This window comes from Novosphingobium bradum, assembly GCF_042646485.1.
Lineage (GTDB): Bacteria > Pseudomonadota > Alphaproteobacteria > Sphingomonadales > Sphingomonadaceae > Novosphingobium > Novosphingobium bradum.
On sequence record NZ_JBHRTQ010000008.1, the window covers coordinates 1 to 57,671 of the forward strand.

General features: G+C 69.2%; 43 protein-coding genes (1 of these 43 running past the window's edge). 17 read left to right on the forward strand and 26 right to left on the reverse strand.

Translation table 11 applies throughout. The features are described from left to right. Positions 1–398 precede the first annotated feature (398 nt). A protein-coding gene (locus ACFOD9_RS10065) for an IS5 family transposase (protein ID WP_379509983.1) occupies positions 399–1,180 on the forward strand; the annotation gives its coding sequence in 2 pieces (ribosomal slippage) (positions 399–723 and positions 723–1,180; 783 coding nt in all). Here the strand turns inward: ACFOD9_RS10065 and ACFOD9_RS10070 are convergent. Together ACFOD9_RS10070 and ACFOD9_RS10075 are read right to left on the reverse strand one after the other, a co-directional pair. Continuing rightward, positions 1,177–2,061: a pirin family protein gene (locus ACFOD9_RS10070; protein ID WP_379509984.1), complete on the reverse strand. Its 885-nt coding sequence runs from the start codon at positions 2,059–2,061 to the stop codon at positions 1,177–1,179. The two genes, ACFOD9_RS10065 and ACFOD9_RS10070, sit on opposite strands and share 4 nt — an antisense overlap. Positions 2,062–2,151: 90 nt before the next feature. Then, positions 2,152–2,847 carry a hypothetical protein gene (locus tag ACFOD9_RS10075; protein WP_379509985.1) on the reverse strand — a complete coding sequence of 232 codons (696 nt, stop codon included), beginning with the start codon at positions 2,845–2,847 and terminating at the stop codon, positions 2,152–2,154. A 210-nt stretch (positions 2,848–3,057) separates the two neighbouring features. On the opposite strand from ACFOD9_RS10075, the gene ACFOD9_RS10080 reads away from it, so the two are divergent. Further along, complete coding sequence (locus ACFOD9_RS10080; RefSeq protein WP_379509986.1) at positions 3,058–4,773, forward strand: N-acyl-D-amino-acid deacylase family protein; 1,716 nt, start codon at positions 3,058–3,060, stop codon at positions 4,771–4,773. Between the two features lie 10 nt (positions 4,774–4,783). Here ACFOD9_RS10080 and ACFOD9_RS10085 read toward each other — a convergent pair whose 3' ends face one another. Next, a complete protein-coding gene (locus tag ACFOD9_RS10085) occupies positions 4,784–6,019 on the reverse strand; it encodes an MBL fold metallo-hydrolase (protein ID WP_379509987.1) in 1,236 nt (411 codons plus the stop codon). 165 nt (positions 6,020–6,184) lie between these two features. Between ACFOD9_RS10085 and ACFOD9_RS10090 the strand changes: the two genes are divergently transcribed. The 6 genes from ACFOD9_RS10090 to ACFOD9_RS10115 all read left to right on the forward strand — a co-directional run bounded on the left by ACFOD9_RS10090 (position 6,185) and on the right by ACFOD9_RS10115 (position 11,838). Then, positions 6,185–7,336 carry a sulfotransferase family protein gene (locus ACFOD9_RS10090; RefSeq protein ID WP_379509988.1) on the forward strand — a complete coding sequence of 384 codons (1,152 nt, stop codon included), beginning with the start codon at positions 6,185–6,187 and terminating at the stop codon, positions 7,334–7,336. Position 7,337: 1 nt separating this feature from the next. After that, on the forward strand, positions 7,338–8,150 hold the full coding sequence (locus tag ACFOD9_RS10095; RefSeq protein ID WP_379509989.1) for an SDR family NAD(P)-dependent oxidoreductase: 813 nt from the start codon (positions 7,338–7,340) through the stop codon (positions 8,148–8,150). A 1-nt stretch (position 8,151) separates the two neighbouring features. Continuing rightward, on the forward strand, positions 8,152–9,165 hold the full coding sequence (locus tag ACFOD9_RS10100) for a zinc-dependent alcohol dehydrogenase (protein WP_379509990.1): 1,014 nt from the start codon (positions 8,152–8,154) through the stop codon (positions 9,163–9,165). 18 nt (positions 9,166–9,183) lie between these two features. Continuing rightward, on the forward strand, positions 9,184–9,648 hold the full coding sequence (locus ACFOD9_RS10105) for a VOC family protein (RefSeq protein WP_379509991.1): 465 nt from the start codon (positions 9,184–9,186) through the stop codon (positions 9,646–9,648). 38 nt (positions 9,649–9,686) lie between these two features. Then, positions 9,687–10,493 carry an SDR family NAD(P)-dependent oxidoreductase gene (locus ACFOD9_RS10110; RefSeq protein WP_379509992.1) on the forward strand — a complete coding sequence of 269 codons (807 nt, stop codon included), beginning with the start codon at positions 9,687–9,689 and terminating at the stop codon, positions 10,491–10,493. Between the two features lie 85 nt (positions 10,494–10,578). Continuing rightward, a complete protein-coding gene (locus tag ACFOD9_RS10115) occupies positions 10,579–11,838 on the forward strand; it encodes a cytochrome P450 (protein ID WP_379509993.1) in 1,260 nt (419 codons plus the stop codon). A 46-nt stretch (positions 11,839–11,884) separates the two neighbouring features. Here the strand turns inward: ACFOD9_RS10115 and gdhA are convergent, their stop codons facing one another. The 3 genes from gdhA to ACFOD9_RS10130 form a co-directional block, all read right to left on the reverse strand. Then, entirely contained in the window at positions 11,885–13,240 is a 1,356-nt protein-coding gene (gene gdhA / locus ACFOD9_RS10120) for an NADP-specific glutamate dehydrogenase (RefSeq protein ID WP_379509994.1), read from the reverse strand. A 157-nt stretch (positions 13,241–13,397) separates the two neighbouring features. Next, positions 13,398–14,606, reverse strand: coding sequence for a thiolase family protein (locus ACFOD9_RS10125; protein WP_379509995.1), 1,209 nt, complete (start codon positions 14,604–14,606; stop codon positions 13,398–13,400). Beyond that, the gene (locus ACFOD9_RS10130; RefSeq protein WP_379509996.1) at positions 14,603–15,019 is read right to left on the reverse strand and encodes a Zn-ribbon domain-containing OB-fold protein; all 417 of its coding nucleotides are present in this window, start codon (positions 15,017–15,019) and stop codon (positions 14,603–14,605) included. The genes ACFOD9_RS10125 and ACFOD9_RS10130 overlap by 4 nt, the downstream gene beginning before the upstream one ends. 123 nt (positions 15,020–15,142) lie before the next feature. On the opposite strand from ACFOD9_RS10130, the gene ACFOD9_RS10135 reads away from it, so the two are divergent. Further along, on the forward strand, positions 15,143–15,556 hold the full coding sequence (locus ACFOD9_RS10135; RefSeq protein ID WP_379509997.1) for a VOC family protein: 414 nt from the start codon (positions 15,143–15,145) through the stop codon (positions 15,554–15,556). A 14-nt stretch (positions 15,557–15,570) separates the two neighbouring features. Here ACFOD9_RS10135 and ACFOD9_RS10140 read toward each other — a convergent pair whose 3' ends face one another. From ACFOD9_RS10140 to ACFOD9_RS10155, 4 genes are all read right to left on the reverse strand, one after another. Then, positions 15,571–16,392, reverse strand: a complete 822-nt coding sequence (locus ACFOD9_RS10140) for an SDR family NAD(P)-dependent oxidoreductase (protein ID WP_379509998.1) — start codon at positions 16,390–16,392, stop codon at positions 15,571–15,573. A gap of 122 nt (positions 16,393–16,514) precedes the next feature. Next, positions 16,515–18,104, reverse strand: coding sequence for a GMC family oxidoreductase (locus ACFOD9_RS10145; RefSeq protein WP_379509999.1), 1,590 nt, complete (start codon positions 18,102–18,104; stop codon positions 16,515–16,517). 91 nt (positions 18,105–18,195) lie between these two features. Beyond that, on the reverse strand, positions 18,196–20,223 hold the full coding sequence (locus ACFOD9_RS10150) for a molybdopterin-containing oxidoreductase family protein (RefSeq protein WP_379510000.1): 2,028 nt from the start codon (positions 20,221–20,223) through the stop codon (positions 18,196–18,198). Positions 20,224–20,388: 165 nt separating this feature from the next. Next, positions 20,389–21,546, reverse strand: coding sequence for a sulfotransferase family protein (locus ACFOD9_RS10155; protein WP_379510001.1), 1,158 nt, complete (start codon positions 21,544–21,546; stop codon positions 20,389–20,391). Between the two features lie 266 nt (positions 21,547–21,812). On the opposite strand from ACFOD9_RS10155, the gene ACFOD9_RS10160 reads away from it, so the two are divergent. Further along, a complete protein-coding gene (locus ACFOD9_RS10160; RefSeq protein WP_379510002.1) occupies positions 21,813–23,000 on the forward strand; it encodes an acyl-CoA dehydrogenase family protein in 1,188 nt (395 codons plus the stop codon). A 34-nt stretch (positions 23,001–23,034) separates the two neighbouring features. On the opposite strand, the gene mmsB is transcribed toward ACFOD9_RS10160, so the two are convergent. From mmsB to ACFOD9_RS10180, 4 genes are read right to left on the reverse strand one after another with little or no spacing between them, the layout of a single operon-like run. Then, entirely contained in the window at positions 23,035–23,904 is an 870-nt protein-coding gene (gene mmsB, locus ACFOD9_RS10165) for a 3-hydroxyisobutyrate dehydrogenase (RefSeq protein ID WP_379510003.1), read from the reverse strand. Between the two features lie 16 nt (positions 23,905–23,920). Next, the gene (locus tag ACFOD9_RS10170) at positions 23,921–25,063 is read right to left on the reverse strand and encodes an acyl-CoA dehydrogenase family protein (protein ID WP_379510004.1); all 1,143 of its coding nucleotides are present in this window, start codon (positions 25,061–25,063) and stop codon (positions 23,921–23,923) included. Between the two features lie 59 nt (positions 25,064–25,122). Continuing rightward, positions 25,123–25,593: a GreA/GreB family elongation factor gene (locus ACFOD9_RS10175; RefSeq protein ID WP_379510005.1), complete on the reverse strand. Its 471-nt coding sequence runs from the start codon at positions 25,591–25,593 to the stop codon at positions 25,123–25,125. Positions 25,594–25,604: 11 nt separating this feature from the next. Next, the gene (locus tag ACFOD9_RS10180; RefSeq protein WP_379510006.1) at positions 25,605–27,485 is read right to left on the reverse strand and encodes an ATP-binding cassette domain-containing protein; all 1,881 of its coding nucleotides are present in this window, start codon (positions 27,483–27,485) and stop codon (positions 25,605–25,607) included. Between the two features lie 556 nt (positions 27,486–28,041). On the opposite strand from ACFOD9_RS10180, the gene ACFOD9_RS10185 reads away from it, so the two are divergent. Then, the gene (locus ACFOD9_RS10185) at positions 28,042–29,448 is read left to right on the forward strand and encodes an endo alpha-1,4 polygalactosaminidase (protein ID WP_379510007.1); all 1,407 of its coding nucleotides are present in this window, start codon (positions 28,042–28,044) and stop codon (positions 29,446–29,448) included. A gap of 136 nt (positions 29,449–29,584) precedes the next feature. Here the strand turns inward: ACFOD9_RS10185 and ACFOD9_RS10190 are convergent, their stop codons facing one another. Beyond that, entirely contained in the window at positions 29,585–30,325 is a 741-nt protein-coding gene (locus tag ACFOD9_RS10190) for a LuxR C-terminal-related transcriptional regulator (RefSeq protein ID WP_379510008.1), read from the reverse strand. Positions 30,326–30,338: 13 nt separating this feature from the next. Between ACFOD9_RS10190 and ACFOD9_RS10195 the strand changes: the two genes are divergently transcribed. Next, positions 30,339–30,761: a hypothetical protein gene (locus ACFOD9_RS10195; protein ID WP_379510009.1), complete on the forward strand. Its 423-nt coding sequence runs from the start codon at positions 30,339–30,341 to the stop codon at positions 30,759–30,761. Here the strand turns inward: ACFOD9_RS10195 and pelF are convergent. From pelF to ACFOD9_RS10235, 8 genes are read right to left on the reverse strand one after another with little or no spacing between them, the layout of a single operon-like run. After that, positions 30,737–32,203: a GT4 family glycosyltransferase PelF gene (pelF, locus tag ACFOD9_RS10200; RefSeq protein WP_379510010.1), complete on the reverse strand. Its 1,467-nt coding sequence runs from the start codon at positions 32,201–32,203 to the stop codon at positions 30,737–30,739. The two genes, ACFOD9_RS10195 and pelF, sit on opposite strands and share 25 nt — an antisense overlap. Then, complete coding sequence (locus ACFOD9_RS10205) at positions 32,200–33,132, reverse strand: hypothetical protein (protein ID WP_379510011.1); 933 nt, start codon at positions 33,130–33,132, stop codon at positions 32,200–32,202. Before ACFOD9_RS10205 ends, pelF begins: the two co-directional genes overlap by 4 nt. Further along, a complete protein-coding gene (locus ACFOD9_RS10210) occupies positions 33,129–34,214 on the reverse strand; it encodes a hypothetical protein (protein ID WP_379510012.1) in 1,086 nt (361 codons plus the stop codon). Before ACFOD9_RS10210 ends, ACFOD9_RS10205 begins: the two co-directional genes overlap by 4 nt. Next, entirely contained in the window at positions 34,211–35,743 is a 1,533-nt protein-coding gene (locus ACFOD9_RS10215; RefSeq protein ID WP_379510013.1) for a hypothetical protein, read from the reverse strand. Before ACFOD9_RS10215 ends, ACFOD9_RS10210 begins: the two co-directional genes overlap by 4 nt. Beyond that, a complete protein-coding gene (locus tag ACFOD9_RS10220; RefSeq protein WP_379510014.1) occupies positions 35,740–37,503 on the reverse strand; it encodes a hypothetical protein in 1,764 nt (587 codons plus the stop codon). The genes ACFOD9_RS10215 and ACFOD9_RS10220 overlap by 4 nt, the downstream gene beginning before the upstream one ends. After that, complete coding sequence (locus tag ACFOD9_RS10225) at positions 37,500–38,360, reverse strand: endo alpha-1,4 polygalactosaminidase (protein ID WP_379510015.1); 861 nt, start codon at positions 38,358–38,360, stop codon at positions 37,500–37,502. The genes ACFOD9_RS10220 and ACFOD9_RS10225 overlap by 4 nt, the downstream gene beginning before the upstream one ends. Then, on the reverse strand, positions 38,357–39,754 hold the full coding sequence (pelG, locus tag ACFOD9_RS10230; protein WP_379510016.1) for an exopolysaccharide Pel transporter PelG: 1,398 nt from the start codon (positions 39,752–39,754) through the stop codon (positions 38,357–38,359). Before pelG ends, ACFOD9_RS10225 begins: the two co-directional genes overlap by 4 nt. 27 nt (positions 39,755–39,781) lie before the next feature. Then, the gene (locus ACFOD9_RS10235) at positions 39,782–43,753 is read right to left on the reverse strand and encodes a M10 family metallopeptidase C-terminal domain-containing protein (RefSeq protein WP_379510017.1); all 3,972 of its coding nucleotides are present in this window, start codon (positions 43,751–43,753) and stop codon (positions 39,782–39,784) included. Positions 43,754–44,409: 656 nt separating this feature from the next. On the opposite strand from ACFOD9_RS10235, the gene galE reads away from it, so the two are divergent. From galE to ACFOD9_RS10260, 5 genes are all read left to right on the forward strand, one after another. Then, positions 44,410–45,423 (forward strand): UDP-glucose 4-epimerase GalE, encoded by a 1,014-nt coding sequence (gene galE, locus ACFOD9_RS10240; RefSeq protein ID WP_379510034.1) that lies wholly within the window; start codon positions 44,410–44,412, stop codon positions 45,421–45,423. Between the two features lie 84 nt (positions 45,424–45,507). Further along, positions 45,508–46,221 (forward strand): AcvB/VirJ family lysyl-phosphatidylglycerol hydrolase, encoded by a 714-nt coding sequence (locus ACFOD9_RS10245; protein ID WP_379510018.1) that lies wholly within the window; start codon positions 45,508–45,510, stop codon positions 46,219–46,221. Further along, positions 46,218–46,655, forward strand: a complete 438-nt coding sequence (locus ACFOD9_RS10250; protein ID WP_379510019.1) for a DUF2147 domain-containing protein — start codon at positions 46,218–46,220, stop codon at positions 46,653–46,655. The genes ACFOD9_RS10245 and ACFOD9_RS10250 overlap by 4 nt, the downstream gene beginning before the upstream one ends. Positions 46,656–46,658: 3 nt before the next feature. Continuing rightward, positions 46,659–49,202 (forward strand): bifunctional lysylphosphatidylglycerol flippase/synthetase MprF, encoded by a 2,544-nt coding sequence (mprF, locus tag ACFOD9_RS10255; protein WP_379510020.1) that lies wholly within the window; start codon positions 46,659–46,661, stop codon positions 49,200–49,202. 80 nt (positions 49,203–49,282) lie between these two features. Continuing rightward, the gene (locus ACFOD9_RS10260) at positions 49,283–51,349 is read left to right on the forward strand and encodes a hypothetical protein (RefSeq protein ID WP_379510021.1); all 2,067 of its coding nucleotides are present in this window, start codon (positions 49,283–49,285) and stop codon (positions 51,347–51,349) included. Positions 51,350–51,452: 103 nt separating this feature from the next. Here the strand turns inward: ACFOD9_RS10260 and ACFOD9_RS10265 are convergent, their stop codons facing one another. From ACFOD9_RS10265 to ACFOD9_RS10275, 3 genes are all read right to left on the reverse strand, one after another. Continuing rightward, the gene (locus ACFOD9_RS10265; protein ID WP_379510022.1) at positions 51,453–54,776 is read right to left on the reverse strand and encodes a glycosyltransferase; all 3,324 of its coding nucleotides are present in this window, start codon (positions 54,774–54,776) and stop codon (positions 51,453–51,455) included. A gap of 169 nt (positions 54,777–54,945) precedes the next feature. After that, positions 54,946–56,661: a TolC family protein gene (locus ACFOD9_RS10270; protein WP_379510023.1), complete on the reverse strand. Its 1,716-nt coding sequence runs from the start codon at positions 56,659–56,661 to the stop codon at positions 54,946–54,948. Between the two features lie 3 nt (positions 56,662–56,664). Continuing rightward, positions 56,665–57,671, reverse strand: the 3' portion of a protein-coding gene (locus ACFOD9_RS10275) for an HlyD family type I secretion periplasmic adaptor subunit (protein ID WP_379510024.1). Its footprint extends 337 nt past the window's final position; the window shows 1,007 of its 1,344 coding nt (coding positions 338–1,344); the start codon falls outside the window, past its right edge — the gene reads right to left on this strand; the stop codon is at positions 56,665–56,667.

Below are 57,671 nucleotides of genomic sequence, written 5' to 3' on the forward strand. Positions count from 1 at the left end.
ATGTCCGCCATCTCCATCGCCGCAACCTGCTGCTACTGGTTGTGATCAATGAGTCCTGAGCCTAGGCGGCGTGGACAAATTGGCTAGAGGCGGGCTTTCCACGTGTCATCAGGATATTTGATGATTTGTCGCCGCCATATCCAGACGGCGAAACCGAACATGATCGCCCCGGTCGCTACTCCAACGAGCCAACCCTGCTGATGGCCTTGAAAGTAGACCACCAGAATGCTGACAACAGCCGGAGCAGATAGCGCGAGCCAGTCCCGTCGAGTCACTTTCCTCATGCAGCGCAATCTATCGCGAAGTGTTCGGAAAAGCATCGATTTTGGCGTGGTGCTGGGGATCGTCATTGACGCGATGACCAGTCGTTGATTCAAGCCTGCTTTTTGGAGGCAGGCTTGAGCCGAGGCGATCTCACTGAAGCGGAATGGCGCATCCTGAGGGATTTGTTGCCAATCGAGCCTGAAAATCGCGGACGAGGAAGGCCGCCGGAGCAGAACCGCTCAATCATCAACGGAATACTTTGGCGGCTCCGTTGCGGTGCGCCGTGGCGCGATGTGCCACCGAAATATGGAAGCTGGAACACGATCTATCGCCGGTTTCGGCGTTGGAGCGAGGCCGGGGTCTGGGAAATCGTGGCGGTGACACTGGCCGAAGTTATGGCGGACAGCGGTCACTATAGCATCGATAGCACCACCGTTCGCGCCCATGTCTCGGCAGCGGGCGGAAAAGGGGGACTCATCGACGCGCTCTTGGCCGCTCGCGGGGCGGGTTCACCAGTAAACTTCACTGCTTGGCTGATGCCCTCGGAAGACCTCTCGCCTTCCACCTGACGGTCGGTGAGGCAGCAGACTGCAAAGCGTATGATGACCTCATCGACCTGCCAGAGCGGGCACCGGTCGCGCTACTCGCCGACAAAGGCTACGATGCTGACGCCATCCGTGCCGACCTTGCCGAACGGAAGATCGAGGCAGTCATCCCCGGCAGATCAAACCGACGCGTGAAGATCGAGCATGACCGTGCGCTCTACAAGCAGCGCAACCGCATCGAACGCATGTTCGGCCACCTCAAGGTCAACCGCGCCATCGCCACCCGCTATGACCAACTGGCCAACAGCTTCCTCGGCATGATTCATATCGCTACCGCCAGATACTGGCTCAAATTTGTCCACGCCGCCTAGGGCGATGGCGGCGGCGGCGTTTCGGGCAGGGGGATGAACTCCTGGCTGTCGGCATCGGGCAGCTTCATCCGCCCGGCCTTCCAGTCCGCCGCGGCCTCGGCCAGCCGCGCCTTCGATGAGGACACGAAGTTCCAGTAGAGGAACCGCTCGCCCAGCGGCTCGCCGCCCAGCGCCATGACGGTCGCCCCCTGCTCGGAATCCACATGGGAAGCGTCACGGCCCAGGACCAGCATCTGCCCGGCGCCAAAGTTCCGCCCGTCGAGCGTGATTGCGCCGCTCGCCACATAGACCGCGCGTTCGCTGTAGCCCCATGGCAGTTCGCCGCGCGCGCCGGGGGCCAGCTGGAGGCAGGCATAGAACAGCGGCGAATGGACCGGCGCCGCCCCGCTCAGGCCATAGGCCGAGCCGGCGATCAACTGCCCGTTCACCCCGCCCGCGTCCCAGCCCGGCAGGTCCGCGCCTTCCAGGTGGGTGAAGGAGGGGGCGCATTCCTCGTCCCTTTCCGGCAGGGCCACCCAGGCCTGGAGGCCGTGGAGGTGATCGCCCACGGCGCGGGCCTTCTCGAACCGCTCGCTATGGGTGATCCCGCGCCCGGCGGTCATCCAGTTGACCTCGCGCGGGCGGACCGGCTGCTCGGAACCCAGGCTGTCGCGGTGCATGATCTCGCCGGCCAGCAGATAGGTGATCGTGGAGAGGCCGATGTGGGGATGGGGCCGCACGTCGATCTCGCGGCTGGCCCCGGCGGCCACGTCCATCGGCCCCATGTGGTCGAAGAACACGAAGGGTCCGATCATCCGGCGGGCGGCGAAGGGCAGAACCCGCCCCACTTCCAGCCCGCCGCCCAGGTTGCGCCGGCGCTGCTCGATCACCAGGTCAATCATCGGCCGCTCCATCGATCGGACATCGTTCGCCCGGCACGGGGCAGGGCGGAAGGGAACCCGCGCATGGCCGCGCTGGCAGGCAAGGCCCGACTATCGGCCACCCGCATCCAGCCCCGGCCCGGCAAAGCGGGCGGCGATGAAGCGCTGGGCGATGTCGAAATGGTCGGCATGGGCCAGCAGCAGCCGGCGGGCGATGTCGTCCAGTTCATCGGCAATGGTCTCCAGCCCCTGGGCCAGCGCGGCGATGCGGGGCGGGGTCCGTTCGGCGCGGGGCAGGGCGCGGAAGCTCTCGACCAGCCGGGGCAGGTGCCCGTCCACCAGCCGCCGGGCTTCGGCGAGGAGCAGCGGATCGTGATCCTCGCTCACGCGCAGGTCGTCGATCCGCTCCAGCCGGGCGATCACCCGGTCCAGCGCGGGTCGGGCGGCGGGCGGCAGGTCGCGGCGCGCGGCGGCCAGCGCCCGCGCGGCCTCGGCCACCTGCCCGCCGAGGCCCGGCGCCGCAACGGCGCGCGCGGCGAAGGTCCGGGTTGGCCACAGCATCGACAGGCCGCCGGCCAGGCTGGCCAGCGGCAGGCCGATGAGCCACGGCACCACCCCGATCGGACGCACGAGGCTGAAGGCCAGCAGGCCGCCAAGGATGGCCAGGGTAATCAGGCCACCACGGCGCAGGCGCGCCACGAATTCGCGCCAGCCGCTGGCGAGCCGCGTCGGGGCATCGCGCCAGGCCGGCGCGGCGCGCAGGCCGCGGCGCAGGAAACCCGCCACCAGAACCGTGCGCCTGATCATGTCAGCCTGCCGTTTCCCATCTGTCATCGCCATGCCCGGCCAGAATCGGCCCTTTCGCAAGATAGGCATGAAGCGTGGCTGAATCACGGCCTGTTTCGGGCCGGGATGATCGTCCCCGCGCTACCGCCATGCGGCGCCGCGCGGCATTTGCCCGGCCCGGCGCGCAGGCCTATGATCGGCCCGACAAGACAAGCAGCGGGAGAGCCAGGCATGGCGTTCGATCTCATCATCCGGGGCGGCCGGATCGTCGACGGGTCAGGCCAGCCGGCAAGGACCGGCGATGTCGCGGTGAAGGATGGCTGGATCGTCGCGGTTGGGCAAGTGCAGGGGCCGGCCCTGCGCGAGATCGATGCCACCGGGCTGCTGGTCACCCCGGGCTTTGTCGATCTGCACACGCACTATGATGGCCAGGTCATCTGGTCCGACCGGCTGGCGCCCTCGTCCGATCACGGGGTGACCACGATCCTCACCGGCAATTGCGGGATCGGTTTCGCGCCCTGCCGCCGGGGCGAGGAGGCCGGGCTGATCGCGCTGATGGAAGGGGTTGAGGACATTCCCGAGCCGGTCGCCGCCGCCGGTCTCACCTGGGACTGGGAGACCTTCCCCGAATACATGGCCGCGATCGAGCGGCGGCCCCATGATATCGATGTCGCCGTGCTGGTCCCGCATTCGCCGCTGCGAACCTATGTCATGGGCCAGCGCGGGGTGAACCGCGAGGCGGCGAGCGAAGCCGACATCGCGGCCATGCAGGCGCTGGTGGTGCAGGCGCTCGAGGCTGGCGCGCTGGGCTTCGGCACGTCGCGCTCGGTGGTCCACCGCACCCCCGATGGCGCCCAGATTCCCAGCTACGAGGCCAGCAACGCCGAACTGCTGGGGATCGCGGCGGCCCTGGCGCAAACGGGCAAGGGGCTGTTCCAGATCGTGCCCAATTTCTCCTCGCCCCAGGAATTCGCCGTGGTGCGCGAGATCGCCCGGGCCACGGCGGGCCGCCCCGTCACCTATACCCAGGGCCAGCCGATGGACCCGAACGACGATTTCCTCCCGCGGCTCGAAGCCAGCAATGCCGAGCCGGGGGTGATCGTGCGCGCCCAGATGCTGCCGCGCCCCTTCGGCATGATCGGCGGGCTGACCACCAGCAGCAATCCGTTCTCGATGCTGCCCTCGTTCCAGCCGTTGAAGGCGCTGCCGCTGGCACAAAAGGTCGCGGCCCTGCGCGATCCGGCCCTGCGCGCGGCGCTGCTGGCCGAGCAGCCCGATCCCGGCGATGTCCAGTCCGGCCTGCATCGCCGCTGGGGCAGTATGTATCCGCTCGATCCCGCCAACATGAGCTACGAGCCGGGGCCATCCGAAAGCGTGGCCGCGCGCGCCGCCGCCGCCGGGGTCAGCCCGGCGGACTATTGCTATGACCTCCTGCTGGAGCGCGATGGCAACCAGTTGCTGCTGGTGGCGCTGGGCAACTACCGCGACAGCAACCTCGATTTCCTGGAGCGCGCGCTCGGCCACAAGGACGTGGTCGTCGGCCTGGGCGATGGCGGCGCGCACTATGGCTTCATCTGCGATGCCAGCTATCCCACCCACGCGTTGGCATGGTGGACGCGCGACCGGCCGCACGGGCGCTTTTCCATCGAGCAGATGGTCAATATGCTCAGCCGTCGCACCGCCGTTGCAGCCGGCTTGCACGATCGCGGCCTGATCGCGCCGGGGCACCGGGCGGACATCAACCTGATCGATCATGCCGCGCTGAAGCTGCACGCGCCCGAAGTGGTCCACGACCTGCCGGCCGGCGGGATGCGCCTGCACCAGCGCGCCGATGGCTATGTCGCCACGATCGTCGCGGGCGAGATCATCGCGCAAGACGGCGTGCCCACCGCTGCCCGCCCCGGCCGCCTGGTGCGCGGCGCGCAGGCGCCCCGGCTGGCGGCCTGAGCGGCGCGGATCAGCCGGCGGGTTCCAGCGCGCGGTCCACCGCCGCGATTTCCGAGCGCAGCCACATGGTTTCGCTCAGGTTGGTGCCCCCGCCATCGGCCAGCAGGCGGCCCAGCGCACCGCGCTTGGCCTCCAGCGCCGCGCGGTTGGCCGGCTCGGCACCCAGCGCGATGTCGATCAGGTGCATCGCTTCCAGCGGGCGCCCGGCGGCCAGATGGCTGGCGGCGCGGGCGGCAAGGGCATCGGCGCCACCGGCCAGGTCCACCAGGTCGCGGTCCACGCTCGAGCGCGGCACGCCATAGAGCGAGGTGGTGGAATCGTAGAGGAACCAGCCGACATATTCGTGGTAAATCGCGCGCACCGCCCAGCGGACATTGCCGTGGAATTCCCCGATCCTGAGGTGCTCCGGCAGGCTGATCTCGCGCATCAGGGCATAAACGTCCTTGCCCGCGTTCATCCCCGCGATCACCGCCTCGTTCAGCCACGAAACGGCATCGTGCATCCGGTCCAGCCCGGCTTTCACATCGGCCCCCCGGATCGGATCGCCGTGGCCGGTGATGATGGTTTGGGCATCCAGCCCGCGCACGATCTCCAGCGATTCCAGGTAGCGGCCGACCAGCCTTGGCTTGTCGCCCCGGATCGTGTTGAGGAACGGCATCGAGAGCCAGATCGGGCCGAACAGGTTGCCGGTGAAGGCGATCCGGTCATCCGGCAGCCAGACGGTGAGCGAATCCACCGTTTCGCCGCCGGGGGTGGAAAGCAGCACGAACCGGCGCCCGCCAAGGTCCAGCTCCAGCCGGCCGTCAACCGTGATGTCCGGCTCCACCTCGGGCGTTTTCACATCGCCCATCGACGTCACCGTGCTGCCCCACAGCTTGGCCTGGCGGGGGCCGGTGCAGGGGGCGATGTCGCGATAGTAGCGGGCGGTTTCGGCAAAGCGCCGCTCGGCCACGATGCGGGTGCCGGCCTCCTGAAAGGTCGGCACGCCGCCGAAGTGATCGGCATGGCTCTGGGTGAGGATTATGTGGGTGAGCGGCCCGGTGCGGACCGCCTCGATCATCGCCTTGTTGCGCGCTGCCGCGGTCATGAACCCGGTGTTGACCAGCACGTCGCCCGCGCCGGTGGTGACGAGGTAGAGGTTGGAAATGTCGCGGACCATGAAAATGCCGGCGCCAAGATCGGTCGCCGCGCTCTGCTGTTCGCCGGCAAGGACCATCTGGGCAAGCTTGGGGGCATCTTCGGTCATGGTTGTCCTCTCCGGTGTCCGGTCCTGTTTCTGGCCCCAAGGATATGCCGCCGGGGCGATTTGTAAAATGGCGGCGGGAAGCGCCCGCGCTCGCAGTGCGCGCGGGCCTTGCCACCGGGCCTCGGCAATGCCCTATTGCGGCGAAACGAGAGGGAGGGGAACGCCATGGGCGGGCCAGTGACGGCAGATCAGTTCATCGAGGCGGCGCGGCGCGCGACCGGGCTGGAGCGGTTCGATTCGGACTCGTTCCGCGAAGGCCTTGAAATCCTGATCGCCGACAAGACCCGCCCCGGCCAGCCCGAGCTGACCGAGCCCTTCCGCCAGTTCGTGATCAGCGCGCTGGCCAACCGGCTCAAGGTCACCGCCGCGCTGGATGAGCGGCCCGAACTGCTGGAACGGGCGGTGGAGCGGCCGGTCTTCGTGTTCGGCCTGCCGCGCACCGGCACGACCCTGCTCAACAACCTGCTGGCCGCCGATCCGGCGCGGCGTTCGGCGCTGACCTGGGAGATCGACGATCCCGTGCCCCCGCCGACCAGCGCCACGCTGACCAGCGATCCGCGCGCTGTCGCCCGGCTGGAGCAGCACCGCGCCCTGCTGGCCGCTCATCCCGAGGCGGGCCGGATCTATCGCGGATCGCCGGTCTATCCCAACGAATGCCTGTTCTTCACCCGCAGCGATTTCAAATCGCTGATCTGCGAATCCACCGGCAGCCTGCCCACCTACCGCGACTGGCTGTTCCAGACCGACATGGGTTCCACCTACGCCTATCACAAGCGGTTCCTCCAGCTGCACCAGGCCGATGCGCCGGGCATCTGGAACCTCAAGCAGCCCAGCCACGGCCTGTGGCTCGATAGCCTGCTGCAAACCTATCCCGATGCCCGTCTGGTCTGGACCCACCGCGATCCGGTGGCCGCGCTCGGCTCGTTTTGCAGCCTGACCAAGGTGGCGCACCAGGCGTTCTCCGGCCCGGTCGATCTTGCATGGATCGCACAGAACCAGCCGTGGCAGGCGCTCCAGCACGCCAACCGCCCGCTCGACTGGATCGAGCGCAACGGCGGCGAACGGATCGCCCATGTCCACTATGCCGATCTGATCCGCGATCCGATCCCGGCCATGCGCCGGCTTTACGCCGCGCTGGGCGATGATTTCACGCCCGAGGCCGAGGCCGCGATGCGCGCCTGGCTGGCCGACAATCCCCAGGCGAAATTCGGCAAGCACGAATACCGCCTCGACGAATATGGCCTGACGGCCAGCCAGGTGCGCGGCCTGTTCGAGTGCTACCTGTCGTGCTTCGATATCGAACCGGAGGGCGTCTGACATGACCGGCAACCTGTTTGACTGCACCGGCAAGGTCGCAGTGATCACCGGCGGCAATGGCGGCCTCGGCCTGGGCTTCGCGCGCGGGATCGCCCGTGTGGGCGGCGACATCGAGATCTGGGGCCGCAATGCCGAAAAGAACGCGGCGGCCAGGGCCGAACTCGAAGCCCTGGGGGTGAAGGTCCGCACCCGCGTGGTTGACGTGGCCGACGAGGCGGCGGTGATCGCCGGGTTCGAGGCGACCATGGCCGATTGGGGCCGGATCGACACGGTGATCGCCAATTCCGGCATCGCCCCGCAGGCGCCGTCCACCCTGGGGATGACCGCGCAGCTCTGGCACGATCTCCTGGCCACCAATATGCACGGCGCCTTCTACACCCTGCGCGAAGGGGCGCGGCACATGGTGGCGCGGGCGCAGGGCGGGGAACCGGGCGGCTCGCTGATCTTCTGCGGCAGCCTTTCAATGTTCCACGGCTTGCCGGGTCTGGGCAACTATGCCGCGGCCAAGGCCGGGATCGCCGCGCTGGTGCGCTCGATGGCGGCGGAATTCGGACCCTATCGCATTCGCGCCAACGTGATCGCGCCGGGCATGGTCCAGACCGGCATGGGCGGGGAGCAGGGCGGGCCGATCGACCGCCACTTCTCCGCCCACACCCCGATCCCGCGGGTTGGCTCGCCCGTCGATTTCGAGGGCATCGCGGCCTATCTCGCCAGCGATGCCTCCTCGTTCCACACCGGCGATACCCTGGTGATCGATGGCGGCAGCCTGATCTATCCGCCCTATCACTTCGGCAGCGACATCCGGGGAGGCTGATATGCGCGTGCTCAACATTCACGGCGTGGACGATGTCCGGCTCGATCCCAGGGCGCCCCCGGTGGCGGGCGCGGCCGACGTGGTCGTGGCGATCAAGGCCTGCGGCATCTGCGGGAGCGACCTGTCCTATATCCGCAAGGGCGGGATCAACCGGCCCGAGGGCGGGGTGACCCCGATCGGCCACGAGGCGGCGGGCGAAGTGGTGGCGGTGGGCAGCGCGGTCAAGGACATCGCGGTGGGCCAGCGGGTGATCATCAACCCGATGATGACCCCCAGCAACATCGGCTCGGGCGGGCCGGAAGGCGCGTTCTGCGATCAGGTGCTGGTGGCCGAGGCCAGGGTGGGCGCGGCGATCCTGCCGATCCCGGATGACCTGCCCTATGAAGTGGCCGCGCTGGCCGAACCGCTGGCCGTGGCTCTCCACGGCGTCAACCGCACCGGGGCGAAGCCGGGCGACAAGGTGGCGGTGTTCGGCTGCGGCCCGATCGGCCTTGCCATGGTGCTGTGGCTGGTCGATCGCGGGATCACCGACGTGATCGCCATCGATCTTGCCGACGAACGGCTGGCCCGGGCGCGCGCCATGGGCGCCCGCGCCACGATCAACGCCGCCAGCGAAAACGTGCGCGAACGCCTGGCGCAACTGCATGGGACCGCCAGGGCACTGTTCCTCGAACAGGTCGGCACCGATGTGTTCATGGATGCCGCCGGTGGGCCGGGCCTCGTCAACCAGATCATTTCGATGGGCAAGAGCAATGCCCGGCTGGTCGTCACCGCGGCCTATTCCCGGCCGGTCGAGATCAGCCTCGGCATGATGCTGATCAACGAGATGTCGATGACCACGGCGCTTGGCTATCCCACGGAAATACCCGAAGTGGTTGCGGCCCTGCCGCGCCTGCGCGACAAGGTGCAATCGCTGATCAGCCACCGCTACCGCTTCGAGGATGTCCTCGAAGGCCTGAAGGTCGCGGGAACCCCGCAATCGGCCAAGGTGATGGTTGCCTTCGACGCGGCCTGACACACGAGAGGAATAGCCATGTTGTTGGCCAACCATTTCCAGAATGCCTACGTGACCGCCGATATCGACGCGGCGGTGGCCGCCATGGTCGAGCAGTTCGCGCTCACCCGCGCGCCGCGCCAGATCGATGCGCGCCAGATGTTCACCACGCCCGACGGCACCGCCGAAGGCACCATGCGGATGGCCTTCATCCAGGTGGGCCACCTGCAATACGAGCTGATCCAGCCGGTTTCGGGCAACGTGCGGCTCTATGCCGATTTCGTGGTGCCCGACCGTCCGCTGACCCTTCACCACGTCGCCATGCGGACCGACGATATCGAGGCCGTGCGCGCCGAGAGCGAGGCGCATGGCCGGCCGGTGGTGCTGGAAGGCGCGGCCCAGCAAGGCCTGCGCTTCATGTATGTCGATGCGCGGCGCACGCTTGGCCACTATCTTGAATATGTCCAGGCGCCCGAAGAATTCTGGGGCGCGAAGAAGGCCTGAGGCGCGCCGCAAGGCCAGTTGATCCGGGAGAGAGAACCGTGGAGTTCGCCGCCAGGTATGGCCCCTGGGCACTGATCGCCGGAGCCTCGGAGGGGACCGGCCGCGAGTTTGCGCGCCAGGTCGCGGCACAGGGGCTGAACTGCGTTCTGGTTGCCAGGCGAGACGCGCCGCTGGCCGTCCTGGCCGGCGAGATCACGGCCGAATTCGGCGTGGAGTGCCTCACCGTCGCGCTCGATCTTGCCGATCCTGCCGCCGCCGATCACCTGCTGGCCGCGATTGGTGAGCGCGATGTGGGCCTGTTCGTGGCCAATGCCGGCTCCGATCCCCACGGCGCCCGGCTGCTTGATCGGCCGGCTCAGGATTGGCGCGCGCTGATCCGCCGCAACGTGATGACCCTGTTCGACCTGTGCTATCATTTCGCCGGCACGATGAAGGCGCGCGGGCGCGGCGGGATGGTGCTCGTCAACTCCGGCGCGTGCTATGGCGGGGCGACCTACATGGCGATCTATTCCGCCACCAAGGCCTTCGACCTCAATTTCGGCGAGGCGCTGTGGGCGGAACTGAAGCCGTTCGGGGTCGATGTCCTGAACCTGGTAATGGGGGAGACCGATACGCCCGAACTGCGCCGCTTCCTTGCCGCCAAGGGCTTGCCGCTGCCGGCCAGCGTGGCCAGCGCGGCCGATGTGGCGGCGCTGGGCCTGGCGCAATTGCCCCACGGCCCGGTGTGCAACTGGGGAAGGGCTGGCAACGAAGGCTCCTACGGCGTGTTCTCGGCCGATGCGCGCCGCGAACGGGTCGAGATGATCGAGCAGATGGCCAAGCCGTTCTTCGAGAAGGGCGGCTAGGCCGGGCGGCCCAGCCCGCCGGCGAGTGCACAAGAAAACGCGGCTCCGCAACCGGCGAGAGCCGGAAACGATGTGGAGATCTGCGATGAACGATACCGCCGGCCAAGCCGCGCCGGAAGGCAACCGCACCGGCCCCGCCCTGGGCGAGCCGGGCTGGGTGTTCAACCCCTATGGCTGGGACTTCGCGCGCGATCCCTATCCGATCTACACCTGGCTGCGCGACAACGCGCCGGTCTATTACCACCCGCAGATGAACTTCTATCTGCTGTCGCGCTACGACGACGTGTGGCGGGCGCACCGCGACGCCAAGCTCTATTCCAGCAAGGCCGGCCCGCAGATCGAGCGGCGCGATGGCGACAACAAGATCCTGCTCAGCATGGACGCGCCCGAGCATGGCTGGGCCAAGGCGATGATGACCAAGGTGTTCAGCCGCGAGCGCATGGCCGCGCTGGACGGGTTCATTCGCCGCAAGGCCGGGGAACTGCTCGAAGCCGCCTATGCCCGGCACGGCCCCGATGGCGAATGGGACCTGGTGAACGAGTTTTCCGTGGAACTGCCGCTCTCGGTGATCAGCGAATTGCTCGGCATTCCCGAGGAGCTGCGCGGCCAGGTTCATCACCTCGCCAACCGGATGCTCTCGCGCGATGAAGCCGACGGGCCGAATGCCAGCATGGAAGCCCACGGCGGCCTGTTCATGATCTTCTTCAACCTCACCCAGCAGCGCCGGGCCGAGCCGAAGGACGATCCCGTGTCGATGCTGATCGCGCTCGAGATCGCGGACGAGAACGGCGCCATGCACAGGCTCGACGATAGCCAGATCGCCTCGCGCTTCATGGAGATGGCGCTGGCCGGGCACGAAACCGTGGCCAAGGCGATCCCCAATGGCCTGATCGGCATGGAACTGTTCCCGAGCGAAAAGGCCAGGCTGCGCGCCGACCTGTCGCTGGCGGCCAAGGCGGTGCAGGAGACCCTGCGCTTCGATCCGCCCTCGCAGTTGCAGGGCCGGGTCAACACGCAGGAAATCACCCTGCACGGCGTCACCATCCCGGCCGACAGCCGGGTGATGCTGGCCACCGGCGCGGCCACCCGCGATCCGCGCGCCTTCCCCAACCCGGACGTGTTCGACATCGAGCGCGACATGGACAGCCGCACGATCGCCTTCGGCTATGGCGTGCACAAGTGCCTGGGCATTCATCTCGCCCAGCAGGAAATCCTGATTGCCTTCGAGGAGCTGTTCACCCGCTTCCCGAACTGGAAGGTCTTCCCGGAGCGGGCCAAGCGGATCATCGTGTCCAACGTGCGCGGGGTGGCCGGCCTGCCGGTCGTCCTCGGCCCGCACGCCTAGGCTGGAAACGGGCCGGCGGCGCGCAAGTGCCGCCGGCGCGCTTTGATCACACCACGCCGAAGGCCAGCATCGCGTCGGCCACCTTGCGGAAGCCGGCCACATTGGCGCCCTTCACATAGTCGACATGGCCGCCGCCCTGGTCGCCATATCTGACGCAGGACCTGTGGATGCCGGCCATGATGTCCTTGAGCATCTGCTGGAGGTCTTCCTCCTTCCACGACCGGCGCTCGGAGTTCTGGCTCATCTCCAGCCCGGAAACGGCGACGCCTCCGGCATTGGCGGCCTTGCCCGGCGCATAGAGCAGCCTGGCCGCCCGAAACACGCGCACGCCATCAAGGTCGGTCGGCATATTGGCGCCTTCCGACACCGCCTGGCAGCCATTGGCAACGAGGGTGCGCGCATCCTCGCCCGATAGCTCGTTCTGGGTGGCGCAGGGCAGGGCGACATCGCAGGGCACGGCCCACGGGGTCTGGCCGGCATGGAAGGTGGCGCGCGGAAATTCGTCGACATAGTCGGCGATCCGGCCGCGACGGTGGGTCTTGTGGGTCTTCACCCAGTCGATCTTGTCCTGGGTGATGCCATCGGGATCGTGGATGAAGCCGCCCGAATCCGAGAGGGTCAGCACCTTGCCGCCCAGTTGCACGATCTTTTCGGCGGCATGGGTGGCGACATTGCCCGCGCCGGATATCACCGCTGTCTTCCCCGCCAGGTCCTGGCCTCTCGTGGCCAGCATATTGGCCAGGAAATAGACCGCGCCATAGCCGGTCGCCTCGGTGCGGATCAGCGAGCCGCCCCATTCCAGCCCCTTGCCGGTGAGCACCCCGGTGAACTGGTTGGTGATCCGCTTGTACTGCCCGAACATGAAGCCGATCTCGCGCGCGCCCACTCCGATGTCGCCGGCCGGAACGTCCACATCGGCGCCGATGTGGCGGTACAGTTCGGTCATGAACGATTGGCAGAAGCGCATGATCTCGCGCACGCTCTTGCCCTTGGGGTTGAAGTTCGAGCCGCCCTTGGCCCCGCCCATCGGCAGGCCGGTGAGCGCGTTCTTGAAGGTCTGCTCGAAGGCGAGGAACTTGAGCACGCTTTCGTTCACGCTGGGGTGAAAGCGCAGGCCGCCCTTGTAGGGACCGATCGCGTTGTTGTTCTGCACCCGCCAGCCGCGCTGGACGCGGATGTTGCCGGCATCGTCCTCCCAGCAGACCCGGAACGAGACGATGCGATCCGGCTCGGCGATGCGGCGCAGGATCTGCTGGCGGTGGTAGTCTTCCTTGTCGGCGATGTATTCGCAGATGTCCTCGGCCACTTCCTGCACCGCCTGGATGAATTCCGGCTGGTGCGGATTGCGCCGCTTGAGGCCTTCCATGAAGCCATTGAGATCCACGTGGTCGCTCATTGCCATGGCACAGTTCTCCCGTCGCTCCGGTCCGGTCCGCCGCGCGGTGCGGAAGGGCGAGTCGCTCAGGCTATGCCATGGCCGGCAACACCGTGGCGCAAGTTTCTTGCCCCGGGCGACTGCGTGGCCCCCGTTACCGCCTTGTTGGCAATTGGCGGCAGGCTCAGCCGTCCTGGCGCAGGAGCAGGGCGCCGCCGAAATTGCCGCCGCCATTGCCGACCGCCGAAACCTTCACGTCCGCCACCTGGCGCGCGCCGGCCTGGCCGCGCAACTGGAGCACCGCTTCGTGGAGGTGGCCGAAGCCGTGCATCCGCCCTTCGGACAATTGCCCGCCATTGGTGTTGATCGGCAGGTCGCCGGTCAGCGAAATGCGCTGGCCGCCCTCGATGAAGGCGCCGCTTTCGCCCTCGCCGCAGACCCCCAGCGCTTCCAGCCACGACATGGTGAGCCAGGTGAAGCCATCGTAGAGGTGGGCGGTGTCGATGTCGGCCGGCTTGAGGTCGGTGCGCGACCACATCATCTTCGTGGCATCGTGCATGGCCATGCGGGGAAAATCGTGGCGCGAAACCCAGGTGTCCATCCGGTCATAGGAGCCGGCGCCCACCGCCTCGATGATCACCGGCTTCTGCTTGAGATCGCGCGCGGCATCAAGCCGCGAGACGATCACCGCCGTGGTCCCGTCGCAGGGCACGTCGCAATCGAGCAGGCAGAACGGCGTGGTGATGATCCGCGAGGCCATGTAGTCGTCGAGCGTGATCGGATCGCGGTAGATCGCCTTGGGATTGAGCCCGGCATTGGCGCGCTGGACGATCGGGATCGCCGACATCTGCTCGCGCGTGATGCCATGGCGGTCCATGTGGGCCGAGGCGTGGACCGCCACCCAGATCGCCGCCGAAGGGGCGTTGAAGGGCATCAGGTATTCCAGCCAGCCGCTGGTCATGGCCAGGGTCTGCCCGGCGTCGGCGGCGGCCGAACCGTAGCTTGGCGTCCACCGCTCGCCCAGTGCGCGCCAGCACAGGACGTGGGTGGCATAGCCCGCCGAGATCGCGGCGACGGCCTCCATGATCGGCGAAAGCTGGGCAGCGTTCTCGGCGCCCGACCACCAGTTGGGCTTGAGCCCCAGGGTGTTGACGATGTCGGAAATGGCGGCCGCCCCCGAACCGGCCACCGTGCCGCGCTGCACATTGGGCCAGCAGCTCACCCCGTCGATGTCCTCGGGGCGCAGGCCGGCATCGGCAATCGCCATTTCGCAGGCCTGGACGGCCAGTTCGAACGGCAGGACCTGGGGCTTGCGGTAGATCGCCGACTGGCCGAGGCCGGTGATGGCCGTGTTCTTTTCGCCATAAATGGTCATGATCGGGCCTTCGCTCATTCGGCTTCAAAAAGGGGCAGGAAGATCTTGTCGTGCTGCTCGAAGTAGACCTTCACACGGCAGCCCACGCTCACCTCCTCGATCGGGGTGCGCGGCAAGTTGGTGAGGAGGCGGATATCGGCCTGTTCATCCAGCTGGACCATGGCAACGACATAGGGAACCTTCACCCCCGGCAGCCACGGCTGGACGTTGATCGTGAAGCCCACCACCGTGCCGCGCCCGGAAACCGGCTGCGGCGCCACATCGGCCGAACGGCATGAAGGGCAGCGCGCCGCATAGGGGTGGATCCAGGTGCCGCAGGCTCCGCAGCGCAGGATGTGAAGCTGGCCATCGGCCCCGCCGCACCAGAAATGGGCGTTCATCTCGGTGATGCGCGGCAGGGCGCGTGGGGACGTGGCGGGGGTAACGGTCATCATGGTCTCGCTTTGCGGCAAAAGGCCGTGGCCGTTCCTGCGTCGGGGATGCGCCGCGGTCAATCGGCGTGACAGCGTCAAGGCGATATTGCAGGAATTGGCGGGGGCCGAGGAGACAGGCTGATGCTGAACATCGAGGCAATCGATCACGTGGCGATCACGGTGGCCGATATCGCGGCGAGCACTGCCTTCTACCAGCGCGTGCTGGGTGGCCGGATCGTGGCCGAACACGCGCCCCATGGGCGGGGCCATGGGCAGGTGCTGGTGCGCTCGGTGGCGATCGGCGCGGCCATGCTCAACCTGCATCAGGCGGGCAATGGGATTGTGCCGGTGGCGGCCCGGCCCACGCCGGGATCGGCCGACCTGTGCTTGCGGATCGCCGGCACGGCGGCCGAGGCCAGGGCCGTGATCGAAGGGCTGGGGCTGGCGATCGACACCGGCCCTGTGGCACGGCGCAGCGCGACCGGGGATGCCGGCGTTTCGATCTATTTCCGCGATCCCGATGGCAACCTGATCGAATTGATGGCCCGCGCCTGAGCGCAGCCCCGCGATCAGGCGCGGTCGACGCCCCGCACCCCGGTGTCGGTGGCAAACCGGCTGTAGTCCACCGGGCCAACCACGGAAAATCCGCCATCCACCGCCAGGGTCTGGCCGGTGACATAGCCCGACAGGTCGCTGAGGAAGAACACCAGCGCATTGGCGATATCGTCGACCCCGCCCCGGCGCTGCATCGGCACCAGCTTCATCATCTCGCGCTCCTGCTCGGGCGCGCCGGCCTTGATGCGCGGGGTGATCATCGCGCCGGGGGCGACGACATTGAACCGCACCCCGTGGCGCGACCATTCGCCGGCCAGGCTCTTGGCCATGTGGACCAGCCCGGCCTTGGCCGCGCCGTAGGCCGCATGGTTGGTGGAGGCTTTCAATCCGTCGACCGAGGCCACGCAGGCGATCGATCCGGGCGCGCCGCGGGCGATCAGGCGGCGCGCCACTTCGCGCGCGGCCAGGAAGATGTAGCGCAGGTTGCGGCGGTGATCGAGGTCCCAGATCTCCATCGGGATATCGGTGGCCGAACCCATGTGGGCCATGCCCACGATCGACACCAGGCCATCGAGCGGGGCGATCTCGCGCTCGGCCCGGTCGATCGCGCCGACCAGCGCGGCATCGTCCAGCACGTCGGCGGTGATAGGCAGCGCCTTAACGCCCATCTCGCGCAGGGCGGCCGCAACCCCTTCCGCGCGCTCGGCCACGATGTCGAGCACGGTGACGTTGCAGCCCAGGCTGGCAAGCAGCCGGCAGGTCGCCTCGCCCATGCCCAGGCCGCCGCCCAGGACGATCACGTGCTTTCCGGCCAGGCCGAACAGTTGTGCAAGCATTGGGGGTTCCTCTCCGATAGGCTCTTGCGCCCGGTTCATGGGCTGTTTGGCGCGATTGTTATCGCTGCCTCGGGGAATGTCCATGCCTGCCGGCGGGGCCGGGCAGGGCGCTGGCCCGGATTTCAGCGGATCGCGGCGGCGCCAAGGACCATGGCCGCGCCCTTTTCGGCGATCATCATCGTGGGGGCGTTGGTATTGCCCGAGGTGATCACGGGCATGACCGAGGCATCGATCACGCGCAGCCGGTCCACCCCCAGCACCCGCAATTCGGCATCGACCACGCGGCCCATGGCGGCCGTGCCCACGGGATGGAATATCGTCGTCCCCACCTGTCCGGCGGCGCGCTGGAGCGCCTCCTCGTCGTCATGGCCCGGCCCGGGGCGGACTTCCTCGGGCCGGTAGGCGGCAAGGGCCGGCTGGTCGACGATCTCGCGGGTGATGCGGATCGCGCGGGCGGCAACCCGGCGGTCCTCCTCGGCCGAAAGATAGTTGGGCGCGATGCGCGGCGGCGCGGCGGGATCGGCGCTGGCGATCGCGGTGCGCCCCCGGCTTTGCGGGCGCAGGTGGCAGACGCTGGCGGTGAAGGCCGGGAAGGGATCCAGCGCGCTGCCGAAGGCTTCCAGGCTGAGCGGCTGGACATGGTATTCCAGATCGGCCGTGGCGCGGGCGGCATCGCTTTTCAGGAACATTCCCAGCTGGCTCGGCGCCATGGCCATCGGGCCGGTGCGCCGGGCAACATATTCCAGCCCGATCAGCGCCTTGCCCAGCAGGCTGGCGGCGCGCCGGTTGAGCGTGGGGACATTGCTGACGCGATAGGCGCAGCGCAATTGCAGGTGATCCTGCAGGTTGCCGCCCACCTCCGGCCGGTCGACCAGCGGGGCAATGCCCAGTCCGGCCAGCCGCGCGCCGTCGCCGATCCCGCTGCGTTCGAGGATCGCGGGCGAGCCGATCGCCCCTGCGGCCAGCACGACCTCGCCGCGCGCCCGCGCGGTGTGGCTGGCACTGCCCTGGCGCCAGGCCAGGCCCGTGGCGCGGCCCTCATCGAACAGCACCCGGTCAACCAGCGCGCCGGTCACCACCTTCAGATTGGCGCGCCCGCGGACCGGCTTGAGAAAGGCATCGGCCGCGCTCCACCGCCAGCCGGCGCGCTGGGTCACGTCGAAGAAGGCCGAGCCTTCGTTGTCGCCCCGGTTGAAATCGGCGATCGCCGGCAGGCCCCATTCCTGCGCCGCGCGCTGGAAGGCTTCGAGGATGGCCCAGCGCAGGCGCTGGCGCTCCACCCGGATCTCGCCGCCGCTGCCGTGGAATGCGTCGGCCCCGGCGTAGTGGTCCTCGGCCCGGCGGAAATGGGGCAGGACATCGTCCCAGCCCCAGCCGGCCAGGCCCATCTGCCGCCAGCCGTCATAGTCGGCCGCCTGGCCGCGCATATAGATCATGCCATTGATCGACGAGCAGCCGCCCAGCACCCGCCCGCGCGGATAGGCCAGCGAGCGCCCGCCCAGGCCCGCCTCGGCCTCGGTCCGGTAGAGCCAGTCGGTCCGCGGATTGCCGATGCAGTAGAGGTAGCCGACCGGCACGCGGATCCACAGGTAATCGTCCTTGCCGCCGGCCTCCAGCAGCAGGACCCGGTTGCGCGGATCGGCCGAGAGCCGGTTGGCCAGGACGCACCCGGCGCTGCCGCCACCGGCGATGATGTAGTCGAATTCCTCCACGGTCGGTTCTTCGTGCGGAAGCGGGGTCAGGGCAAGCGTTTTGGCCAGGGCGCGGCGTCCCGCGGGATCGAGGGCGCGGCCGGAGACGCGATCAGGCGACCGCCTCCGCCACCGCCTCCGCCACTGGCACCTTGACCAGTTCCACCGGCAGGTTCGACATGACCGGCATCCCGGTGATCGAATCCACATCGTCGGTGCTGGTGATGGTGTTGACGTTGTATTGCCCCTGCCAGCCATGCGGCACGTGGCAGGCGCCGCGCACCAGCCGGGGATCGTATTTCACATTGCCGTCGATCTCGCCGTGCGCGCTACGCAGGATCGCGCGCTCCCCGTCGGCGAAGCCAAGCGCGCGGGCATCCTCCGGGTTGACGAAGATCGCGGCGACATCGCGGTTGTGCGGCACCTTGCGGCTGTTGTGCTGGTGAAGCTGGCGGCCCGAGATCATCACCAGCGGCGGGGCGGGCGGCATCTGGCGCAATTGCTCGATCAGCCGGTCGGGCGCCAGGCGCCAGCCGCCGATCCGGTCCACGTTCGGCGTCACCCAGCCATAGATCCGTTCCTGGGCCACGGTATAGCTGCACTGGCCGCTAGTATCGACCGGACGCCGCCCGCGCGCGGCGATGAGGGCGACCACCTCGTCGTCGGTGGCGGTCGCGGGATCGACCCCGGGGAAGAAGTCGCGGCCCATGCGCCGGCCAAGCTCGGCCAGGATCCACCAGTAGGACCGCGCCTCGCCGCGCGCCGGCACGCAGGCCTTGGAATAATAGGCCGCGACCTCCGAAAACGACGGATCGACCGCCAGCGACACGTCGGGCCGCTCAAGCTGGTGCTTGGCCGGCAGGGCATGGGTGGAAAGGCGGGTCACACTGTTGTCGAGGATCTCGATCGTGGCAAAAACCTCCAGCCCGCGCAGCGCCCGCTCCAGCCGGTCGCTCCCGGGGATGCAGGTCAGCATATGACCCGAAAGGTTGATCATCGCCCTGAGGTTGCCCTGCTCGATTTCGTCGGGCATCGCCGCGCAGACGAATTCGCCGGCAACCGTGACCAGTTCGGGCCGGCTCTTCGGCCCGGGGATGCGCCAGCCTTCGGGCGGGGCGGGCGGGATGCTCATCCGGTCCATCTGGAGGAAGAAGCCCGGGTTGCACCAGGCGCCGCCTTCGCGGTCGATCGAGCCGGTGACGATCATCAGGCACAGGCTCATCCAGGCGGTGAGGTTGCCGGCCGGCGAAAGCGAGATGCCGGTGCCAGATTCCACGCTCAGCCGGCCATTGCGGCGCACGGCGGCGAGGAAGTCGGCAAGATCGTCTTCCGCCAGGCCCGAGAGCCGCGCGACGTGCGCGGCGGTGAACGGCTCGACCACCGCGGCCAGCTTGTCGACATCCTGGGCATGGGCGGCCAGGTATTCCCGATCAGCCCCATCGCGCAGCAGTTCGCGGATCAGGTAGGCCAGCACGGCATAGTCGGTCCCGGCCTTCACGTGGAGGTGGCGGGTGGCGCGCGCGGCGGTTTCGGTCTTGCGGGCATCGAGCACCCAGACCTCGCCGTTGGCCGTGAACTCGCGCAGGCGCTGGGTCGGGCTGTTGAGCATCGAGGTGTGGCCATGCGAGACCACCGGGTTGGTGCCGACGTAGACGATCATCCGGGTCCGCCCGAAGTCGGGGCGGGGCATACAGGCAACCCCGCCGACCATTTCGCCCACCACGCCCTTCGACATCACGTCGATCGACATATCGCTGTAGAACGAGCGGGTGCCCAGCGCCTCGCGCATGGTGCGCTGGGCGGTGTAGGCGGCCGAATCGAGATAGCAGCCGCCCCCCAAGAAGATGCCCACCGCATCGGGGCCGGATTCCGCGATGATCCGGTTGAGTTTCGCGGCCAGATCGTCGAGCGCCTCGTCCCAGGTGGCGCGGCGCTGCCCGGCCTCGCGCCCGATCATCGGGTGGAGCAGCCGGTCCTCGCGCGCCTGCAGTTCGCCGGCGGCGCGGCCCTTGGAGCAGGTGTAGCCGGCGGTCAGCGGGCTGTCCTCGTCGCCGCGAACGGCGATCACCTGGTCGCCCTCAACCTCGACGTCCAGCCCGCAATTGGACGTGCAGATACGGCAGAAGGACTTGAGGATCATGCGCGCTCTCCCCGCCATGGCCGGCGTGTTCCGGCGGCCTGGCGCCGCCTTGTGCCGACAGGCTAATCCGCCGCGGCCCACCCTGCAATCGTTGGTCCATCGCCCCGGCGCTGGCTGGCGGCGGGGCGCGGCCCATCGCCGGGGCGTTGGCCGCGTCCCGTCAGCTCACGAGCAATGGCGCGCGATGTAGCGGGCATAGTCCTGCTCGATGATTTCCTCGCTCAGGCCATGCTTCTCGTAGTCGTAGATGTGCGGCGACCACTTCTCGCGCTTGTTGTTGTCGAGCCAGTTCTGGATCGCGGCCTCGTCCTCGGGGGTCCAGCGCGCGCCCATCCGGTCATAGACGTCGCGGCAGGCGCGCAGCGGATCCTGGGTGGTGGTGTCGTAGGGGATGTCGATGAAGCGGTCGTCGCCGATCTCGTCGCGCAGGTCGATCAGGTCGGCGGCCATGTCGGCCCAGCGCTTCGAGGTGAAGCGCCCGATCTCCTCCACCGAGATCGCATCGGTCTTCGAGCGGATCAGCGGAGTGATCATGCTGCAATGCGAGGGCACGGTCCGCAGCGGGTGGCGATGGGTCTGGACCATCAGCGAATCCGGGAAGGCCTGGAGCAGGGCGCGCGGCGCCGACATATGGGTGGGCGATTTCAGGATCCACCGCTTGCCCCGCCGCGACGGGTCCTGCCACTGGAGGATCTGGAGCGTGACCTTGAGCTCCTCGTAGCCCTTGATCTGGTCGTAGGTATTCTGCCACTCGATGAAACCGGGCACCCACAGGAAGCACTCGATCATCGTGCCCACGAACGACTGGTCGATGAGGTAGGCTTCCTCGTCGGCGTCGTCCATTTCGGTCACCCGCACTTCGGGCCGCTTGGGAATGCGATCGTGGATCGATTGGGCCAGCGCGCGGCGCTGCACCGGATGGCCGATTTCCTCGCCGGGGAAGGGATAGGGGAACATCCCCTCCCACCACTTGAGGAAGGCATGGTTCGGGGAGGCGGCCAGCATCCGGTGGGTCTTGGTCGATCCGGTGCGGCCCAGGCTGATGATCGCGCAGCCGACGTTGACCTGCTCGTCCAGGATCTCGGGGTGCTTCTTGAGCAGGTCCACCCGGCCCAGCCGGTTGACCAGATAGCCCACGATGCGCTCCGCCTCGGCTTTCGTCCCCGCCTCGTGGAGCTGCGATTCCCGCTTCTCCACTTCCAGCAGCTTGTCGAGCGGCTCGAAGAACCAGGTATCGCCCAGGTCGTCGAGCCCGGCGCGGCGCTGGGCCTCGGCCACCAGCAGGTCGCGTTCGAGGGGAGGGGTGGTGTGGGCTTCAGGCATGGTTCCGCTCCCGGGCGTTGATCAGGCTGGCCCGCGCCCGCCGTGATCGGCTTGGGTGGAAAGGCCGCTGGAGAATCGCGGCGAGGCTTGCCGCTATGACAGTATGCTGCGTTTTTTCGCCGCTGACCATCCCGCGTCCGCGCCGCGCCCGTCAAGCCGGCTTGCCGCTGCGGAATCGCGCCCTTGCCATTGCCCGGAGCGCGGGCCAGAGACTTGCGCCAGCACACGAATGCCGCGCGGCCAGCGGCCCGGGGGAGAACCGCACCATGCGTACCGATGATCTTCCGCCCGGCCTCGAACGCTCCGAATTGCGGCTCCAGATCGCCGATTCCGTGCGTTCGGTCTGCGATCGGTTCGATGATGCCTGGTGGCTGGAAAAGGAACGCAAGGCCGAATTCCCCCACGAATTCCATGCCGCCATGGCCGAGGCCGGCTGGCTGGGGATCACCATGCCCGAAGAATTCGGTGGGGCCGGCCTCGGGGTCAGCGATGCCGCGCTGATGATGCAGACCGTCGCCAATTCCGCCGGGGCGATGGCTGCGGCCTCGTCGATCCACATCAACCTGTTCGGCCCCCATCCGATCGTCACCCATGGCACGAACGAGCAGAAGGAGCGGTTCCTGCCCGCGCTGGTCCAAGGGCGCGACAAGGTGGCCTTTGGCGTGACCGAGCCTGATGCGGGGCTCGATACCACCCACATTTCCACCCGCGCGGTGCGGCAGGGCCGCAATTATGTCGTCAACGGCCGCAAGGTCTGGACCTCCACCGCGCAGGAGGCGAGCAAGATCCTCCTGCTCACCCGCACCACCCCGATCGAGGACTGCCGCAAGCCGACCGACGGGATGACCCTGTTCTACACCGACTTCGACCGCCGGCACATCGAAGCCACCCCGATCGAGAAGCACGGCCGCGCCGCGGTCGATTCCAATTCGACCTTCATCGATGGCCTGGTCGTGCCCGTGGAAGACCGCATCGGGGAAGAGGGCGACGGGTTCCGCCTCCTGCTCGACAGCCTCAATCCCGAGCGCATCCTGATCGCCGCCGAGGCGATCGGCGTGGGCCGCCGCGCGCTTGCCAAGGCGGTCGGCTATGCCAATGAGCGGGTGGTGTTCGGCCGGCCGATCGGCATAAACCAGTCGATCCAGCACCCCTTGGCGCAAAGCTGGATGGCGCTGGAATCGGCCGACCTGATGGTGTGGCACGCCGCCCGGCTCTATGATGCCGGCCTGCCTTGCGGGGCCGAGGCCAACAGCGCCAAGTTCCTCGGCGCCGATGCCGCCTTCGAGGCCTGCGACCGCGCGGTGCGGACCCATGGCGGCATGGGCTATTCCAAGGAATTCCACGTCGAGCGCTACCTGCGCGAGGTCATGCTCACGCGGATCGCCCCGGTCAGCCGCGAACTGATCATGTGCTTCGTGGCCGAACGCGTGCTCGGCCTGCCCAAGTCCTACTGAGGCCGCCGCCGGGACTCGCCCGGCGGCGCGCGCCTCACAGCGTGCGGATCAGGCCGGAGAAATCGACCGCGGCGTTCCCGGCATCGACAAATTCGCCATAGAGCGCCTCGGCCCGCTCGCCCATCGGCACCTTCGCGCCGGCATCGTGCGCTGCCGCCATGGCGAGGCGCAGGTCCTTCAGCATCAGCGCCGAGGCAAAGCCGCCCTGGTAGTCGTTGTCGGCCGGGCTGGCCGGGCCAACGCCCGGCACCGGGCAATAGGAGGTCAGCGACCACGACTGGCCCGACGACTTGGAGGCGATGTCGTAGAAGGTGCCCAGGTCCAGCCCCAGCCGCTCGGCCAGGCGCAGCGCCTCGCAGGTGGCGACCATCGTGGCGCCCAGCAGCATATTGTTGCAGATCTTGGCCGCCTGGCCGCTGCCGCTGGCGCCGGCATGGATCACCGTCTTGCCCATGGCGGCCAGGATCGGCTCGGCCCGCGCGAAGGCCTGGTCGGTGCCGCCGACCATGAAGGTGAGCGTGCCGGCATTGGCCGCGCCGATCCCGCCCGAAACCGGCGCGTCGACCATGTCGTAGCCCGCAGCGGCGGCGGCCGCGCCCACCGTCTTGGCCGTGGCAACGTCGATGGTCGAGCAATCGAGCAGCACCGCCGTGTTGGGTGCCCCGCCGATCACCTCGGCACTATAGACCTGTTGCACAATAGCCCCGTTGGGCAGCATCGAGACCACCGCCTCGGCGCCGGCCACCGCATCGGGCACGGTCTTGCAGGCGGTGCAGCCATTGGCCACGGCGCGGGCGAGGGCGTCTTCGGAAAGATCGAAGGCGCGGACATCGTGGCCCGCCTTGACCAGGTTCGCGGCCATCCCGCCGCCCATGTTGCCAAGTCCGATAAAGGCGATCTTCATGTTGCGCTCCGTGGGCTTACTTGAGGAGATCACGGCCGACGATCATCCGCATGACCTCGTTCGTGCCTTCGAGAATGCGATGGACCCTGAGATCGCGCCAGATGCGCTCGATCGGGTAATCCCTGAGATAGCCATAGCCGCCGAACAGTTGCAGCGCGCGGTCGGCCACGGCCGATCCGGTGTCGGTGGCCAGCCGCTTGGCCATGGCCGAGAATCGGGTCTTGTCCGGCTCGCCGGCGGTCACCTTGGCGGCGGCGAGATAGAGCAGGGCGCGCGCGGCCTCCAGTTCGGTGGCCATGTCGGCCAGGGTGAACTGGGTGTTCTGGAAATCGGCGATGGCCTGGCCGAACTGCCGCCGCTCGCGCACATAGCCCAGCGCCTCGTCAAGGCAGCGCTGGGCGCCGCCGAGCGAGCAGGCGCCGATGTTGATCCGCCCGCCGTCAAGCCCGGCCATGGCGATGCGGAAGCCTTCGCCCTCCGCGCCCAGGCGGTTGCCGACCGGCACTCTCACGTCCTCGAGGATCACCTGCGCGGTGGGCGAGGCATTCCAGCCCAGCTTCTTCTCCTGCGCGCCGAATGAAAGGCCCGGCGTGTCGCGCTCGATCGCCAGGCACGAAATCCCGCGCGGCCCATCCTCGCCGGTGCGGACCATGACGAGGTAGAGGTCGTTGACCCCGGCGCCGGAAATGAACTGCTTGGAACCGTTGACCACATAGTGATCGCCGTCGCGCCGCGCGGTGGTGCGAAGCGCCGCGGCATCGGAACCCGAACCCGGCTCGGTCAGGCAGTAGGAGCCCAGCCGTTCCATGGTGACCAGGCCGGGCAGGTGGCGGGCCTTGAACGCGGTGTCGCCATAGGTGTCGACCATCCAGGCGGCCATGTTGTGGATCGAGATGAAGGCGCTGGTGGTGGGGCAGCCATAGGCCATCGCCTCGACCGCGAGGGCCGCTTCCAGCCGGCCCAGGCCCGCGCCGCCGCCGGCTTCCGAAACGTAGATCGAACCCAGCCCCAGTTCGCCCGCGGCGCGCCAGGCTTCCACCGGGAAGGCATGGTCCTCGTCCCAGCGGGCGGCATCGGGGGTGAGCACGTCGGCGGTGAACCGGCGCGCCATGTCCTGGATGGCAAGCTGGTCTTCGGTGAGGGCAAACTGGTTGGTCATTCGCTTCCATTCCCCGTGGAAAGGCGTTGCTTGCCGGTCGCCTGCTCCGTCAATCCCGATTAGCCAAACATAACTGTGATGGACAGCACCGCGATGGCGTCTTCCCGCCCGGCAAAATCCGCCGTGTCGCCGGGCGCGGCGCCCAGCAAGGCGCGGGCAAGGGGCGAGGAGAACGAGACCAGCCCCGCGGCGGGATCGGCTTCATCGTCGCCCACGATGGCAAGGCTGCGCTCCCTGCCGCCCATCCGGAAGGTGACACAGGTGCCGATTTCCACCGTTTCGCCGCCTGGCGCCGGAACCAGTTCGGCGGTGATCTGGCGGGTCTGCCAGTAGCGCAGGTCGCGCCGCGCGGCGGTCAGCGCGGCTTCGTCGCCGCCGCCCTGCGCCACGCTTCGTTCCAGCTCGGCCACGCGCGCGTTGATCAGGTCCAGCCCGCGCCGGGTAACCAGGTTCGGGCCGGGCGGGATCGGGATCTCGAACTTGGGCTCGAGATGCTCGTCATCGCCATCGCGCCGGAAAGCCACGCTCATGGTCGGTGCTCCTAGGCCGCCGTGAACACTTCGAGCGCTTCGCTGGCCTCGATCCAGGCCGCCTCGGCCTCGCCGATCCGGGTCTCGATCTCGGCGCGGCGCTTCATCAGCTCGGTCATGGTCAGCTTGGCCAGGGCAGGTTCGGCGCTCTTGGGATCGAACATGGCCCGGTCGATCGCATTGCGCTGGCCGGTCAGCCGTTCCAGCTCGGCCTCGGCGCTCTTGGCGCGCTTGCGAAGGTCCTGGCTCTTCTCGCGCGCTTCGGCGTTGGCCTTGCGCTGGTCCTTCTTGTTGACGCCGCGCCCGGCCTCGTCCCTGCGCGAGGTGGCCGGCTCCTTGGCCAGGACAAAGGCGATGTAATCGTCGATCGAGCCATCGAACTCGCGGGCCGTGCCGCCATCGACCAGCACCAGCCGGTCGGCGGTCATCTCCAGCATATGGCGGTCGTGGCTGACGATGACCACGGCGCCCGAATAGCCGTTGAGCGCCTGGATCAGCGCCTCGCGCGCGTCCACGTCAAGGTGGTTGGTCGGCTCGTCGAGGATCAGCATATGCGGCGCGTCGCGGGTGATCAGGGCCAGGGCCAGCCGCGCGCGTTCGCCGCCCGAAAGCTTGCCCACCTCGGTGGTCGCCTTGGGGCCGGAAAAGCCGAAGCGGCCAAGCTGGGCGCGCACGGCGGCGGGCGTCGCGCCCTTCATCAGCACGGTCATGTGCTGGAGCGGGGTTTCCGAGCGATCCAGCTCCTCCACCTGGTACTGGGTGAAATAGCCCACGCGCATCTTGCCGCTGGCGGTCATCGCGCCGGCCATGGGCGCAAGCTGGGCGGCGAGCAGGCGGGCCAGCGTGGTCTTGCCGTTGCCGTTGCGGCCCAAAAGGGCGATCCGGTCATCCGGATCGAGCCGCAGGTTCAGCCGCTGGAGCACCGGTTCCTCGCCATAGCCCACCGAAGCCAGGTCGAGCGTGATCAGCGGCGGGCGCAGCTCGTCGGGATCGGGGAAATCGAAGCTGAGCGAGGGATCGTCGATCAGCTCGGCGATGGGCTGGAGCCGGGCCAGCGCCTTGGCCCGCGACTGGGCCTGCTTGGCGGTGGAAGCGCGGGCGGAATTGCGGGCGACATAGTCCTGCAACCGATCGCGCATCGCCTGCTGCTTGGCCTTTGCCGAAGCGATCTGGGCCTGCCGCTCGGCGCGCTGGCGCTCGAAGGCATCATAGCCGCCGGGATAGAGCGTCAGCTTGCCGCCCGAGAGGTGGAGGATATGATCGACCACGTTGTTGAGGAAATCGCGCTCGTGGCTGACCAGCAGGATGGTCGCCGGATAGGACCGCAGGAAATCCTCCAGCCACAGCACCGCTTCGAGATCGAGGTGGTTGGAAGGCTCGTCGAGCAGCAGCAGGTCGGGCTGGGAGAACAGCAGCGCGGCCAGCGCGACCCGCATCCGCCAGCCGCCCGAGAAGCTTTCCAGCGGGCGGTGCTGCGCCGCCTCGTCGAAGCCCAGGCCCACCAGGATGCGCGCGGCCCGGCTGGGGGCGGAATGGGCCTCGATCGCGATCAGCCGCTCGTGGATCTCGGCCAGGCGGTGCGGTTCGTGGCAGGTTTCGCTTTCCACCATCAGCGCCGCGCGCTCGGTATCGGCGGCCAGCACGGTCTCGAACGGCGAGGCCTCGCCGCCGGGCGCTTCCTGCGCGATATAGCCCAGCCGCGCGCCGCGCGGCATGGCCACTTCGCCGCTGTCGGCTTCCAGCATCCCGGCGATCACCCGCACCAGGGTTGATTTGCCCGCGCCATTGCGGCCGATCAGCCCGATGCGGCCGCGCGGCGGCAGCTTCGCGGTGGCATCGTCGATGATCGTCCGCCCGCCAAGGCGAACCGTTATTCCGGCAAGATTGAGCATGGCCGCGCCCTAGCAGGCCGGGCCGCCCGGCAAAAGCCACCTTGCAGAACTAAAACGGCAGGCCAAACCGGAAGGGCAAGGGCGCCAACGCCCCGCGCACACGCACCATCCGTCCCTATTTCAAAGCATTACATCGCACTTCGGTTGCCTGTCGGGCGATCTTGCCCGACCTGCCGCCCCAGCGCGTCGGTACAAGTGGATCGTCCGGCGTGGGGGCTCTGTTCTGTCGACTGGGGATCGTTCGACAACGGAGGGTAGGATGATTTGCAAGAAGGACTGCGGCGCAGCCCGCTGGCGTGTGCCTGGCCGATCGGATCGCGCCTGGCGCGAACCGCCGGATAATTCCAGCTGACATTGACCGCCGGGCGGTGATCGCCCGCAACCGGCAACGGCGCGTTTCGGACTGCTCATCCGATCCGGCCCTGCTTCCCGCAGGGTTGGCGCCGTTCACCAGAACCATCCGGCCGCGCGCATCCGATAGCTGCCGCGGCCATCCGGCCCACCCTGCGCGCGGCGCGGGGCGAAGGGTCGTGCACAGCGAAACAAGGATCAGAAAATGAGCAGGACGGGTATGTATGTGCTTCAGGGCGTGGTGCCGACGGAAATCGCGGCGGCCCCGTTCGATGTGAAGGTCATCGACATCTACAACGACGCCGGGCAGATGTTCACGCCGACCCAGGTCGCGCAGATGGGCGGCGGTCCCGGTTCCTCCTTGCTGCTGGGCTATTTCAGCATCGGCGAGGCGGAAACCTACCGCGACTATTTCAAGACCATTCCTGCCGCCGCGCTGGGGCCGGTAAACCCGCAGTGGGCGGGCAATTACCAGGTGGCCTACTGGACGGCGGAATGGCGCACCGTGGCCACCACCTACCTCGACAAGATGATCGCCGCCGGATACGACGGGATCTACTTCGACGTGGTCGATGAATACCAGCAGAAGTGGGCGCAAACCAATTGCCCGGGCGGTGCCGCCGGTGCGGCCCAGGCCATGGCCGATCTCGTCGCCTACCTGGCCGACTATGCCCACGCCAAGAACCCGGCGTTCAAGATCTGGGCCAACAACGCCGAGGAACTGCTGACCAACAACACCTACTTCAGCCACCTCGACGGTATGTACAAGGAGAACCTGTTCTACACCGACACCGGTTCCAAGCAGCCGGTGAGCGAGACCCAGTACAGCCTCGAAATGGTCCAGCGGATGCTCGCGGCGGGCAAGGACGTCATTGCGATCGAATATGTCTCGGATCCGACCAAGGTGGCCGACGTCGAGGCCCAGGCCAAGGCCGACGGCGTGGGCTACTACACCGCCGACATCAACCTCAATGGCATCAGCTACACCGGCGTCCTCCCCGGCCAGGTGATCCACGAGGACTGGAGCGGCGCGACCACGACCGGGGGCACGACGGGGACCACCACCGGGACCACCACCGGGACCACGACTACCTCAACCACCACCACCACCACCACCGCTCCGCCGCCACTGGCACCGGCAGACCTGGTGCTGAGCGGAACCAGCGGGTCCGACACCCTGATCGGCAAGGATGGCAATGACCACCTCTACGGCAAGGGCGGCGCCGACGTGTTGATCGGCAATGCCGGCAACGACTGGCTGGAAGGTGGCAACGGCAACGATATCCTGACCGGCGGCGCCGGCTCGGATTCCTTCGTGTTCCGCGCCTATGGCTCCAGGCACATGGATACGATCACCGATTTCCAGCCGGGCATCGATCATGTCGTGCTCGATCACGCGGTGTTCACCGCCATCGGGCCGGTCGGCACTCTCGCCGATGCGGCCTACTGGGAAGGGTCCAGGGCTCATGATGCCAGCGACCGGATCATCTACAATCCGGCGACCGGCGTGATCAGCTACGATGCCGACGGGACCGGCAGTCAGGGCATGGTCAAGATCGCCACCGTGCCGATCGGGACCGACCTGAGCCATGCCGATTTCGTCGTCATCTGACGGGGCAGGGCCGGGCGTTTCCTCCTGACGCCGCCCGCCGGACCGCGCCTGCCCGCGCGGTCCGACGGGAACGGTCCGCAGCCGTGCTCCTCCGGGGCGATTTGGCCGCAGGTGGGGGGCGGTCGGGGTGGACGGGTCAGGCGGCGAAGGCGGTCGGGCTCTCGGGCGCGTGGATCATCGCGGCCACCGGCGCGGCCTGGGGCGGCTCGTCCAGGTCGATCCCGGCATGAAGCGTCCAGGCCGCCGCCTGGGTGCGGTTGTGCAGGCCCAGCTTACGCAGGATCGCCTTGACGTGAACCTTGACCGTGGCCTCGCTGATATCCAGTTCGCGGGCGATCACCTTGTTGGGATCGCCGCGGCTCAGGCAGCGCAGGGTCTGGAGCTCGCGGGCCGAAAGCAGTTGGGAAACCGGGCAGGCCGGCTGGGCCTGGTGGAGCCTGCGCCCCCATTCCGGCAGGTGGCTGGCCAGCGCGCTGGGCATGACCTTTTCGCCCATGATCACCAGCCGCAGGCACTCGATCAGCGATTCGTAGGTGATGCTCTTGACGATGTAGCCATCGATGCCGGCCTGGAAGGCGTCGATCATGTAGTCCATGTCGAAGGCGTCGTGGAGGATCACGATCCGTGCGTCGGGGGCGTGATGGTGGACGGCCTCGATGCTCTCCTCGTCGACGTCGACGGAATCGGCGGCATCGATGATGAACAGCTTAGCCGGGCGGCGCAGCGGCCCCGGATTGCCGGCAAGGAACAGCGTGAGGTGCTGTTCGGTGGCGCTCACGTCGAAGCCATTGCTTTCGATGATGCGTCGCAGGCCTTCGCGCAGCAAGTCATTCCTGCCGAAGAGTACGATGCCAACCTTGTCGAGGGTATGTGTCATGGCCTGCCCCTGTATGGATTACTTCCGTCAATCCCTCCGTTGCGACCGCGCCAAGTTTCTTGAAGTCCGAATGGTCAGGATAGGTGTAAATCCGTTATATTGTCCAGTAGGAATCTTTGTTGCCGACGGGTTGATGGATCTCGATTCGGGAATCCGCGCCAGAGATGAATTTGATGCAGACTATGTCCATGGCTCCAGTGTAATTATGGTCATGCAAGAAGACGAAGTAAGACGCGGCAAATGGCAGTCGGTTATCTGTCATCCGTCCGGCTGCAAACTTGCCATCATCGCCCACGGCATCACACCACGGGCCGCCAGCCAAGCCTGGCCGACATCCCCCCTAACGCGCATCGCGCGAAGAAGTTTCGCAGGAACCCCGCAGTATCCTCGATCGGCCCGCAGTATCCTCGATCAGCTTGCTGAAAGGTCGTGGTAAAGGTCCCGGTATTGCGCCACGATCCCCGACCAGTCGTAGTCGCGCCGCACCCGCTCGCGCATGGCCTCGCCCATGGAATGGCGCAATTCCGGGTCGCGCAGCAGGCGGACCATGGCATTGGCGGTGGCTTCCGGGTCGACCAGCGCGGTGATCACGCCGCCCGCGCTCCCGCTCGACCCTTCGAGCAATTCGCGGCACGATCCCACATCCGGGGCGATCGCCGGAATGCCGCAGGCACCCGCCTCGAGGATCACCAGCGGCTGGGCTTCGGAAAGGCTGGTCAGCACGACCAGGTCGATCCGCCCCAGCCATTCGGCAACATTGACCCGCCCGGCGAAAGTGAAGGCCTCGACCAGGTCCAGTTCGTCGACCAGCGCCCGGCATTCCCCGCTGTAGTCAGGGTCCTCGTCCTCGGGGCCGAGCACCACGAAGCGGGCTTCGGGAACCTGCAGGCGGGCGAGGGCGGCGGCGCGGATGAAGGTCTTGATGTCCTTGATTGGGACAACCCGCCCGATCAGCGCCACGAGCAGCGGGCGCGGGGAGGGCTGTGGCACGATTCCCGCGAATCGCTCCAGCCGGATGCCGTTGGGAATGATCCGCAGGCGGGCGTCGTCGGCACCGAGCCGCTTCTGGACCTGGCTGTTGGCGCCATAGAGCGAAACGATCGGATCGCAGGCATCATAGCAGGCCCGCCCGTAGCTCTCGAAGGCGCGGCCCCACAGGTCGGTCAGGTCGAAGCAATCACGCTCCAGCCCGAGGCCGGTCTCGATCTGGTCGCCCAGCCAGTCCACCATCATGATCTCGATCTGCCGCTCAAGCAGGTAGATGCCGTGCTCGGTGAGCAGGGCCGGGCGTGCGGTTTCCAGCCGTGCCCGCGCTGCCATCAGGCCTGAATAGCCGGTCGAAAGCGTGTGGTAGACCCGCGCCCGGGGCAGCGGTGCGGCCAGCACCGCCAGCAGCCCGCCCAGCAGGATCTGCATGGCCCAGAAGAAATGGTGGAACGAGGCCGTCCCCAGGTGAACCTCGTAGTACTGCGTAAGCAAGGCGAAGATTTCCGGGGCAGCCACGATCTGGTGCGCCTCGCTGCCCGACGGCAGGCGGGCGATGGCCTGGGTCAGCGCGCCAAGGTCGGCGAGGTCGCCATCCATGAGGAAGGTCAGCAGCAGGCGGCCGATCCGGTCGACCACGGCGGGGTCGAAGGGGTAGCGGCGGGTGTGGCTGCGCGAGAGCGGCACCTCGATGATTTCCACCACATTGGCCGGCGGGCTGACCTGCCAGGGCTGCGGGCGCTCGTTGGCCTTGATTGCCACGATCGAGAAGCTGAGTTCGGGCAGGCTGGTCATCAGTTCCTGCAACCAGCTCGCCACGCCGCCGGTCACATAGGGGTAGGCGCCCTCCACGATCATGCAGACATCGCTCGTGCCGCCCGGGCCAGGCTTCATGCCGGCGCCTCCCGCAGCCGGTCCGCCCGTTTGCCGCCGGGTGCGCGGCCGCGAACGGTGCCGCGCTTGCCGCGCGCGGGCGATGTCCCGCCGGCATCGGCACCCAGCCGCACCAGCGCCGCGGTCACCGGCGCGCGCAGGCGGCCAAGCCCGTCGCCTTCGCGGGCCAGGCCTTGCAGCATGGTTGCCGCCTTGCAGCGCAGGACCAGCCGCTGGGCCTGCGACAGCAGCACGTTGTTGAGGCCATGATCGAACAGCACCATGGCCGCCTCGAACCGGGCCTCGCAGGAGAGCGCCTGGTCATCGTCGCCCGGCGCCTCGATCCGCGCCACGCGCGCGGCCAGGTTGGCGTTGACCTGAGCCGAGGTCGCCGCGGCGAGGGCGCGAACCGTCTGGTCGGGATCGCACAGGGCGATGGCCACCAGCGGTGAGAGTTTGGGTTCGAACGAACGGACCACGGTCTGCAAGGCCATGCACCGGCTGGCGAGATCCCCGTGGCGCAGCACCGTCGCCAGCGAATGGAGCCGATTGGCGGCGGGGAACCGCAGGCGCTGGTCGGTGATCCGGGCGATGGTCGTGGCCACCTTGTCGTCCGCCGCCGGCCTGTTGAGCGGCTCCTCGTCGGGTTCGGCGGCGCGGGCCGGCAGGATCGGCCAGGGGCGCAGCAGGGCCAGCAGCAGCACGCCGACCGGACCAGCCACGATGCCAAGCGGCAGGGCCAGGCCGTCCCAGCCGGCAAGGCGTTCGTCCAGTCCCCGGGCCGAGCCGAGCGCGGCGAGTGCCAGGCCCAGGTGCAGCGCTCCGCCAGCCCGCGTCCCGGGCAGGCCGGCACGGGTCATGGCCAGCAACAGGGCCAGGTCGGCCACGGCCAGGACGGCCAGGGCCGTCAGGGCCAGGCTAGTCGGGGCCAGGCCGGCCGGGCGGGTCATGCGGCGTGCTCGCTGGCCCACAGGCTGCGCGAGCGCAGGCGGGGCGTGGCGGTCGCCGGGGTCAGCACGCCGGCGATCCGGCCCAGGGTCCGCGCCACGCCGGCCAGTTCGGCCAGCTTGGTCGCCGGGAGATGGGCGCCGAGCGGGGGCGCCATGACCAGGACGCCCAGTACCTCCTCGTCGTCGCTGAAGATCGGGAACGACATCGCCTGCGCGTGCGCGCCGCGGGTCGTGCCGGTCTCCCCGGCACCCGCTTCCCCGAAGCCGGCCTTGCCGAAATCGATTGGTCCGGCACTGGCCGCAACCACGCTGGCCAGTTCCTCCCACGAAAGCGCCGCGGGGCGCGCCGCCGCATCGGGGCCGCGGAACCGGGCGACGAAGCGGCTGCCCTCGGCGGTGTAGAAGGCGAAGTCGCCGGTCTGCGCGGCCAGGGCCACCAGCCGCTCGATCGCGCGCATCTGCCGCGCGGCGCCGCGATCCACCAGGTCGAGCGCCATGGCGATGGCCTCGCCCACCGAGCGCTCCTCGGTGGCGATGCGGACCTGGAGCGAGCGGTTGATCCGCCCGAGCTGGTCTACCGCCTCGGCCAGCTGGCCCAGTTCGGCCTCGCGCCGTCCGCAGCGTCGATGCAACCGGCGCAGGCGGTCGAGCCGGTGCGAGGTCAGTTCGCCGATGATCATGGCCGCCACGATCCACAGCATCGGCTCGATCGACAGCCTGAGCACCGCCTCCAGATGGTCGCCCGGCCCTGGCGGATGGGGCGCCATGGCCCAGATCCCCGCGGCCAGGATCGCCGCCACCAGACCCATGCCCGCGCCATAGGCGATCGCCATGGCCAGGACCGGCACCCACAGCGGGCTGGGGGCGATCCCGGCGAACAGGTCGCCCGCCAAGGCCCAGCGGTCGATGGCGAGCAGGAGGGCGAACATGACCGCCAGCTCGGCCAGCTTGCGAAGCGTTCCGGGCGGATCGCGCGAAAGGTCGGGCGCGGCGACCACCGGCACTGGGCGGCGGGCCGGGGCAACGGGCGGTGATGCGGTGCGGTTGGTGCGTTCGAGAAGGGTTTCGAGCGGCATCGTCATCTCCGCCAAAAGCGCGTGAGGGTGAATTGCAGGTACACCTGCCGGCCCGAGATCGCCGGGCGCGAGACCGAGCTGACCCCGGCGCTGGCCTCCAGCCGCCAGGCCGCGCCCAGATTGGCCACCGCGCCGAGGCTGGCGGTCGGCCCGCTTCCACCCTTGCGGTCCCAGGTCCAGCCGGCCGCCGCGGTCACCTGGACCTTGTGCAGGGCGGTGGAGAAGATCGCCTGGACCGTGTGGTTCTCGCGGTCCGACAGCGGGATGAAGGCCAGGCCATTGCCGCGCAGGCGCATCCGGCGGACATATTCGGCATCCAGCCGGTAGCTGATCTGGAGCGAGCGCCGCCCGCGCAGCACAAGGTAGTCGATCCCGCCCGAGGCCAGCAGCGAAGTGGTGGGCACGCCCTGGCCAGCCAGGCCGTAGCCGGTCCAGGCCAGATCCCCCTGGACCACCAGTTCGGGCGAAAGCCGCAGGGTTCCCCCGCCGCCCGCGCGGTTGATCGAGCCGCCAAGGTGCGCCTGCTCGGCGGTGGAGAAATCCGGCAGGTGCCAGGCCGCCACCAGCCGCGCCTGGCGCTCGGTCGAGCCGACGACCAGCCGGGCCATGACGCCGGCCCCGTCGCGGTCGAGCCGGCTGGCGACCTGCGCGGTCAGCCGCGCCCACGGGCCGATGAACGCCGTGGCGCCAATCTGGCCGACCGTGGCGCTGTCATGCACGCGGGCCAGTAGCCCGGTGGCATCGGCCACGTCGTTGGCCGTGGTGGTGACCTGGCGGATGCCGCCGCCCAGGGTCAGCCCGTCGCCCGCGCGCATGGCCCCGTCCAGCCCTGCTTCCCATTGGGTGAAGGTCTTGCCGTGGCGCAGGATGAGTTGGCCGGTCGTCCGGCCATCGGCTTCGGCCATGATCCGCCGGGCGGGCAGGTCGTCGGCGCCCAGCGCGCGATAGCGGCGCGCGGCGGCCAGCAGCGATCCGTCGGCCGCCTCGGCATCGCCCAGCGCACGCTGGGCGCTGGCATTGTCCGGTTCGGCCGCCGCCAGCCGCATCAGTCGCCGCCGGGCCTGGCCGGGATAGCCGGCGGCGGCATCGGCCTGGGCGCGGACCAGGGCCAGCTCGGCCGTATCGGCCGGGGCGGGGGCAACAAGCGGGGTCGGTTCGGGCGCTGCATCGTCGCGGTCGGCGATGAAGTGGACCGCCAGGCCATCGGCGGTCCGGGCGGTCTCGATCCGGTTCCCGGCGGCCGGGCGCAGGACCAGGCTGGCATCGTTCCACCGCAGGTCGGCCAGCAGCGGGCCGGCGGCCTTGGCGAACCGGTCGATCTCCGCCTGGTCGAGCGGGCGGTCGAACCGCACGACCACCTCATAGGGGCCGGCCTCGGCGCTCACCTCGACCGGCCCGGTCCAGCGCAGCGCGAGGTCGCGCTGTCCGGGCGCAGCCTCGGCAGACGGAGCCGAAGCCACCGGTTCGGCCGCCTCGCCCGCCGGCAGCGACCAGGCGCCGGCCATGGCCAGGGCCGAGGCGAACAGCGCGCTCATCGGGCCGGCTCCGCGGCGGCCAACAGCCGGCGTGCCCGCCCGGGATCGCCCCCGGCGATGAGCAGCCGCCCGGCCATGGCGGTGAGATGGCGGTCGGCCGGCGCGGCCTGGCGCAGCCGGTCGACAATGGCCAGCGCCTCGGCCGGGCGGCCCAGCTGTTCGAGCAGTTCCGCCCGCTCGAGCGAGTCCGGCGCGCTCAGCGCGGCGGCCCGTTCCAGCCAGGGCCGCGCCGCGCGCTCGCCGCCGGTCTTGCGGGTCACGTCGGCCATCAGCCGCAGGGCTGCGCGGTCATCGGGCGCGCGGGCAAGCCAGGTACCCAGCAGGGCGCCGGCTTCCCCGAAGCGGCCATGCTGCGAGGCGTCCCAGGCAAGGTCGCGCCAGTCCTGCGCGCTCGCGGTTCCGGCGGTGATCCGGGCATGGGCGAGGGCCAGGGTCAGGCGCGGGTCGAGCCGGGGCGGGGCATGGGCGGCCAGGGCGGCAAGGTCAGCGGGAGCGAGGCGGCGGCCGTCGAGCAATTGGGCGACCAGCGCGGTCCCGGCGGCCCGATCGCGCGCGGCGGCGGCAAGGCGCAGGCGGGCCAGCAGCATCGGCGTGGTCGCGGCATCGCCCTGGGCGGTGAGCCAGGCCAGCGCCGTGCCCGGCTGCTCGCGCTCAAGGTAGGCCTGGCGCCAGTCCGCCCCGCTTGCCGCGCGATTGCGAAGCCATTGCAGGCCGCTTGCATCGGGCCGCGGTCCCATCAGGTAGAGCAGGCGCGCGGCGATCGGATCGCTGGCCGGCCGGGTGGCGGCTTCGGCCTGGAGCAGGGCGATCCCGTCGGCGCGGAACCCGGCCTCGACCAGTTGCTGGGCCAGCACGGGGCGATCGCCCCCGGCGCCGGCCATTTCCAGCAGCATGGCGCGGATCGCCGGACGATCGCCTGATGCCAGGACGATCGCCCGACGCGCCTCGTCGCGACCCGAGGGGAGGAGCGCGGCGTAGTGGAGGGCGGCGGAATAATCATGGGCGCGGCGGGCAAGGTCCATCGCCAGCCAGGGATCGGCCTCGCGCCAGGCCGGCGAGCCGCTGCGGTCGATCCGGGCCACCAGGTCGCCCCGCCCCGCGGCCAGGGCCCGGTGGACGAGGTCGAGCGAGAGGCGTGCATCGGGCGCGGGCACGGCGCCATGCTCGGCGGCCAGGACCACGGCTTCGGGCAGGTCGGTGGCCAGCGCCGCGCTAACCAGCTGCGCGGGCGGAGCCGTGCCGGGATGCCGGGCGGCGGCGTCGACCATGGCGCGCGCGGCGGCGAGGTCGCCGGTGCGGCGGGCGAGATCGACCCGCAGTTGCCACAGCGCCGGATCGCCGGCATCGGGCCGCTGTTCAAGGAAGGCGCGGGCCACGGCGGGACGGCCGCCAGCCAGCACATCCCAGGCAACCCGCGCGGTCGGCACCGCTTCATGGGGTTCGATTTGGCGGGCCACGGCTAGTAGGGTGGCGGCATCCTCGTTCCGGGCGCCGGTGGCCAGCAGCCAGCGCAGTTCCGGCAGGGTGAGCGGCTGGCCGGCGTGGAACAGGGCGGCGAGCCGCGCGGGCGACCGGTTGGGCGGGGCCGGGGCGGCGGTTCGCGGCGCGGCGTGCCCCAGCCCGGCCGTGGCGCGCAGCGCGGCCGAGGTGAGGTCGGAGGCGCTGGGCAGCAGCAGCACGGCCGCGCCGGCGAGGCTGCCCGCGCCAAGCAGGGCGGCGCCCAGGGCGCGCGCCGGGGTGCCGACCAGCCGGGCGATCATGCCACCGGCTCCGGCAGGACCCGGTCGAGCGCGAGGGTGGCCACATAGGGGTGGAAGCCGGCGGCGCGCTCGCGCGCATAGAGCTGGGCGATGGTCGCCGCGTCGGCGGGGTTCCAGTAGTCAAGCGTGAGCAGGCGCAGCGCGGGATTGGCGGCGTGGGCGGCGCGCAGCCGCTCGGCCTGCCAGTCCCAGTCGGCCGGCGGGGTCAGCTCGTAGCGCTTTTCGGCAAAGTTCCAGCGCGAGGCCATGGCCTCGGCCAGCAGGAGATCGATGGCCGGTGCGGCCTCCGGCAAGGCGGCATAGCCGCGGTTGAGCAGCACGGTGATGCGCGGGAAGGCCTTGCGGATCCGGCGCAACAGGGCGACGGCGGCCTCGACCATCCCGGCATTGCCGACGGGATCGCGCCGGGCAAGGGCTTCGGCGCTGTCGAGCGTGTCGATGAAGATGCCGTCGTAGCCCTTGGCGAGAATCTCGGGGATCAGGCGCCCGATCACCAGTTCGGACCAGGCGGGATGGCGCAGGTCGACCAGCCGCGCGTCGGGCCAGTTGCGGTTGGCGGCCTTGAGCGCGCCGGCCTTGTGGAGCTGGCCGGCATAGGCGCGGCCCTGTTCCACTTCGCCCAGGCTGAGATAGCCCAGCAGCACGGCGCTGGCCCCGCGCAGGGGCGCGATCGGGCGCGGATGAGCCGGTTCGAGCACCAGCAGGTCGAAGGTGCGGGCCAGGTCCGGATTGGTGGCCGGACCATAATCGATGGCCCAGCGCCACGGGCCGGTTGCTGCGGGGGCAGCGCGAGCAACCAGACCCGTGGCGACCAGCCCGGCCAGCAGCTCACGCCGACCGAGGGGGAAAGGAGTCATGCCCAGTACCTCGCTTCACCGACGAGGGACGGGTTGTTGGCGACGAACATCAGGTAGACGAGCTGGACCGTCGCATTGCCGAGCATAGCCAGGCCCACCACCGCGGCGGCCATGGCCCCGCACAGGTATCCCCAGCCCAGGCCAGCCACGCCCAGGTGCCACATGGCCAGCGTTCCGGCCGCGCTGCCCAGCGCGAAAACCACCCACACCAGCAGGATCCGGCCGAACAGGTCATAGTAGGACAGGACGATCGTCACATAGATCGTGATCAGGTGGAACACCGCGCCGACCACGGTGAAGCGGAAAGAGAACAGGCCGCGCGGATCGTAGCCCAGGTGCCGGAAGATCTCGGGTGCCAGCACCCAGCACAGGGCCGCGATGACGATCTGGAGCGAGGCGAGCAGGCGCAACTGGCTGAGGATCAGGTCGGCCAGGTCGTGGCGCGCCTCCTCGATCCGGTTGAGCCGGGCCGTGCCAGTGCAGGCCCGGGCAAAGCGCCAGAACGCCCGCTCCAGCCGGGTCTCCGACAGGAGCAGGATCAGCGACAGCCCGGGCACCAGGGTGAGCAGGCCGATGAAGCTGGCTGGATCGTAGATTGAATTGACGCGCAGGCTGCCGGCGACCGCGGTCGACTGGGTGGCCCACCACAGCAGCCACTTGTCGATCCACAGCGCCAGGGCATTGGCAAGCCCGGCCAGGGCAACATGGATCACCGGGCGCACGTCGAGCGCCGGCCCGGTGCCGGCGGTGCAAGGGGCCGGGAATTCGCCGCGCAGCGCCGCGATCAGGGCCAGCTCGGTGAAGGCCAGGGCCAGGGCGACCGTCGCCAGCACCGGAACCAGCCCGGTCAGGTTCAGACCGATGACCAGCAGCGCGCCGCCCACCGTGCCCAGCCCATAGGCCAGGATGATCGCGTCATGGCGGTGCGTGGTGGTAAGGAATGGGCCGATGACGGCGATCTGGGTGAGCAGCACGAGGATCGCCACGGCCAGCATGGCGGCCATCGGCGGCAGGCCGGCCATGATCCAGAACAGGCCGAAGCCCACCACCAGCGCCACTGCGCTGGCCCGGTTGAGCACGGCGATGAGCAGGCGGGGGATGGCATCGCGGTCGGCCGAATAGACCAGGTCCGATGCCAGACGGATCCCTGCGAGCGCGAAGGGCATGGCCACGACCACCGACAGGCTGAAGGCGTAGGTCAGCACGGCCTGGATGGTGATGGTGACCGCAGCGTGGCTGTGGGCCTGGGTCCAGCGGTGCAGCAGCAGGATCGCCAGGACCGTCAGCAGCCATGGCCCGCACGAGATCACCGCGCCGTGCAGGGTGGCCCCGGCAAAGCCGGCGATCCCGCCCTGGCGGGCCATTCTCTCGAGCTGGAAGCCGATGCCGGCCATGATTGCTGCCCCTGTCGGTCGGTAAGGTCAGAGAATGAACATCGAGGTGGAAGGGGTGAGGTGGCCGAGCAGCGCGATTTCGAAATCGGCGCCCAGGTTCGCGTTGTTGTTGCCTTGCAGGACGGTGTATTCGGTCGTGCCGACAAACTCGTAGTGGTAGGCGAGCTGGCCCGGCCCGGTGAAGGCTGCGCCGGGCGTGGCCAGCAGGGTGAAGCTCTGGTTGCCGCCCTTGCCGGTATTGGCATCGATGCCAGACAGATCGATCAGGTCCTGCCCGGGGGTGAAGTCCATGATGACATCGTGGCCCGCGCCGACCGGGCTGTTGGCGATTCCGTTGAAATCGAACACGTCGGCTCCGGCTCCGCCGGTCAGCGTATCGGCGCCGACCCCGCCGAGCAGCGTGTCGTTGCCGTCGCCGCCGTTGAGCACGTCGTTGCCGGTGCCGCCGTTCAACTGGTCGTTGCCGCCGCCGCCGTTCAGCGTGTCGTTGCCGGTGGAGCCGGTGAGCGTATCAGGCTCGATGGTGCCGGTGAGTGTCCCGGGTGAGCGCAGCGAGAGCGAGACGCCGTTCACATTGGTGACCGCGACCGCCAGCGACTGGGTGTCGGTCAGCAGGCCGTCCGAGGCAGTGACCACGATGTTGTAGACATTGTTGCTGCTTGCATCGGTGGGGTTCTCGTAGTCGGGCGCGGCCTTGAAGGTCAGCACGCCGGTGGTCGGGTTGAGATCGAACTTGGTCGCATCGGTTCCGCTGAGCGCATAGGTCACGGCGGCGCCTTCGGGATCGATGGCCAGGACCGTGGTGACCGCGGTGGTGTTCTCCGCGACATTGATGCGGGCCGTGGCGCCACCGCCATTGGAGCTGATGATCGGAGCCTCGTTCACGTTGGTCACGGTGATGGCCAGGGCCTGGGTATCGGTGAGCAGGCCGTCGGAAGCGGTAACGATCACGTCGTAGACATTGTTGTGCCCGGCATCGGCGGGGGCTTCGAAATTGGGCGCGGAACGGAAGGCGAGAGCGCCAGTCGTGGAATTGATCGTGAACAGCGCGGCATCAGTGCCCGAGACGGAATAGGCGAGAGCCGTCTTTTCCGGATCGGTGGCGATCACCGTGGTCACGGCCGTGGTGTTCTCGGCCACCGAAAGGGTCGCCGAGGCAAGGCCGCCGTTGGAGGTTATGACCGGGGCCTCGTTCACGTTGGTGACCGAGATGGCCAGGGCCTGGGTGTCGCTCAGGCCGTTCGCGGAGGCGGTGACGATCACGTCATAGACGTTGTTGGTGCCCGCGTCGGCCGGCGCCTCGAAGTTGGGCGCGGCCTTGAAGGTCAGCACGCCGCTGGTGGCATCGAGGTTGAACAGCAAGGCGTCGGTGCCCGAGAGGGCATAGGAGATCGGCGGGCCGCCGTTGTCCGTGGCTACAACGGTGGTCACCGCGGTCGTGTTCTCGGGGATCGCCAGGGCCGCGGTAGCGCCGCCGCCGTTGGAGGTGATCACCGGGGTGAGCGACAGTTCGGTGACGGTCACGTTGTGCAGCCCGGCCGTTCCGACATCCAGGGTGAGGATGTCGCCGACCTGCGAGACCACCGTTGCGCCGGTCACCGAGACGGCCTTGCCGGTGGGATCGGCCAGGTCGATCACCACCAGCCCCGCGCCGGAAAGCGCGAAGGCCAGGTTGGTGCCATCACCGGTGAGCGAAAGCAGCGAGGCGCGCATCGGCAGGTCGGTGATGTGCGAGACGTCGTCCTGCGCCGCGCCAAGGGTGATGGTGAAGGTTCCGCCGTTCTGGGGCAGGAACACGCTGTTGGAATCGTAGGCATACCAGCCGGCGACCGACTGGATGACCTGGCTGCCAAGGTTCGCAAGGTCGAGGGCGAACTGGCCGACATGGCCCGCCGCGACATTGGCGGTGATGGTGTTGCCGGCGACCGTGGTGGTCACGCTGGCCGCGTTGAAGGCCTGGATGCGCTGGGCCAGGTCGTCGAGCGTGACGAATTCCATGCCCTGGGCTGCCGCGCGGGCGACATAGTCGGTGTACATCTGCGTGGAATAGGGACTGGGCGCGCCGGTGCCCGAGGTGTCCCAGGCGGCGATGCCGTAATCGTGGATCGGCCAGACGACGATCGGCATATCGCCGTGATCGGTCAGCGCCGACCATTGCGCCGCCCACGCCGCCGAGGCATCGGCGGTGGACAGGTGCTGGAATTCGACCAGGGTGAAGTCGAACACGGTGTTGGGCGCGAGGTAGACCTTTCCGGTCTGGCCTGGCAGCATATAGCCCTCGGCGCTGGGATAGCCCGAGCCGACCCCGGTCCAGCCGCCCGACAGGTAGTCGTTCACATAGGGCATGATCGCCTGCGACGTGGCGAGGGTTTCAGGCGCGCCGGGAACCGCGGCGCCCGCGATGGTGTAGGGATGGCCGAGCGCGGCGCTGAGCTGCTGGCTGAGCACGGTTGCGCTCTGCTGGAACTGGTATTGCAGCTGCGCGTCGGACAGCGTGTTGGTGTTCTCGGGGTGCGTGTAGGAGTGGGTGCCTATCTCGCTGCCCAGGCCGATCAGCGCCGTATAGTAGGGCAGCGAAGTGGCCCAGTCCGTGCCGGTGCCCTGGCTGCCGTCGCCGATGTTGACATAGAAGCTGCCGGCGAAATTGTAGTCATGCTGCCACTGGGTGATGATCGGCAGCATCTTGTCGTAGATGCCGGGTGATCTGGCGGCTGGGTTGTTGGGATCGTAAGCCGGATTGACGTCGGTCAGTTCCTGGCTCTGGTCCATGTCCACCCGGGTGGCGACCATGCCGGTGTCGCGGGTCATGTGCAGCGCGACCGAAACCGCGCCCGGCCCGTTCACCACATATTTGATCGCATCCTGGAGCAGGTTGGCATCGGCCATGATGCCCTCGGTGGAGAACAGCACGTTGCGCCCGCCGGTCTGGGTGGCCAGCGCCGCGGCATAGCTGGTGGTGCCGTTGATGGTCTCGGTGGCGAACTGGGCGCCGGTGCCACTGACGCTCTGGAAGGAGTTCCAGCCGATCCCGGTGTAGGAGTGGATGGTTTCCCCGCTGCCATAGCCAGGCAGGATCTGGCCGCTGGAGTCGGTAGCCGAGATCGTCACGTTGGCGGAGTTGCCGCCGGTGACGCGGGTGACATCGAGCAGCGAGGCCATGTTGGCATAGGAATTGCCGGGCAGCGCGTTGTTGTTCTGGTCGTCGGTCATGAACTCGCCGCCGGCGATGATGCCGAGGTGGAACTGGACCTGGGCCTGCTGCAAGGTGTTGTGGATGGCGAGCGCGTCGGCGGACTGCACGTTGCGGAACGAGGGGAACACCAGCGCATCATACTTGGCCAGGGTGGCCAGGTTGGTGAGATCGGATTCAGTGAGGATGTCGTACTTGATCCCCGCCTGCATCGCCTGCGACTGGACCGACATGAACAGGTCCGCATAGGGCGTCCCGTTGCCGAAATAGTTCGCGGCGGTCGTCTGCGACCAGACGATGGCGATCCGGGTATCGGCCGAGGGCACGATTCCGGTATCGTTGTAGAGCGTGAATTGCGGACCTGACTGGGGAGTGGGCAGGTAGATGCTGTCGTTGATGTCGGCGATCAGGTCGATCGCGTTCGGCGTCCCCAGCGCGGCCTTGGCCACGCTGAACTCGATCTGGGTGTGGTCGGCGTTGTAGGCATAGGTGACCGTGGCCCCGGCGACCGGGGTCTGGCCTGCGGCCCCGGTGTAGAGCGCGGGCACGCCGTTGGCATCGAAGTTGATGTTGTATTCGGCCCCGCCGGCATTGCCGAAGAACACGTAGCCGGTCGTCGCGTTGCGGTCGGTGTTGAGCCACACGGTGGTGTTGGCGCCGATCGCGGTGGGCGAAGGCACCTTGATCGCGAAGATGAAGTTGTTCGCGTCGGTGGTCCCGTAGATTTCGTATCCGGCGGGCAGGCCGCTATCGATCCGCTGGCTGGCCAGCCAATCGTCCAGGGAGCCGTTGAGGGTAATTGCGGTCATGCTGCCGGTCCTCTTGCTGCCACCTGCGACACGGGAAACCTCGCTCCCCGAGTCCGCACGGTCCGACGTGTTCCTGATGGTGTAGGGCAAGAGTCGGCTGGCCCGGCCTACGCACAGGAGGAACCGCGCGGCGCATGGGGGGTAGGGGCCGGAATCCGGGCCAGGGGCGGGCCGGGAACCCTTTGCGAGCGGCGCTCCGGCGTTCTGCGCCCATCGTTGCGGGCGCCCGCAATCCGGGAAAGTTCAACAAACGCGGGTGTTTGAAGGGGTCCCTGCGTGGGTGGCTCCAGCATGGCGCCGGGCCGGGGCCGCTGCGGAATGGCGCGCCGGGCCGCATCCATCGCCGCGAACCGGCAAGAAATTCGGGTTAATCCTTATGGATAAATATCGAGGTGGAAATGGCCGGTGACCTTGCCGCCGGGCGGGCAGAAATGGGGCAATCACGCGCCCGGGCATTCACCCTCATCCTTGCCACGAATGGTTAATCCGTTTGGCGCCGTGCCCCGGCAGGGCGGCTGGACTAGGTTGGGATCAAACGGCCGGGTCGCCTGTTCAACCTTGTGAACCAGGGAGGTCCCATGCCCAGTCCCATCTTACGCAGTCCCGCCTTCGGTGCCGCGCGCGGTCCGCTTTCGCAGTTTTCCCCGGCGCTGCCGATGCGCCCCGATCGTTTCGCCGTGCTGGTGACCGGCGGGGCGGGCTACATCGGCAGCCACGCGGTCCTGGCCCTGCTCGAGGCCGGCTGGCCGGTGGTGGTGCTCGACAACCTGGTGACCGGCTTTCGCTGGGCGGTCGACCGGCGGGCGCGCTTCGTGAAGGGCGATGCCGGCGATCGCGAGCTGGTCCCGGCGCTGATCGAGAGCGAGGGGATCGGCGCGATCCTCCACTTCGCCGGATCGGTCGTGGTGCCCGAATCGGTGGCCGATCCGCTCAAGTATTATCGCAACAACACCGCCACCACCGGCGCCCTGCTGGAAAGCGCGGTGGCTTGCGGGGTGCGCCATCTGGTGTTCTCGTCAACCGCGGCGGTCTATGGCGATGCGCCCTCGGTCCGGGTCGATGAACGCATGACGCCCTCGCCGATCAACCCCTATGGTCGGTCCAAGCTGATGATCGAGGCCATGCTGGCCGATGTCGCCGCGGCCCACCCGCTCAACTATTGCGCCCTCCGCTATTTCAACGTGGCCGGGGCCGATCCGCTTGCCCGGTGCGGCCAATCTACCCTGGGCGCGACCCATCTGATCAAGGTTGCGGTGGAGGCGGCGCTGGGCACGCGCGACGGGATCGACGTGTTCGGCACCGACTTTGCCACCCCCGACGGCACCGGCGTGCGCGACTATATCCATGTCACCGATCTCGCCCAGGCCCATGTCCACGCGCTCGACCTGCTGATCGCCGGCCCGGGCGAAAGCCACACGATGAACTGCGGTTATGGCCGGGGCTTTTCGGTGCTGGAGGTGCTGGCGGCGGTGGAGCGCGCCTCGGGGCAGGCCATCGCGCGCCGGTTCCTGCCGCGCCGGCCGGGCGATCCGGGCGCGCTGATCGCCGACAATGGCCTGATCCGCGCGTGCACTGCCTGGCAGCCCCGCCACGCCGAGCTTGATGCGATCGTCGGCCACGCCCTGCGCTGGGAGCGGATTCTCACCGAACGGCAGATGGCGATCGGGTGATGACGGCGATGTAATCTGCCGATCATCCTTGCGGAAAACGGTCTGCGATAGGCTGCGGCGATGTGGTTGGGCTGGAAGCGGTGGATGATCCCGGGCGCCGGGTTGGCGCTGGCCTGTGCTGGCGGCGTGCTGGGGCTGGGCGACTATTTCGGCAGCGAGGCGCAGCACTTCACCCCGGTCGTGGCCGGGGCGCAGGACGGCCCGGCCCGGCTGGTCGCGGTCTTCTGGTCAGGCGACATGGGCCTGCGGATCGGGTTCGGCTCCGACCTGCCCGAACGCCTCGCCCGCCAGGGCATCCCGGTGCTGGCGGTCAGTTCCCCGGTTCTGTTCGCCACGGGCCGCAGCCCGGCCTTCGCGCGTGATGCGGTGGCGCGCAGCCTGACCGAGGCGATCCGCCGCTCCGGCGCCCGGCAGGTGGCGGTGATCGGCTTCTCGTTCGGCGCCGACGTGCTGGCCGCCTCGATCGGCCAGCTCGAACCGGCCCTGCGCGGGCGCATCGCCCAGGTGGTGCTGGTCGGTCCGGGCACCGGCATCCACTTCCACGCCAATCCCTTCGGCCTGTTCTACACCGGCCGCTCCGAGGCCGATCCTGGGGCCATTGCCGCTTCGCTGAAGGGGCTGCGCCTGTCGTGCATCTTCGCCACGGGCGATGCCGACGAAAGCCTGTGCCGCCAGCCGGCGCTGCGCCGCGGACGGCTGACCGGCATCGATGATGGCCACATGATGCTGGCCCACCGCGAGGAGGTGACCCGGGCCGTGGTCCGCTCGGTGCTCGATCCGGCGGAGCCGCTCTCGTGATCCGCCCGCTGGTCGCCTTGCTGGCCCTGCTCACGGCCCTGCCGGTGGCCTGGCTGCCGGGCGCGGCCCAGGCCAATCCGGCCGGGACCGATCCGCGCGGTGGCGACCTGCGGGGGCTGTGGCGCAATCCCGATGGATCGGTACTGGTGCGGATCGATCCGTGCGGAACGGAAGTGTGCGGTACCGTGGTCGGCGCCACCACCGAGGCGCAGAACGATGCCCGCGATGGCGGCTATCCCCGCCTGATCGGCCTGCGGATCCTCTATGGCTACCACGCCACCAGCGCGCGCCACTGGGTGGGCCGGGTGCTGGTGCCCGATCTGGGTCACGTGTTCTCCTCGCACATCGATCTGGTCGATCCCGATCATGCGCGCATCGCCGGCTGCCTGTTCCACCAGCACCTGTGCCAGACCCAGCTCTGGCACCGGGCCTGAGCCATGCTGGCCGCCCATCCTTCGCATCGCCGCCCGCGCCGGCTGCCGCGCTGGCTGCCCTTGGCTGCCGGCGGGCTGATCGCCGCCGCGATCCTGACGGCGGCCTTCCTCCACTTCGCCCGGGGGCTTGATCCGGCGGCGATCCGCGTGGCGCTGGCGGCGCTTCCGGCCGGGCGCCTCGTCGCGGCCGTGGGGCTGACGGCGGCCAGCTATGTCCTGCTGGCCGGCTACGATGCGCTGGCGCTCGCCAGCCTTGACCAGAAGGTGCCCTGGCCAACCATCCTGCGCGCCTCCTTCACCAGCTATGCGATTTCGCACAATCTCGGCCTCGGGTTGGTCACCGGCGGATCGGCGCGGCTGGTGCTCTATCGCCGGGCGGGGGTGGCGCCGGCCATGGTGGCGCGGGTCGTGGTGATCGCCTCGGGCGCGTTCTGGTGCGGCGTGGCAGGAATAGCGGCGGGGGCGCTGCTGTTCCATGCGCGGCCGCTGGCGCTGTTCGGGGTCGTCCTGTCGCCGGTGCTCGCCCATGCCTGCGGGGCGGCGGTGATCGCGCTGCTCGCCTCGCTGCCTTTCGCCGGGCGGGTGCTGGGCGGGACGCGGCTGGCCCTGCCGGGGCGGCCCGGCCACATCGCGGGCCTGCTCGCCACCGCCGTGCTGGACCTGGCCCTGTCGGTGGGCGCGCTGCTGGTGCTGGTGCCCTCGCTCGGGCCGGAGGACTTTCCGCAATTGTTCCTTGCCTATGCCCTGGCCGTGGTCGCCGGGCTGGTCACCCATGTTCCCGGCGGGCTGGGCGTGTTCGAGGGCACGGTCCTGGCCGCGCTCAATCGCCATGGGCCGGAACTGGCCGCCGGGCTGATCGCTTACCGGGCGATCTACTATCTCCTGCCGCTGGCTCTGTCGCTGGCGCTCAACGGCGCGCTTGCGCTGCGGGCAACCTGCCGGCGGGGCGGGGCCGTGGGCCGGGCGCTGGCGGTGATCGCCTTCGAAACCGCGCCGATGGCAATGGCGGCGATGGTCTTTACCGGCGGGCTGATCCTGCTGCTGTCGGGCGTCCTGCCCGCCGTCCACGATCGCCTGCGAACCTTGCGCGCGATGGTCGCCCTGCCGGTGGTCGAGGCCGCGCACCTCGCCGCCAGCCTGACCGGGGCGGCCCTGCTGCTGGTCGCGCCGGCCCTGCTGTCGCGCAGCCGCTCGGGCTTTGCCACGGCGCGCGCGCTGCTGCTGGTGGGGGCGCTGTTCTCGCTGGCCAAGGGGCTGGATTTTGAGGAAGCCGGGCTGATGCTGGCCATGGCCGGCGCGCTCCACGGCTTTGGCGCGGCCTTCTATCGCCAGTCGCTGGGCGCCTTTTCCAGCCACAACCGGGTCTGGCTGGCGGCGGCGATGGTGGCCGTGATCGCGGCGGTGGTGAGCGGGTTCGCCACCTATCCGCGGATGACCCTGGTCAGCGATCCGTGGTTCCATTTCGGCTGGCGGGCGGACCTTTCGCGCTACCTGCGGGCCAGTTTCGCGACCTGCGCGCTGATGGCTGCCTTTGCCGTGCGCGAACTGCTCTCGCGCCCGCCGGTGCTGGTTGGCCTGACCGCGCTGCCCGAGGCGGTCTTTGCCGCGGCTACCGCGCAGAGCGGGCGCAGCGACGCCATGCTGGCACTGACTGGCGACAAGCGATTTCTCGTTGCCCCGCAAGGGGATGCCTTCCTGATGTTCCGCCCGCTGGGGCGCACCTGGTTCGTCATGGGCGATCCGGTGGGCCACCCTGCGCGGTGGGCCGATCTTGTCTGGGAGCTGCGCCGGCAGAGCGACCGGGTGGGGACTCGCCTGTGCTTCTACCAGATCGGCGATGCCTTCCTCCCGCTGGCCCTGGAACTGGGGCTGCGGCCAGTGAAATATGGCGAGGAGGCATTGATTTCGCTGGACGAATTCACGCTTTCCGGTTCGTGCATGAAGGGGCTGCGGAACAGCCATGCCCAGGGCGCGCGCAGCGGCCTGGCGCTGGAGCTGGTGCCCCGGGCGCGGGTGCCCGAAATCCTCGGGGAATTGCGTTGCGTTTCAGAGGCCTGGCTGGCGCGGCATGGCGGGCGGGAGAAGCGCTTCAGCCTGGGCGCCTTCGATCCGGCCTACCTTGCACGGTGCGACATGGCGGTGGTGCGCGGGGCTGGCGGGGAGGCCGTGGCCTTTGCCAACCTGTGGCGGTCGGGCGACGGTGCGGAGCTTTCGGTGGATCTGATGCGGCAGCGGCCCGAGGCGCCGGCGGGGACGATGGATTTCCTGCTGGTCGAACTGATGGAAAGTGCGAAAAAACAACACTTTGCCCGGTTCAACCTGGGGGTGGCGCCGCTTTCGGGGATGCGCGGCGGGCGGCTGGCGACGCCGTGGACGCGCGGCGCGCGATTTGCCTTTGGCTTCAGCCGCTTACGCTACAATTTCCAGGGGCTGCGGCGCTACAAGGAGAAGTTCGCGCCCGCATGGCACAACCGCTACATCGCCCTGCCGCACGGGCTGGCGGGCTATCGTGCGCTGATCCAGTTGCTGCGGCTGATCGGGCGCTAGGGGTGCGCTACGCAACGCCCCTACAACGGCATTGCAAGTGGCGCGCATGGCTCTGCGCGGGGCTGGCCGGAACCCTTGCAATGCCGCTGCACGCGAGCGGCGAGCGCCATGCCCTGGTGATCGATCTCGACCGGCCGGGCAAAGGCCCATCGTTCCACCCTGACCGGGCGATCGGGGCGGGGATCGACGGGGGCCATGCCGGCGACATGGACCGGCTGTTCACGCCGCGAAACGTGGCGGCGATGAAGCGGGCGGGACTGCGGGCGCTGACCTATCGGCTGCGGACCGAGCTGGGGATCGAGGCCTGGCACTGGAACCCGGCGGGGCAATGGTCCGACCCGGCCCGCGCCGAGGGCTACTGGACATCGAGCGACGTGCCCGGCCGGCCGATCCGGCTCTCCTGGGGCTACCGCCTGCCGCGCCGGGGCGACACCGATGACAATGCCAATGATGATGGCTGGTCGCGGCTGACCGACGGGGACCGGGCGACCTTCTGGAAATCGAACCCCTATCTCGATCCGGCGGCGCTGGGCGACGGGCAGGCCCATCCCCAATGGCTGATGCTGCATTTCCGGCGCACGGTGCTGATCGACCGGGCGGTGATCGACTGGGCGACGCCCTGGGCCACGCGCTATGCCGTGCAATACTGGTCGGGCGCGGACGACTATGATCCGCACGGGGAATGGATCACCTTTCCCCATGGCGCGATCGATCACGGCGCGGGCGGGCGGAACGAGCTGGTCCTGGCCGACCGGCCGGTGGCGACCACCCATGTGCGGGTGCTGCTGCTGGCGGCTTCGGGAACGGCGCCGGACGGGGCGAGGGACTGGCGCGACCGGGCCGGCTTCGCGGTGCGCGAGGTGGCCTTCGGGACCGCCGGGCCGGACGGGCGCCTCAGCGACGCGGTGGTTCATGCGCCGAGCCATGCCGGGCAGACGGTGGCCCACGTTTCCTCCACCGATCCCTGGCACCGGGCGGTGGACCGCGATCCGAACCTGGAGCAGGTGGGGCTGGACCGGATCTTCGCCAGCGGCCTAGGCTTTGGCGGGCCGGTGATGATCCCGACCGGGCTGCTCTATGACACGCCCGAGAACGAGGCGGCCGAGCTGCGCTATGCTTCCCGGCGGCACTGGCCGGTGACCCGGATCGAGCTGGGCGAGGAACCGGACGGGCAATATGCCCCGCCGGCCGACTATGGCGCGCTCTATCTTGCGGCGGTGGACCGGCTGCGCGGGATCATTCCGGGCGCGCGGTTCGGCGGGCCGAGTATGCAGAGCGGGTTTACCGTGACCGAACTGCTGCCCGAGGCGCGCGGCTATTGGGCCAGGCGTTTCCTTGATTACCTGAAGCAGCGCGGGCGGCTGGGCGACCTGGGGTTCTTCTCGTTCGAGTTCTATCCGTTCGACGACATCTGCGGCGACTTGGCGGACAAGCTGCAACAGTCCAGCCGGATGCTGGACGAGGTGGGCCGGGTGCTGGATGACAGCGGATTGCCGCGCCAGGTGCCCCGGATCATTTCGGAATACGGGTTTTCGGCCTTCTCGGGCCGCGCCGAATCCGACCTGCCGAGCGCCGTGCTGACCGCCGGCGTGATCGGCCAGTGGCTGGCGGGCGGGGGCAGCGCGGCCTACCTGTTCGGCTATGGCCCGAACTGGCCGGCGCGGCCCGCGCAGGCCTGCGCCGGTTATGGCAACATGATGCTGTTCATGGCCGATGCCGCCGGACAGGCCGGGCCGCCGCTGGCCGCCTTCCACGCGGCGCGGCTGGTGACCCGCGACTGGACCTTGGCCGGTGGCGGGGCGCACCGGATCCTGCCGGCGCGGATCGAAGGCATGGCGGATCGGGCGGTGAGCGCCTGGGCGCTGCGGCGGCCTGATGGGCGGATCGCCGTGCTGGTGGTCAACCGCAGCGCGGAACGGGCCTTCGACCTGCCACTGGTGGGGCTGAAGGGCGGGCGGCGGGCGGCGCTGGGCGGGCCGGCGCAGGTCTGGCGGTTCGGGGCTGGTGAATACCGTTGGTTCGATGCGGAGGCGCAGTCCCGCCCGGTGGTGAGCCGGCCGGCGGTGCGGGCCGGGCTGGGCGCCGGGCCGGTCACGGTCCACGTGGCGCCGCAATCGGTGGTGGTGGTGCGGTTCGGGGCCAGGTGAGGCCGCGCGCTGGCGCGGCCTCGCTGGTGCCCGGCCCGATCCCTCGACTTCGCTCGGGACGAGCGGGGTTTGGGGTTCGCCTGGCGGGGCGGGACAGCCGCGCTCAGCCTGCCGTGGGGGTGGTGACCCGGCCGGTGCGTTCGAGCTTGCCCCAGCCCTGGGCCATGCCATGGAGCGCGGCGCTGACCGCGCGGATGACGACCGAATACATCACCTGGCGATAGACGAAGCGTTGGGCAAGCAGCAGCAGGGGGCGGAACTTCTCGCCGCGCACGTCGAGACGATAGGCGACCAGGCCGCAGGCGAGATCGATCGCCACGAAGCCGGCCCAGAAGGCGGCCATCCGCAGGACGTCGGTCTGGGTCTGCGCCCAGCCGTGTTCGACGACCCGCATGATGGTGCCGCCGATCGAGACGGCGAGCGCGAGGTCGATCAGCGGCGAGACGACCGCGAAGCCGATCTGGAACAGCCAGGCCTGCGGCATACCCACCAGGGCGAGACCGCCGGGCTTGCGCCGGCGCAGGACCGCGCGGTGCTTCCACAGGCATTGCAGGGTGCCGAACGACCAGCGGAAGCGCTGCTTGGCCAGCGCCTGGAAGGTTTCGGGCGCCTCGGTCCAGGCGACGGCCTGTTCGTCGTAGGCGACCTTCCAGCCCTTGCGCTGGATGGCGATGGTCAGGTCCTGGTCTTCGGCCAGGGTATCTTCCGGATAGCCGCCGACCGCATCGAGCGCGGTCCGGCGCCAGGCGCCCACGGCGCCCGGGACCACGGTGATCGCATCGAACCGGGCGAGCGCGCGGCGTTCGACGTTCTGGGCGGTGACATATTCGATCGCCTGCCAGCGGGTGACCAGGTTGACCCGGTTGCCGACCTTGGCATTGCCGGCGACCGCGCCGATCCGCTCATCGGCGAACCAGCGGACCAGCCGGGCGATGCATTCGCGCTCGAACTGGGTATCGGCATCGAGCGCGACGATGATCTCGCCGCTGGCGTGCTGCAGCGCGCGGTTGAGCGCGCTGGCCTTGCCGCCATTGGCAAGGGTGAGCAGGCGCACGCGCGGCTCGCCCGCGAAGGCCGAGGCGACCACGGCGCTGGTGCCATCCTTCGAGCCATCATCCGCCACGATCACTTCGAGGTGGGGATAGTCGCTTTCGAGGATGCGCCGGACCGAGGATTCGATCACCCGTTCCTCGTTGTAGGCCGGGACGATGACCGTGACCGTGGGGGCATGGTCGCCCGGCTCGGGCGGGTGGCGGCGCTTGTCGGGGAACAGGGCGAGGCCGGTGAGGATCAGCGCCCGCCCGATGCCCAGCGCAATGGCGAAGAAGAACAGCCAGTAGAGCGCGCTGATGCCGGTGCCGATCACGCTGAACAGGGCGACATCGGCGCGCACGGCGAAGAGATCGGTGCCATCGACCCGGGGCATGACCGCATCGCGGTTCAGCCCGGCCAGGGTGGAGACGGGGACCAGCTGGTAGCCATCATGTTGCAGGCGTTCGATGATTTGCGGCAGGGCGGCGATGGTCTGCGCGCGATCGCCGCCGGCATCGTGGAGGAGGACGATATTGCCCGAGCGATCGGGATCGCCGGCCTCGACCTGGGCGATGGTGCGATCGACGATGGCCTGGACGCCGGGGCGCTTCCAGTCGCCCGGATCGACGTGGAGGCCGACCACCGAATAGCCCTGTTGCTGGGCGATCAGCGCGGGTTCCAGCTCATCGGCCGTGGTCGGTTCGGCATCGCCGAAATAGGGCGCGCGGAACAGGCGGGTGGAGCGGCCGGTATAGGCTTCGATCAGGCGCTGGGTGGCATTGAGCTCCAGCTTGATGCCCATGGTGGCCTCGCCCGCCATGTTGGGGTGGGTGTAGGAGTGGTTGCCGATCTCGTCGCCGTCGGCAACCATGCGCTGGAGCAGGCCGCGGTTGTCCACCCCCATCTCGCCGACGATGAAGAAGGTGGCGGGGACATGGTAGCGTTCGAGCACCGACAGGACCTTGGGGGTCCATTCGGGATCCGGGCCATCATCGAAGGTGAGCGCGACCTGCCCGGGGTGGGCGCCGGTCCGCTGGACCACGTAGGGGGTGGGCAGCTGGCCATAGGTTTCGCGGGTGATCAGGTGGCTGGCCGGATCGTAGGCGAGCGCGCGGGTGCCGGACTGGGGCTGGGCGGCGACTCGCAGGATCTCGCCGCTGCCTTCGACATCGACATCCTGGGCGCCGACGATGGTTTCGATGCGGGTGCGCGTGCGATGGGCGCGCCAATCGGTCAGCGCGGTCCAGAAGCCCGGGTCTTCCGAGCCCATGCGCCACAGGCCGACATTGGCCACGCCCATGCGGCGCAATTGCTGGAGCTGGTTCCAGCTGGCCGCCGCATCCTGGAGCCACACGTCATGGTGGTGGCCGGCCTCGTCGGCATAGGCGAAGCCGGCATTGCCCACGCCGGACACGAAGGTGGGCCGGGTGTCGCTGTCATGCGCGGCGAGCCAGGCTTCGCCGACCGTGAGGGCATCGGCGCGGCCATCGTGCCAATCGTAGCCGTAGTTGCCGAGCGCGGCGATGACCTTGCCGGAGGGCACGCCCCGCAGCGCGCCCGACACGTGCTGGACGAACCAGGCATCGGAGGCGATCGGGCCGGCCTGGCCGCCCTGCCAGTGTTCGTCATAGGCCATCAGCACCAGCTTGTCGGCGGCGCGGGCGAGGGCCGGGAGCGGCCAGGCCGGGCTGTCGACCGGGGCGGTGACGCTGACCAGCTGGCCGCGCGGGGCAAGCACTTTGCGGGTTTCGGCGACCAGCCTGACCAGATCGGGCAGGGCGGCATCGGGCAGGTTCTCGAAGTCGAACATGATCCCGGCATCGCCGGTGCGGGCCAGGTGATCGGCGATGGCCTGGGTGAGCGCGGCGCGGCGGCCGGGATCGCGCAGGAGCGCGGCGGTTTGCGCGCCGTTCCAGGTGCCGGCGGTGATGTTCTGGATCACCGGGACGATCAGCGGGCGGTGCAGGGCATTGGCCACCACGCGCCGCAGGGCGGGATCGTCGGTCGCGGCCAGGTGGCCGGCGGGATCGAGGGTGAGCAGGGTGGGGGCCAGCCAGTCGACCTGGTCGATGTGGTGGATGAGCGAGGCGGTCCCGTCCTGCATGGCGGGGGAATAGAAGGCGATGGTCAGCGGCGGGCCATCGGCGGCGGTGGCGGCCGGATGGTGGCGGAACAGGCCGGCCACCCGGTGCTTGAGCCGGCTGACCTGGGCGCGGAACGGCAGTGGCGCCATGCGTTCGTAGCCGATCGGCAGCGGGGCGGCGGTGGGCACGTCGAGCACGGTGGTGGCAAAGACCACGCTGGCCAGGACCAGCAGCAGCATGGCCCCGAGGAAGGCCAGGCGCACACGACGGCGGCGCCGTCCGGTGGGATCGAAGAAAATGGGTCGGGCCACTGTGCCGGATACTCGCTGTTGCCTGCGGCTGAGTGGCCACCGGGCGGATTCCCGGCGTGCATTGTTCAGCCCGAGGTTCGCCTAGCAGCGCCGGGGGCAGGGGGCGGTTTCCGCGCGATTACGAATTTTTCACGCTTGGGGGCTTGGGCGGGGGGCGGGGCGGGGTGGCTCAGGGCTGGGGACGAACCGCGCCGAGGCCGAGCGGGGCGGCGGGATCGCGCACCGGGCGCAGGCGGCGGGGGCCGCTGGTGACGCCGTCGAGCGCGCGCAGCAGCGGGGTGACGAGCGGGATGTCGGCCTGCCAGTAGGCCCGGGCGAGGTGGGCCGCCGGATCGTAGGCGCCGCGCGCATCGGGGAGCAGCGAGGCGCGATCGAGCGCGCCCATCGCGGCGAGGACGCGCGCCTGGGCGACATAGGCGGCGGCGCTGGTCTCGTTGTAGCTGGAGCGGGCGGTGAGCAGGTCGCGCGCGAGTTCGAGGATGTCGAGCGTGGTTCGCATCCCGGCGCGTTCCTGTTCGAGCGCGCCGTCATAGGCGCTGCGGGCGGCGGCGACGGCGGCGGCGAGGCGCTGGATCGCGGCGTCCTGGGCCTGCCATTCGTTCCATGCCGAGGCGAGTTCGGCGCGGTTTTCGCGCAGGGTTTCATCGATGATGCGCCAGTCGGCGTCATTGGCTTCCTGCGCTTCGGAGATGCGGGCAGTGCGCGGGCCGGCATCGATCACGCCCGAGAGGGTGATGGCGGCGCGCAGTTCGGTCTGGTGGAGGCCGGCGTTGTAGGGGGATTGGGTGCCGTAGCTGGCCGACCCGGTGAGATCGACGCGGGGGAGCAGTTCGGCCCGGGCGGCGGCGAGCTGCGCGCGCGAGGCGCGTTCGCGGGCATGGGCGGCGGCGATGACCGGGTTGTGATCGGCCGCGAAGGCATAGGCCTCTTCCAGCGAACGGACCGGGATGGCGAAAGGGTTGGGGGGCGCGAGATCCCCGGCCGGGGCGCCGACGAAGCGCAAGAAGGCGGCCTCGCTGGCGGCAGCGGTGCTGCGGGCGACGAGCAGCTGGGCGCTGGCGAGATCGCGGCGGGAGGCGACCTGCTGGGCATCGGTGGCGGTGGATTCGTGGGCGGCAAGGCGGGTTTCGGTATCGTTCGACTGGCGGGCGAGGAGGGCGACGTTATCGGCCGCGACCGAAACCCCGATCCGGTCACGCAGGACCGAGGCATAGGCGTTGATCGCGCCGAGGAGGACCTGCTGTTCGGTAGCGCGCAGCGAGGCCTCGGCATAGGCGGCGCCGGCGCGGGCGTTGTCCTCGCTGGCGCGCAGGCGGCCGAAGGTGAACAGCGGCTGGCGCAGGACCGCGCTGACTGCCGAGGTCCAGCCGGACTGGACCCGCCACAGGCCGGAAATCACCTCGAAATTGTCGCGCTGGGTGCCGTAGGAGGCGGAATATTCGAGCTGCGGGCCATATTGGCCGCGCACCTCGGGAATGCGGTAGTCGGCGCTGCGGGCGCGGGCGCGGTCGGCGAGGAGCTGGGGGTTGGTCCAGTAGGCGCGCTCGATCGCGGCGACCAGGTCGACGACCGGCAGGGCGGGGTCGCGGGCGGCCTGTTCGGGCGGGGTGCCGGGGGGAAGCTGGGGGCGGAAGGCCGAGCCGCCGCTGGGCGCATCGGCCGGGCCGGGGGTGGGGTGCGAGGCGGCGGACACGACGAGGACCGGGGTCTGGATCGGGGCTGGCGGCGGGGCCGGGTTTGGCGGAGGCGTGGGGGCTGCTGCGGGGACCGGTTGGGGGGCGGGGGCGGGTTGTTGGAGGGACCAGCCCTGGGCCTGGGCCGGCGCGGCGGCGAGCATGGCTGGCACCAGGGCGAGGAGCGCGATCGCCGCCTGGCCCCCCGCCATGGCTCAGCTATCCCGGAAGGCGCGGGCGAACTGATCGGCCAGCGGCTTGAGAATGTAGGACATGAGCGAGCGGTTGCCGGTCTGGATGTAGACTTCGGCGGGCATTCCGCTTCGCAGGGCCAGCCCTTCGCGCCGGACCCGGTCCTGGTCGACCGCGATGCGGACGGTGTAATAGGGGCGGCCCTGGCCGGGCTGGACATCGGTGCGGTCGGTGGCGACATAGGTGACCGTGCCATCGATCTCGGGGGTGGCGGCGCGGTTGAACGAGGCAAAGCGGATCCGGGCTGACTGGCCTTTGCGGACCTGGTCGATATCGTCGGTGGTCACCGCGGCCTCGACCACCATGCGATCGGCATCGGGCACGATCTCCATGATCGGCTCGGCCGGCTTGACCACGTCGCCCACGGCGGAAAAGGCGATCTTCTCGACCGTGCCGGAATAGGGGGCGCGGATTTCCGAGCGGTTCTGCTGGTCGGTGGCGGCGATCGAGCGGGTTTGCTGCTGGTTGAGCGCGAGGGTGGTCTGCCCCAGTTCGGTGCCGGCCTGCGAGCGACGGGTTTCCGAGAGCTGGATCGCCTGTTCCTGGGCTTCGGTGATGCGCGCACGGGTGCTGGCGATCTGGGCCTGGAGCGCGCCGATATTGCCCTGGAAATCGGCGGCGGTGCGTTCCAGCTCGTTGAGGCGGCTGATCGTGACGAGCTGCTTGTTCCACAGGTCCTGCACCGAGCGGCGTTCCGGTTCGATCAGCGCCGACTGGCGCTGGAGCGCGGCGATCTGCGAGTGGTAGCCGGCGATCTGCTGGTTGAACTGGACGATCCGCGCGGACAGCTGCGCGCGCAACTGTCCTTCTTCCGAGCGGTGGATGGCAAACAGGCGCTGTTCGTCCTGCATCGCCCTGGCCGCGCTGGGGGAGGTGCTGGCGGTGAGTTCGGGCGGGAAGGCGATGGCCGGGGCGCCGAGCCGTTCGGCTTCGAGCCGGGCGCGCTGGGCGAGCAACTGTTCGACCGAGA

Coding starts and splice junctions, on each gene's coding strand:
- mprF (WP_379510020.1), top strand. CDS start 46,659: ATGCTGGCCGCCCATCCTTCGCATCGCCGCCCGCGCCGGCTGCCGCGC.
- ACFOD9_RS10225 (WP_379510015.1), bottom strand. CDS start 38,360: ATGACTCCTTTCCCCCTCGGTCGGCGTGAGCTGCTGGCCGGGCTGGTC.
- ACFOD9_RS10125 (WP_379509995.1), bottom strand. CDS start 14,606: ATGAGCGAAGGCCCGATCATGACCATTTATGGCGAAAAGAACACGGCC.
- pelF (WP_379510010.1), bottom strand. CDS start 32,203: ATGAAGCCTGGCCCGGGCGGCACGAGCGATGTCTGCATGATCGTGGAG.
- ACFOD9_RS10220 (WP_379510014.1), bottom strand. CDS start 37,503: ATGATCGCCCGGCTGGTCGGCACCCCGGCGCGCGCCCTGGGCGCCGCC.
- ACFOD9_RS10135 (WP_379509997.1), top strand. CDS start 15,143: ATGCTGAACATCGAGGCAATCGATCACGTGGCGATCACGGTGGCCGAT.
- ACFOD9_RS10130 (WP_379509996.1), bottom strand. CDS start 15,019: ATGACCGTTACCCCCGCCACGTCCCCACGCGCCCTGCCGCGCATCACC.
- ACFOD9_RS10085 (WP_379509987.1), bottom strand. CDS start 6,019: ATGACCGAAGATGCCCCCAAGCTTGCCCAGATGGTCCTTGCCGGCGAA.
- ACFOD9_RS10215 (WP_379510013.1), bottom strand. CDS start 35,743: ATGAGCGCGCTGTTCGCCTCGGCCCTGGCCATGGCCGGCGCCTGGTCG.
- pelG (WP_379510016.1), bottom strand. CDS start 39,754: ATGGCCGGCATCGGCTTCCAGCTCGAGAGAATGGCCCGCCAGGGCGGG.
- ACFOD9_RS10175 (WP_379510005.1), bottom strand. CDS start 25,593: ATGAGCGTGGCTTTCCGGCGCGATGGCGATGACGAGCATCTCGAGCCC.
- ACFOD9_RS10150 (WP_379510000.1), bottom strand. CDS start 20,223: ATGATCCTCAAGTCCTTCTGCCGTATCTGCACGTCCAATTGCGGGCTG.
- ACFOD9_RS10090 (WP_379509988.1), top strand. CDS start 6,185: ATGGGCGGGCCAGTGACGGCAGATCAGTTCATCGAGGCGGCGCGGCGC.
- ACFOD9_RS10140 (WP_379509998.1), bottom strand. CDS start 16,392: ATGCTTGCACAACTGTTCGGCCTGGCCGGAAAGCACGTGATCGTCCTG.
- ACFOD9_RS10235 (WP_379510017.1), bottom strand. CDS start 43,753: ATGACCGCAATTACCCTCAACGGCTCCCTGGACGATTGGCTGGCCAGC.
- ACFOD9_RS10155 (WP_379510001.1), bottom strand. CDS start 21,546: ATGCCTGAAGCCCACACCACCCCTCCCCTCGAACGCGACCTGCTGGTG.
- ACFOD9_RS10195 (WP_379510009.1), top strand. CDS start 30,339: ATGGATTACTTCCGTCAATCCCTCCGTTGCGACCGCGCCAAGTTTCTT.
- ACFOD9_RS10080 (WP_379509986.1), top strand. CDS start 3,058: ATGGCGTTCGATCTCATCATCCGGGGCGGCCGGATCGTCGACGGGTCA.
- ACFOD9_RS10095 (WP_379509989.1), top strand. CDS start 7,338: ATGACCGGCAACCTGTTTGACTGCACCGGCAAGGTCGCAGTGATCACC.
- gdhA (WP_379509994.1), bottom strand. CDS start 13,240: ATGGCAATGAGCGACCACGTGGATCTCAATGGCTTCATGGAAGGCCTC.
- mmsB (WP_379510003.1), bottom strand. CDS start 23,904: ATGAAGATCGCCTTTATCGGACTTGGCAACATGGGCGGCGGGATGGCC.
- ACFOD9_RS10115 (WP_379509993.1), top strand. CDS start 10,579: ATGAACGATACCGCCGGCCAAGCCGCGCCGGAAGGCAACCGCACCGGC.
- ACFOD9_RS10075 (WP_379509985.1), bottom strand. CDS start 2,847: ATGATCAGGCGCACGGTTCTGGTGGCGGGTTTCCTGCGCCGCGGCCTG.
- ACFOD9_RS10190 (WP_379510008.1), bottom strand. CDS start 30,325: ATGACACATACCCTCGACAAGGTTGGCATCGTACTCTTCGGCAGGAAT.
- ACFOD9_RS10245 (WP_379510018.1), top strand. CDS start 45,508: ATGATCCCGGGCGCCGGGTTGGCGCTGGCCTGTGCTGGCGGCGTGCTG.
- galE (WP_379510034.1), top strand. CDS start 44,410: ATGCGCCCCGATCGTTTCGCCGTGCTGGTGACCGGCGGGGCGGGCTAC.
- ACFOD9_RS10100 (WP_379509990.1), top strand. CDS start 8,152: ATGCGCGTGCTCAACATTCACGGCGTGGACGATGTCCGGCTCGATCCC.
- ACFOD9_RS10210 (WP_379510012.1), bottom strand. CDS start 34,214: ATGACGATGCCGCTCGAAACCCTTCTCGAACGCACCAACCGCACCGCA.
- ACFOD9_RS10260 (WP_379510021.1), top strand. CDS start 49,283: ATGCCGCTGCACGCGAGCGGCGAGCGCCATGCCCTGGTGATCGATCTC.
- ACFOD9_RS10170 (WP_379510004.1), bottom strand. CDS start 25,063: ATGACCAACCAGTTTGCCCTCACCGAAGACCAGCTTGCCATCCAGGAC.
- ACFOD9_RS10180 (WP_379510006.1), bottom strand. CDS start 27,485: ATGCTCAATCTTGCCGGAATAACGGTTCGCCTTGGCGGGCGGACGATC.
- ACFOD9_RS10105 (WP_379509991.1), top strand. CDS start 9,184: ATGTTGTTGGCCAACCATTTCCAGAATGCCTACGTGACCGCCGATATC.
- ACFOD9_RS10270 (WP_379510023.1), bottom strand. CDS start 56,661: ATGGCGGGGGGCCAGGCGGCGATCGCGCTCCTCGCCCTGGTGCCAGCC.
- ACFOD9_RS10205 (WP_379510011.1), bottom strand. CDS start 33,132: ATGACCCGCCCGGCCGGCCTGGCCCCGACTAGCCTGGCCCTGACGGCC.
- ACFOD9_RS10185 (WP_379510007.1), top strand. CDS start 28,042: ATGAGCAGGACGGGTATGTATGTGCTTCAGGGCGTGGTGCCGACGGAA.
- ACFOD9_RS10160 (WP_379510002.1), top strand. CDS start 21,813: ATGCGTACCGATGATCTTCCGCCCGGCCTCGAACGCTCCGAATTGCGG.
- ACFOD9_RS10070 (WP_379509984.1), bottom strand. CDS start 2,061: ATGATTGACCTGGTGATCGAGCAGCGCCGGCGCAACCTGGGCGGCGGG.